Source organism: Sutcliffiella horikoshii, from assembly GCF_044809035.1.
GTDB lineage: Bacteria > Bacillota > Bacilli > Bacillales > Bacillaceae_I > Sutcliffiella_A > Sutcliffiella_A horikoshii_G.
On the sequence record NZ_CP085237.1, the window covers coordinates 391,558 to 449,228 of the forward strand.

At 44.6% G+C, this 57,671-nt stretch carries 57 protein-coding genes, 1 riboswitch and 1 other annotated feature (2 of these 59 only partly in view); of the genes, 46 read left to right on the plus strand and 11 right to left on the minus strand.

Annotated elements, in window-relative coordinates:
- Positions 1 to 731, plus strand: the 3' portion of a protein-coding gene (purD, locus tag LG307_RS02075) for a phosphoribosylamine--glycine ligase (protein ID WP_404447469.1). The gene continues 541 nt to the left of window position 1, outside the view; only the last 731 of its 1,272 coding nucleotides appear in the window; the start codon falls outside the window, past its left edge; it ends in the stop codon at positions 729 to 731.
- Here purD and LG307_RS02080 read toward each other — a convergent pair.
- Positions 706 to 810 carry an EYxxD motif small membrane protein gene (locus LG307_RS02080; protein ID WP_326929576.1) on the minus strand — a complete coding sequence of 35 codons (105 nt, stop codon included), beginning with the start codon at positions 808 to 810 and terminating at the stop codon, positions 706 to 708. The two genes, purD and LG307_RS02080, sit on opposite strands and share 26 nt — an antisense overlap.
- Positions 811 to 908: 98 nt before the next feature.
- Entirely contained in the window at positions 909 to 1,229 is a 321-nt protein-coding gene (locus LG307_RS02085) for a DUF2892 domain-containing protein (RefSeq protein WP_404447471.1), read from the minus strand.
- A gap of 199 nt (positions 1,230 to 1,428) precedes the next feature.
- Here LG307_RS02085 and LG307_RS02090 point away from each other — a divergent pair, with 199 nt between their 5' ends.
- The 3 genes from LG307_RS02090 to LG307_RS02100 are packed head-to-tail and all read left to right on the plus strand — an operon-like array spanning position 1,429 to position 4,587.
- Positions 1,429 to 3,174, plus strand: a complete 1,746-nt coding sequence (locus LG307_RS02090; protein ID WP_404447474.1) for an adenine deaminase C-terminal domain-containing protein — start codon at positions 1,429 to 1,431, stop codon at positions 3,172 to 3,174.
- A gap of 45 nt (positions 3,175 to 3,219) precedes the next feature.
- Entirely contained in the window at positions 3,220 to 4,248 is a 1,029-nt protein-coding gene (locus LG307_RS02095; RefSeq protein WP_404447476.1) for a DUF3048 domain-containing protein, read from the plus strand.
- A 27-nt stretch (positions 4,249 to 4,275) separates the two neighbouring features.
- Positions 4,276 to 4,587 (plus strand): YerC/YecD family TrpR-related protein, encoded by a 312-nt coding sequence (locus LG307_RS02100; RefSeq protein WP_404447479.1) that lies wholly within the window; start codon positions 4,276 to 4,278, stop codon positions 4,585 to 4,587.
- A 493-nt stretch (positions 4,588 to 5,080) separates the two neighbouring features.
- Here LG307_RS02100 and LG307_RS02105 read toward each other — a convergent pair whose 3' ends face one another.
- Positions 5,081 to 5,242: a phage holin family protein gene (locus LG307_RS02105; protein ID WP_404447480.1), complete on the minus strand. Its 162-nt coding sequence runs from the start codon at positions 5,240 to 5,242 to the stop codon at positions 5,081 to 5,083.
- Positions 5,243 to 5,513: 271 nt separating this feature from the next.
- Between LG307_RS02105 and LG307_RS02110 the strand changes: the two genes are divergently transcribed.
- From LG307_RS02110 to LG307_RS02135, 6 genes are all read left to right on the plus strand, one after another.
- The gene (locus LG307_RS02110; protein WP_404447483.1) at positions 5,514 to 6,203 is read left to right on the plus strand and encodes a heptaprenylglyceryl phosphate synthase; all 690 of its coding nucleotides are present in this window, start codon (positions 5,514 to 5,516) and stop codon (positions 6,201 to 6,203) included.
- A gap of 149 nt (positions 6,204 to 6,352) precedes the next feature.
- On the plus strand, positions 6,353 to 8,656 hold the full coding sequence (pcrA, locus tag LG307_RS02115; RefSeq protein ID WP_404447485.1) for a DNA helicase PcrA: 2,304 nt from the start codon (positions 6,353 to 6,355) through the stop codon (positions 8,654 to 8,656).
- A gap of 34 nt (positions 8,657 to 8,690) precedes the next feature.
- Positions 8,691 to 10,697, plus strand: coding sequence for an NAD-dependent DNA ligase LigA (gene ligA, locus LG307_RS02120; RefSeq protein ID WP_404447487.1), 2,007 nt, complete (start codon positions 8,691 to 8,693; stop codon positions 10,695 to 10,697).
- A gap of 12 nt (positions 10,698 to 10,709) precedes the next feature.
- Positions 10,710 to 11,861 (plus strand): CamS family sex pheromone protein, encoded by a 1,152-nt coding sequence (locus LG307_RS02125; RefSeq protein WP_404447489.1) that lies wholly within the window; start codon positions 10,710 to 10,712, stop codon positions 11,859 to 11,861.
- A gap of 162 nt (positions 11,862 to 12,023) precedes the next feature.
- Positions 12,024 to 13,568: an L-glutamate gamma-semialdehyde dehydrogenase gene (gene pruA, locus LG307_RS02130; protein ID WP_404447491.1), complete on the plus strand. Its 1,545-nt coding sequence runs from the start codon at positions 12,024 to 12,026 to the stop codon at positions 13,566 to 13,568.
- Between the two features lie 146 nt (positions 13,569 to 13,714).
- A complete protein-coding gene (locus tag LG307_RS02135; protein WP_404447493.1) occupies positions 13,715 to 14,377 on the plus strand; it encodes a DUF4397 domain-containing protein in 663 nt (220 codons plus the stop codon).
- A 48-nt stretch (positions 14,378 to 14,425) separates the two neighbouring features.
- Here LG307_RS02135 and putP read toward each other — a convergent pair whose 3' ends face one another.
- Entirely contained in the window at positions 14,426 to 15,934 is a 1,509-nt protein-coding gene (gene putP / locus LG307_RS02140) for a sodium/proline symporter PutP (RefSeq protein ID WP_404447496.1), read from the minus strand.
- Between the two features lie 509 nt (positions 15,935 to 16,443).
- On the opposite strand from putP, the gene gatC reads away from it, so the two are divergent.
- The 3 genes from gatC to gatB are packed head-to-tail and all read left to right on the plus strand — an operon-like array spanning position 16,444 to position 19,668.
- Positions 16,444 to 16,734 carry an Asp-tRNA(Asn)/Glu-tRNA(Gln) amidotransferase subunit GatC gene (gatC, locus tag LG307_RS02145; RefSeq protein WP_404447498.1) on the plus strand — a complete coding sequence of 97 codons (291 nt, stop codon included), beginning with the start codon at positions 16,444 to 16,446 and terminating at the stop codon, positions 16,732 to 16,734.
- A gap of 29 nt (positions 16,735 to 16,763) precedes the next feature.
- Positions 16,764 to 18,221 carry an Asp-tRNA(Asn)/Glu-tRNA(Gln) amidotransferase subunit GatA gene (gene gatA / locus LG307_RS02150; protein WP_404447500.1) on the plus strand — a complete coding sequence of 486 codons (1,458 nt, stop codon included), beginning with the start codon at positions 16,764 to 16,766 and terminating at the stop codon, positions 18,219 to 18,221.
- A gap of 16 nt (positions 18,222 to 18,237) precedes the next feature.
- The gene (gene gatB / locus LG307_RS02155; RefSeq protein WP_404447503.1) at positions 18,238 to 19,668 is read left to right on the plus strand and encodes an Asp-tRNA(Asn)/Glu-tRNA(Gln) amidotransferase subunit GatB; all 1,431 of its coding nucleotides are present in this window, start codon (positions 18,238 to 18,240) and stop codon (positions 19,666 to 19,668) included.
- A 293-nt stretch (positions 19,669 to 19,961) separates the two neighbouring features.
- Here the strand turns inward: gatB and LG307_RS02160 are convergent, their stop codons facing one another.
- Positions 19,962 to 20,849, minus strand: a complete 888-nt coding sequence (locus tag LG307_RS02160; RefSeq protein WP_404447505.1) for a D-alanyl-D-alanine carboxypeptidase family protein — start codon at positions 20,847 to 20,849, stop codon at positions 19,962 to 19,964.
- 232 nt (positions 20,850 to 21,081) lie between these two features.
- Here LG307_RS02160 and LG307_RS02165 point away from each other — a divergent pair, with 232 nt between their 5' ends.
- From LG307_RS02165 to LG307_RS02240, 16 genes are all read left to right on the plus strand, one after another.
- Positions 21,082 to 21,621, plus strand: coding sequence for a hypothetical protein (locus LG307_RS02165; RefSeq protein WP_404447507.1), 540 nt, complete (start codon positions 21,082 to 21,084; stop codon positions 21,619 to 21,621).
- Positions 21,622 to 21,632: 11 nt separating this feature from the next.
- Positions 21,633 to 23,165, plus strand: a complete 1,533-nt coding sequence (locus LG307_RS02170) for an SPFH domain-containing protein (RefSeq protein ID WP_404447510.1) — start codon at positions 21,633 to 21,635, stop codon at positions 23,163 to 23,165.
- 279 nt (positions 23,166 to 23,444) lie between these two features.
- Positions 23,445 to 24,365 carry a diacylglycerol kinase gene (locus LG307_RS02175; protein WP_404447512.1) on the plus strand — a complete coding sequence of 307 codons (921 nt, stop codon included), beginning with the start codon at positions 23,445 to 23,447 and terminating at the stop codon, positions 24,363 to 24,365.
- A 153-nt stretch (positions 24,366 to 24,518) separates the two neighbouring features.
- Positions 24,519 to 25,046 (plus strand): hypothetical protein, encoded by a 528-nt coding sequence (locus LG307_RS02180; RefSeq protein WP_404447515.1) that lies wholly within the window; start codon positions 24,519 to 24,521, stop codon positions 25,044 to 25,046.
- Between the two features lie 122 nt (positions 25,047 to 25,168).
- Positions 25,169 to 25,273: riboswitch (SAM riboswitch) on the plus strand.
- A gap of 116 nt (positions 25,274 to 25,389) precedes the next feature.
- The gene (locus LG307_RS02185) at positions 25,390 to 25,491 is read left to right on the plus strand and encodes a YezD family protein (protein ID WP_237665134.1); all 102 of its coding nucleotides are present in this window, start codon (positions 25,390 to 25,392) and stop codon (positions 25,489 to 25,491) included.
- A 125-nt stretch (positions 25,492 to 25,616) separates the two neighbouring features.
- Positions 25,617 to 26,324 (plus strand): phosphoadenylyl-sulfate reductase, encoded by a 708-nt coding sequence (locus tag LG307_RS02190; protein ID WP_404450356.1) that lies wholly within the window; start codon positions 25,617 to 25,619, stop codon positions 26,322 to 26,324.
- Positions 26,325 to 26,354: 30 nt separating this feature from the next.
- Positions 26,355 to 27,431: an anion permease gene (locus LG307_RS02195; RefSeq protein ID WP_404447517.1), complete on the plus strand. Its 1,077-nt coding sequence runs from the start codon at positions 26,355 to 26,357 to the stop codon at positions 27,429 to 27,431.
- 342 nt (positions 27,432 to 27,773) lie between these two features.
- Positions 27,774 to 28,925, plus strand: coding sequence for a sulfate adenylyltransferase (sat, locus tag LG307_RS02200; RefSeq protein ID WP_404447520.1), 1,152 nt, complete (start codon positions 27,774 to 27,776; stop codon positions 28,923 to 28,925).
- Positions 28,926 to 28,940: 15 nt separating this feature from the next.
- On the plus strand, positions 28,941 to 29,543 hold the full coding sequence (gene cysC / locus LG307_RS02205; protein ID WP_404447523.1) for an adenylyl-sulfate kinase: 603 nt from the start codon (positions 28,941 to 28,943) through the stop codon (positions 29,541 to 29,543).
- Positions 29,544 to 29,558: 15 nt separating this feature from the next.
- Positions 29,559 to 31,190 carry a nitrite/sulfite reductase gene (locus LG307_RS02210; protein WP_404447525.1) on the plus strand — a complete coding sequence of 544 codons (1,632 nt, stop codon included), beginning with the start codon at positions 29,559 to 29,561 and terminating at the stop codon, positions 31,188 to 31,190.
- Positions 31,174 to 31,392, plus strand: coding sequence for a DUF3906 family protein (locus LG307_RS02215; protein ID WP_404447528.1), 219 nt, complete (start codon positions 31,174 to 31,176; stop codon positions 31,390 to 31,392). The genes LG307_RS02210 and LG307_RS02215 overlap by 17 nt, the downstream gene beginning before the upstream one ends.
- Before the next feature lie 3 nt (positions 31,393 to 31,395).
- Entirely contained in the window at positions 31,396 to 32,172 is a 777-nt protein-coding gene (gene cobA, locus LG307_RS02220) for a uroporphyrinogen-III C-methyltransferase (protein WP_404447531.1), read from the plus strand.
- Positions 32,173 to 32,187: 15 nt separating this feature from the next.
- Complete coding sequence (locus tag LG307_RS02225) at positions 32,188 to 32,946, plus strand: sirohydrochlorin chelatase (protein WP_404447533.1); 759 nt, start codon at positions 32,188 to 32,190, stop codon at positions 32,944 to 32,946.
- Positions 32,927 to 33,550, plus strand: coding sequence for a bifunctional precorrin-2 dehydrogenase/sirohydrochlorin ferrochelatase (locus tag LG307_RS02230; protein ID WP_404447535.1), 624 nt, complete (start codon positions 32,927 to 32,929; stop codon positions 33,548 to 33,550). The genes LG307_RS02225 and LG307_RS02230 overlap by 20 nt, the downstream gene beginning before the upstream one ends.
- Positions 33,551 to 33,692: 142 nt before the next feature.
- Positions 33,693 to 33,895: a binding site (T-box leader), on the plus strand.
- Positions 33,896 to 34,051: 156 nt separating this feature from the next.
- Positions 34,052 to 35,485, plus strand: coding sequence for a proline--tRNA ligase (gene proS, locus LG307_RS02235; RefSeq protein ID WP_404447537.1), 1,434 nt, complete (start codon positions 34,052 to 34,054; stop codon positions 35,483 to 35,485).
- A gap of 27 nt (positions 35,486 to 35,512) precedes the next feature.
- On the plus strand, positions 35,513 to 36,676 hold the full coding sequence (locus LG307_RS02240; RefSeq protein ID WP_404447540.1) for a MalY/PatB family protein: 1,164 nt from the start codon (positions 35,513 to 35,515) through the stop codon (positions 36,674 to 36,676).
- A 389-nt stretch (positions 36,677 to 37,065) separates the two neighbouring features.
- Here LG307_RS02240 and LG307_RS02245 read toward each other — a convergent pair whose 3' ends face one another.
- Positions 37,066 to 37,983 carry a ketopantoate reductase family protein gene (locus LG307_RS02245; RefSeq protein WP_404447543.1) on the minus strand — a complete coding sequence of 306 codons (918 nt, stop codon included), beginning with the start codon at positions 37,981 to 37,983 and terminating at the stop codon, positions 37,066 to 37,068.
- 232 nt (positions 37,984 to 38,215) lie between these two features.
- On the opposite strand from LG307_RS02245, the gene LG307_RS02250 reads away from it, so the two are divergent.
- From LG307_RS02250 to egtD, 8 genes are all read left to right on the plus strand, one after another.
- Positions 38,216 to 38,977: a class I SAM-dependent methyltransferase gene (locus LG307_RS02250; RefSeq protein ID WP_404447545.1), complete on the plus strand. Its 762-nt coding sequence runs from the start codon at positions 38,216 to 38,218 to the stop codon at positions 38,975 to 38,977.
- A 249-nt stretch (positions 38,978 to 39,226) separates the two neighbouring features.
- Positions 39,227 to 40,246, plus strand: a complete 1,020-nt coding sequence (locus tag LG307_RS02255; protein ID WP_404447547.1) for a serine hydrolase domain-containing protein — start codon at positions 39,227 to 39,229, stop codon at positions 40,244 to 40,246.
- A gap of 369 nt (positions 40,247 to 40,615) precedes the next feature.
- Complete coding sequence (locus tag LG307_RS02260) at positions 40,616 to 41,437, plus strand: S8 family peptidase (RefSeq protein WP_404447550.1); 822 nt, start codon at positions 40,616 to 40,618, stop codon at positions 41,435 to 41,437.
- 18 nt (positions 41,438 to 41,455) lie between these two features.
- The gene (locus LG307_RS02265) at positions 41,456 to 42,262 is read left to right on the plus strand and encodes an SAR2788 family putative toxin (protein WP_404447553.1); all 807 of its coding nucleotides are present in this window, start codon (positions 41,456 to 41,458) and stop codon (positions 42,260 to 42,262) included.
- 13 nt (positions 42,263 to 42,275) lie between these two features.
- Complete coding sequence (locus LG307_RS02270) at positions 42,276 to 42,749, plus strand: hypothetical protein (protein ID WP_404447556.1); 474 nt, start codon at positions 42,276 to 42,278, stop codon at positions 42,747 to 42,749.
- Between the two features lie 241 nt (positions 42,750 to 42,990).
- Positions 42,991 to 43,617, plus strand: a complete 627-nt coding sequence (locus LG307_RS02275; RefSeq protein ID WP_404447558.1) for a flavodoxin family protein — start codon at positions 42,991 to 42,993, stop codon at positions 43,615 to 43,617.
- Between the two features lie 24 nt (positions 43,618 to 43,641).
- Positions 43,642 to 44,913: an ergothioneine biosynthesis protein EgtB gene (gene egtB, locus LG307_RS02280; protein WP_404447560.1), complete on the plus strand. Its 1,272-nt coding sequence runs from the start codon at positions 43,642 to 43,644 to the stop codon at positions 44,911 to 44,913.
- A complete protein-coding gene (egtD, locus tag LG307_RS02285) occupies positions 44,910 to 45,872 on the plus strand; it encodes an L-histidine N(alpha)-methyltransferase (RefSeq protein ID WP_404447563.1) in 963 nt (320 codons plus the stop codon). Before egtB ends, egtD begins: the two co-directional genes overlap by 4 nt.
- A 52-nt stretch (positions 45,873 to 45,924) precedes the next feature.
- Here egtD and LG307_RS02290 read toward each other — a convergent pair whose 3' ends face one another.
- Positions 45,925 to 47,781, minus strand: a complete 1,857-nt coding sequence (locus LG307_RS02290) for a M4 family metallopeptidase (RefSeq protein WP_404447565.1) — start codon at positions 47,779 to 47,781, stop codon at positions 45,925 to 45,927.
- A 358-nt stretch (positions 47,782 to 48,139) separates the two neighbouring features.
- Here LG307_RS02290 and LG307_RS02295 point away from each other — a divergent pair, with 358 nt between their 5' ends.
- The gene (locus tag LG307_RS02295; protein WP_404447568.1) at positions 48,140 to 48,463 is read left to right on the plus strand and encodes a GNAT family N-acetyltransferase; all 324 of its coding nucleotides are present in this window, start codon (positions 48,140 to 48,142) and stop codon (positions 48,461 to 48,463) included.
- A gap of 108 nt (positions 48,464 to 48,571) precedes the next feature.
- Here the strand turns inward: LG307_RS02295 and LG307_RS02300 are convergent, their stop codons facing one another.
- Complete coding sequence (locus LG307_RS02300) at positions 48,572 to 49,336, minus strand: DeoR/GlpR family DNA-binding transcription regulator (protein WP_404447570.1); 765 nt, start codon at positions 49,334 to 49,336, stop codon at positions 48,572 to 48,574.
- Between the two features lie 181 nt (positions 49,337 to 49,517).
- On the opposite strand from LG307_RS02300, the gene LG307_RS02305 reads away from it, so the two are divergent.
- The 5 genes from LG307_RS02305 (at position 49,518) to LG307_RS02325 (ending at position 52,746) form a co-directional block, all read left to right on the plus strand.
- Positions 49,518 to 50,195, plus strand: coding sequence for a nucleotidyltransferase domain-containing protein (locus LG307_RS02305; protein ID WP_404447573.1), 678 nt, complete (start codon positions 49,518 to 49,520; stop codon positions 50,193 to 50,195).
- A gap of 119 nt (positions 50,196 to 50,314) precedes the next feature.
- Positions 50,315 to 50,674: a YybH family protein gene (locus LG307_RS02310; protein ID WP_404447576.1), complete on the plus strand. Its 360-nt coding sequence runs from the start codon at positions 50,315 to 50,317 to the stop codon at positions 50,672 to 50,674.
- Between the two features lie 30 nt (positions 50,675 to 50,704).
- Complete coding sequence (locus tag LG307_RS02315) at positions 50,705 to 51,484, plus strand: Cof-type HAD-IIB family hydrolase (RefSeq protein ID WP_404447579.1); 780 nt, start codon at positions 50,705 to 50,707, stop codon at positions 51,482 to 51,484.
- A gap of 12 nt (positions 51,485 to 51,496) precedes the next feature.
- Positions 51,497 to 52,057: a GNAT family N-acetyltransferase gene (locus LG307_RS02320; RefSeq protein ID WP_404447581.1), complete on the plus strand. Its 561-nt coding sequence runs from the start codon at positions 51,497 to 51,499 to the stop codon at positions 52,055 to 52,057.
- Between the two features lie 143 nt (positions 52,058 to 52,200).
- Positions 52,201 to 52,746, plus strand: a complete 546-nt coding sequence (locus LG307_RS02325) for a GNAT family N-acetyltransferase (protein WP_404447584.1) — start codon at positions 52,201 to 52,203, stop codon at positions 52,744 to 52,746.
- A gap of 241 nt (positions 52,747 to 52,987) precedes the next feature.
- Here the strand turns inward: LG307_RS02325 and LG307_RS02330 are convergent, their stop codons facing one another.
- The 3 genes from LG307_RS02330 to LG307_RS02340 form a co-directional block, all read right to left on the minus strand.
- Positions 52,988 to 53,314: a hypothetical protein gene (locus tag LG307_RS02330; protein ID WP_404447587.1), complete on the minus strand. Its 327-nt coding sequence runs from the start codon at positions 53,312 to 53,314 to the stop codon at positions 52,988 to 52,990.
- A 275-nt stretch (positions 53,315 to 53,589) separates the two neighbouring features.
- Positions 53,590 to 54,894: a uracil/xanthine transporter gene (locus LG307_RS02335; protein WP_404447589.1), complete on the minus strand. Its 1,305-nt coding sequence runs from the start codon at positions 54,892 to 54,894 to the stop codon at positions 53,590 to 53,592.
- Positions 54,891 to 55,049 (minus strand): hypothetical protein, encoded by a 159-nt coding sequence (locus tag LG307_RS02340; RefSeq protein WP_404447592.1) that lies wholly within the window; start codon positions 55,047 to 55,049, stop codon positions 54,891 to 54,893. Before LG307_RS02340 ends, LG307_RS02335 begins: the two co-directional genes overlap by 4 nt.
- Positions 55,050 to 55,157: 108 nt before the next feature.
- Between LG307_RS02340 and LG307_RS02345 the strand changes: the two genes are divergently transcribed.
- The 3 genes from LG307_RS02345 to LG307_RS02355 form a co-directional block, all read left to right on the plus strand.
- Positions 55,158 to 56,042 (plus strand): LysR family transcriptional regulator, encoded by an 885-nt coding sequence (locus tag LG307_RS02345; protein WP_404447594.1) that lies wholly within the window; start codon positions 55,158 to 55,160, stop codon positions 56,040 to 56,042.
- A gap of 50 nt (positions 56,043 to 56,092) precedes the next feature.
- Positions 56,093 to 56,812, plus strand: a complete 720-nt coding sequence (locus LG307_RS02350) for a YebC/PmpR family DNA-binding transcriptional regulator (RefSeq protein ID WP_404447596.1) — start codon at positions 56,093 to 56,095, stop codon at positions 56,810 to 56,812.
- A gap of 429 nt (positions 56,813 to 57,241) precedes the next feature.
- Positions 57,242 to 57,671 carry the 5' portion of a GNAT family N-acetyltransferase gene (locus LG307_RS02355; protein WP_404447599.1) on the plus strand. The gene runs 197 nt beyond the window's last position, so the window shows 430 of its 627 coding nt (coding positions 1-430); its start codon is at positions 57,242 to 57,244; its stop codon lies off the right edge, out of view.

Below are 57,671 nucleotides of genomic sequence, written 5' to 3' on the forward strand. Positions count from 1 at the left end.
AGCTGGTTGTCGAAGAGTTCCTTGAAGGGGAAGAATTCTCGTTTATGGCATTTGTAAATGGCGAGAAGGTTTATCCGATGGTGATTGCACAAGATCATAAGCGCGCTTTTGACGGAGATATGGGACCAAATACAGGGGGCATGGGAGCGTACTCGCCAGTGCCGCAAATTCCAAACTCAGTGTTGGAAGAGGCATTGGAAACGGTGTTGCTTCCAACTGCAAAAGCAATGGTGAACGAAGGACGTCCATTCGTAGGTATTTTATATGCTGGATTGATTTTAACAAAGCAAGGTCCAAAGGTGATTGAGTTTAATGCTCGCTTTGGGGATCCGGAAACGCAAGTGGTGCTGCCAAGGCTTGAATCAGACTTAGCGGAAGTACTGACAGGGGTTTTGCGCGGAGACGATGAGCTAGAGCTTAAGTGGTCGGATCAATCGGTGGTTGGGGTAGTGATGGCTTCCAAAGGATATCCGGAAGCATATGAAAATGGTGCGGTTATTGAAGGGACAGATCAAGTGGAAGATAGTTTTGTTTTCCATGCCGGCACAGAAGGACGAGCAGGAAAGCTGGTAACAAACGGCGGCCGTGTGCTGTTAGTCGCTGCACAAAGCGACAGCTTAGCGCAAGCACAGAAAAAAGTGTACGAAGAGATGCGCAAAGTATCATGCGATCATCTATTCTATCGCAAAGACATCGCCAACAAAGCTATTGCGTCCGGCGTTTCTTCTTAACAAACACGTACAAAATAGCCACAATACCACCAATAATCGTCGCCAACACAAACGACATATCCGTTAAATACTCAAGCATTTTTCATACCTCCTTAAATAGTTCGACGTGAGTGAAGAAAACCCTTTGGGGGTCTGACCCCCAAAGGTGTTTTTTTTTCATTTTCCAACTTTCCCCCCTCAAGAAGGGTTGTAGGAGTCGGCACCGCTGTCGCCGCCGTTTGCTTTGGCTTCAAAGTCGTCGAAGTCGAAGTTGTAGTGGTTGTTTTCGCTGTTGTGGTCGTTGCGGTATTCTTGGAAGCGTTCGAATCCTGCTGTTAGCGGGCAGTAGCGCAGGATGCCTTCTGCGATTTTCATGCCGGCGAGCAGGGCAACAAGTTTGTAAGAGTCGCGGTGTGGGCGTCTAACCATTTTACTTGTGATCCATGCTAGTGTTGCAAATCCTGCTGTGATGCGGATCATCGCGTTGATAATGCTGATATTTGGTCTCACTTTCATCATAATCCCTCCAAATTTTTCTTCTAACGGTATTTTACCGAAGTAAAGTTAAATCAATTTTCACATAATTATCAAGAACGGTAATGCAAGGGAGACTCTGTTATGGTAACATGGTAAAAAGAGGTTATATCACGATAATATTTACTCAAAATACTATACAGATGGTACAAAAAACAATGTCACAAAGAGTGGGTGATAAATCATGCATGAACAAGCATATAGATGGAAAAACAAAAAAATTCGAGAACAGGTTGCCGTCATTGACGGGAAACAGGCACCAACCTTGGTTCTGACAAATGCGACATACTTAAATGTGCAATTAAAGTCTTGGATGACGGCAAATATCTGGGTCTATGAAGATCGAATTGTCTATGTAGGGGACCAGTTGCCGACAAACACAGAGAACACAGAAATGGTCAATTGTAGCACGCAATTCCTGGTACCGGGATATATTGAACCTCATGTTCATCCGTTTCAACTTTATAATCCCCTGTCCTTTGCGCAATATGCATCTAAATTAGGAACGACCACCTTCGTCAATGACAACTTGATGCTTACTTTGCAGATGACAAAAAAGAAAGCGTTTTCTTTTATTGAAGAGATGAATAAATCGGCTGCGACAATGTATTGGTGGTGCCGATTTGATGCGCAGACAGAGATTAAGAATGAGGATGAAATTTTTTCAACTCGGAATATCAAAAGTTGGCTAGATCACCCTCTTGTTATGCAGGGCGGAGAATTGACAAGCTGGCCGAAGTTGATGGCAGGGGACGATTTGATTTTGCATTGGGTTCAAGAAGCGAATGCGCGGAGAAAGCCTGTAGAAGGTCATTTTCCGGGTGCATCGGAAAAGACGCTGACCAAAATGCAGCTGCTTGGCATCCACAGTGACCATGAGGCAATGAACGGTGCGGATGTTATCAAACGAATTTCCCAAGGGTATCACGCTTCCTTGCGTTACTCGTCCATCAGGCCGGATCTTCCGTTAATTTTAGAAGAGCTTGAAGCTTCAGGCATAAAATATTATGACCAGACTTTTTTCAACACAGATGGCTCTACCCCGAGCTTTTATGAAAGCGGTATCATGAACCGGACCATCTCCATCGCCTTGGACAAAGGAGTCCCGGCAATAGAAGCGTACCGGATGGCCTCTTATAATGCAGCAAAGCATTTTTCCATGGATAAGATGCATGGAAGTATTGCACCAGGCCGGATAGCAAACATCAATTTCCTGAAGGCAAAAGAAGAACCGACGCCGGTATCCGTCCTTTCAAAGGGAGTATGGGTGACACGGGACAACGAACCAGTCAAGGAAGCTTTTCCTGCCCAGGATTGGCCAGCACTTGGCTTAGAGCCGATGAAGCTCGGTTGGGAGTTAAGCATGGATGATTTACAATTTTCGATGGCACTTGGGATGGAAATGGTCAACGAAGTGATTATCAAGCCATATACTATCTCAGTGGATGTATCAGGTGATAGCTTGTCCACAGCCCATGATCAGTCGTATCTTATGCTGATCGACCGTAAAGGAAAGTGGCGCGTGAACACGATCCTGAAGGGATTTGGCTCGCATGTCCAAGGGTTTGCGAGTTCCTATTCCAATACCGGAGACATAGTCTTGATAGGAAAAGACAAAGATGCGATGCTGAAAGCCTTTCAACATATGAAGGAATTGGGAGGGGGTATGGTGCTGGTGGAAGATGGGGAAGTCATTTGCGACATTCCATTACCGCTGGCAGGAGGATTGTCGGATTGCAGCATGGAAGACCTGATGAAGCAGGAAACAGAACTGCGCAATCAGCTGTTTGAAAGAGGCTACAGTTTCAATGATCCGATCTATACATTGCTATTTTTATCCTCTACACATCTTCCTTATATTAGAATAACACCTAGAGGAATATACGATGTGATGAATAAAACGGTACTCTTTCCGTCAATAATGCGTTAAAATATAAAAGTATGTAAAAATACTAAAGGTTGTGTTTGTGTTAGGATGAGTAGGAAAAAGATGTTGTTATTGGCAAGCCTCATGCTGTTGTTGGCAGGTTGCCAATCCAATAACGAAAATGATATTGATTCTAGTCAAGAGCGAAGTGAAGAGACCACAGAAGTGGCGACAGAGATTTCCGAAGGGATGGAGCAAGCACCGTTAACTGGAGAAATGGTGGCAGACAAGGTAAAGGCGCGTCCTGTTGCTGTGATGGTTAATAATGATAGCAAGGCGAGGCCACAATCGGGACTGCATAAAGCAGACATCGTTTTTGAAGTGCTGGCAGAAGGGGACATTACTCGGCTACTTGCCATTTTTCACAGTGAAATGCCTGAAACCATCGGACCTGTCAGGAGTTCAAGAGCGTATTTTGTTGATCTGGCAAAAGCATATGATCCTTTGTATGTTTTCCATGGCTGGAGTCCTGGTGCCAAAGAGAAGATAGAAGCAGGAGAAGTGGATGGAATAAACGGACTGACCTATGATGGAACGCTTTTCAAACGAGCAAGTTTCCGCAAGGCGCCGCATAATTCATACATCAGTTCAGCGAATATCCAAAAAGGCGCAGAGCAGTTGAACTACGCAACCAAAGCGGAGGTCGAACCTTTTGTGTTTTTAAAAAAGGGGCAGATCAATCCTCTGGAGGGCACCGCTTTAGAACAAGTCAAAATAGAATACTCATCTAGACAGGTAACACATGTTGAATATAGATACGATGCTGAACAAAAAGCATATGTCCGCTATAGTGGCGGGGAGAAACATATGGACCTTGAAACAAAGGAAGAGCTAGTGGCACATAACGTTTTTATTGTTGAAACGTCCCATCTAGTGGTAGACAAACAGGGCAGAAGGGAACTTGATCTTACATCAGGCGGCAGCGGGGTGCTCATTCAAAATGGAGAGCGCTTCGATGTGGAATGGAAATCGGTGGACGGCAAGATCCTTCCTTATAAAAATGGCGAACAGGTCCCACTTGTCCCAGGAAAAACATGGATTCAGATCATTCCAGATTTTAATAAGGTCACATACTAGTCTTACTAAGCAAAGGAGAAATTAATTATGCAAATAAATAAACTACGTGGAAAAGAACTGGATCAACTTTTTGAATCTGTTCTTTCTTTAAAAGATATGGAAGAATGCTATCGATTTTTCGATGACCTCTGTACCATCAATGAAATCCAATCCTTGGCACAGCGCCTAGAGGTGGCAAGAATGCTGAGAGAGGGTTTCACGTATCATAAAATCGAGACGGAAACTGGCGCAAGCACAGCAACAATCTCCCGTGTGAAACGTTGCCTGAACTACGGTAACGACGCTTACGAAATGGCGCTTGAGCGTATTGCAGGAGAAAAGAAAACAGAAGAAGTGTAAAAAGTTAAGGTGGCCCGCTGAAGGTAAAGCGGGCCACCTTTTTTTTGTGGATGGCTTCCCGTTCATTGGGAGGAACTCCATAAAAAGTCTAATAGAACGGTTCTATAAGCCCGAACGGAGGGGCCCCCCATGAAAAGTCTAATAGAACGGTTCTATAAGCCCGAATGGACGAGAACCCCCATAAAAAGTCTAATAGAACGGTTCTATACGCCCGAACGGAGGGGCCCTCCCCATGAAAAGTCTAATAGATCGGTTCTATACGCCCGAACGGAAGGAATCTCCCCATGAAAAGTCTAATAGAACGGTTCTATAAGCCCGAATGGACGAGAACCCCCATAAAAAGTCTAATAGAACGGTTCTATACGCCCGAACGGGAAGGGAACCCCCATAAAAAGTCTAATTGGACGGTTCCTCTTACACTCCCCAACCACACACTAAAAACCGCTTCTTATTAAGAAGCGGTTCCACCAAAAATCTTTTATCAAACCGGGCATCACCGATAAAACGTTTCTTGGTTTGATTTTACTTGGTCGACTGTTTTAGTTGATGCGGAAGGATCAGTAGTTCTCCTTCTTCTTTTTCCGAAATAATCCACGATAGCACCGAACGCCAAGAGAATAGCGAAGCCGATAAGAAACCATAGCCACATAGGCATGTTGGACACCTCCTTATCACATCATATTTTGATTCGATTGCGATATGCATGCATCTATCAAAAAACAACTATTTTCCTAAGCTCTACTAAAGATGTTAGTTATGTAATTCCCCGCTAGACAAAAGAAATAACAGGTCACAGAAAAAATAAAACTTTTGGTCTAACGGAAAAGGTCGTAACTTCCAGTCGACAATCTCTGTTTCTCTTTTTCGTATTAGCGGGGATTTTGCTATAATAGGGGAATGGAAAATTAGAATGGGGGACGTTTGCAGTGTTAAAGGAAATACGTGAGTGGAAGCACGTTTTTAAATTGGATCCAAACAAAGAGATATCGGACGAAGATTTAGAGCTTGTGTGCGAATCCGGAACCGATGCCATCCTGGTCGGCGGTACGGATGGGGTCACGCTTGATAATGTGCTGAGCCTGATGAGCAGGGTGAGAAGATATTCGTTGCCGTGTGCATTGGAGGTTTCCACCATCGAATCGGTCACACCGGGATTTGATTTTTATTTTATCCCAAGTGTGTTGAACAGCAGAAAGACAGAATGGGTCACAGACCTTCACATAGAAGCGCTAAAAGAGTACGGCGATATCATGAACTGGGAGGAGATAGTGGCGGAAGGATACTGCATCCTGAATGCCGATTGCAAAGCTGCCAAGCTGACAGACGCAAAAACCGACCTCGACAAAGAAGATGTCATCGCCTACGCAAGACTTGCCGAGAAAATGTTTAATCTGCCTATCTTTTACTTAGAATATAGTGGTACGTACGGGGACGTGGAAATCGTCCAGGCGGCCAAACAAACGCTAGAAAAAACACAACTCTTCTACGGAGGCGGCATCTCAACTGCAGAGCGCGCCAAAGAAATGGCAGCACACGCAGATACCGTCGTAGTAGGGAACGCAGTCTACGATAACTTAAAAGAAGCCCTAAAAACAGTAGACGCTGTGAAAAATTAGTAGTAGCCAGATATCTTAGCTGTTGATTGAAGCCCAGTGCGGAAATCAAACAGCGGTGGATCGCAAAGATTTTAAAATTAATAGTAATTCACTACACAATTTAGTATGATAGAAAATAAGAACATATGTTTGTTGGGACGGTGAAAAATATGCAATATCTTAGTCAGAGGCTTCTTGAGGGACTGAACCCCATGCAAAAAGAAGCAGTGAAAAAAATGGACGGACCCCTACTCATCATGGCCGGAGCGGGAAGTGGAAAAACAAAGGTGCTTACGCATCGAATCGCCTACCTGATGGCCGAAAAACAGGTAGCGCCATGGAACATCCTTGCGATCACTTTTACAAACAAAGCGGCCCGCGAAATGAAAGAGCGTGTAGAAAAACTACTCGGACCGGCCGCAGAAGACATCTGGATCTCCACATTCCACTCCATGTGTGTACGAATCCTGCGTCGCGACATCGACCGCATCGGAATAAACCGTAACTTTACTATCCTTGATACGACAGACCAGCTGTCAGTCATTAAAAATATCTTAAAAGACCGCAATATTGATCCGAAAAAGTTTGAGCCCAGGACCATTTTAGGTACCATCAGCTCTGCAAAAAATGAACTGATGAATCCGGAGCAATACGCAAAACAGCCACTTGGTCCATATGAACAGCAAGTGGCGGAAATCTATACAGACTACCAAAAGAGACTGAAAAAGAACCAGGCGCTCGATTTTGACGACTTGATTATGACAACCATTCACCTATTCAAGCGTGTGCCGGAAGTGCTGGAATATTACCAGCGTAAGTTTCAGTATATCCATGTGGATGAGTATCAGGATACGAACAGAGCACAGTATACATTGGTCAACCTTTTGGCGGACCGCCTGAAAAACCTTTGTGTGGTAGGGGATTCTGATCAGTCTATCTATCGCTGGCGCGGCGCGGATATCGCTAATATCCTTTCTTTTGAAAAAGACTATCCGAACGCGGAAGTGGTGCTCCTAGAACAGAATTATCGTTCTACGAAACGCATTTTGGAAGCGGCGAACCGTGTAATAGATAATAACATCGGCCGTAAAAAGAAAAACCTTTGGACGGAAAACGATGAAGGGCAAAAAATAATCCATTATCAGGCTGATTCTGAGAAATCGGAAGCACAGTTTGTAGTCGGGAAAATGCGTGAATTGATGCGACAAGACCCAACACGCACCCTTGGCGACTTTGCAATTCTTTACCGCACAAACGCGCAGTCCCGTGTGATGGAGGAAATGCTTCTCATGTCCAACATCAACTACACGATCGTCGGCGGAACCAAGTTCTACGACAGAAAAGAAATCAAGGATATCCTGGCATATCTCCGCCTGATTGCGAATCCGGACGATGACATCAGCTTGCAGCGAATCGTCAACGTACCAAAGCGCGGCATCGGAGCAACCACCGTTGATAAGATTGCCAATTACGCAGCACAGCATGATATCTCCATTTACACTGCCCTTGCAGAAGTAGACCTAATTGGCGTCAGCGGCCGTGCTACTTCCCAATTGAAGGAATTCCGCTCGCTGATTGAAGGCTATGTGCAGATGCAGGAGTACATCTCGGTGACGGAACTAGTGGAAGAGATTCTTGAAAAGTCAGGATATCGTGACATGTTGAAAGCCGACAAAACGATTGAATCCCAAAGCAGACTTGAAAACATTGATGAGTTCTTGTCTGTTACGAAGAACTTTGAAGAAAAATACGACGACAAGAGCTTGGTTGCGTTTCTGACAGACCTGGCATTAGTTGCCGATATTGATAAATTGGATGACGAAGATCCAGCCCAGCAGGAAGGGGTTATTTTAATGACACTTCATGCTGCAAAAGGACTGGAGTTCCCGGTTGTATTCCTGATTGGTATGGAGGAAGGGGTATTCCCACACAGCCGTTCACTGTTTGAAGAAGCGGAAATGGAAGAGGAACGCCGCCTTGCATACGTTGGAATCACGCGTGCGGAAGAGCAGCTGTTCATCACAAATGCGCAAATGCGTACCTTGTTTGGCCGTACGAACATCAACCCACCTTCCCGTTTTATAAAAGAGATACCGGAAGACTTGCTAGAAAGCGAAGAGAACAAAGAAGCTGCATCCCGCCCAACGCCATTTGGTGGACGTGGATCAAGTTTTGGAGGCCCTACGTCTCCGTTTGGTGGAGGATCTGCAGCAGGAAGAGGGAGAGCGGCAACTCCTGTTTCCCAAACTGCCCGACGTACGACAGCCCCATCCCGTGGACTCACTGCAACAGGCGGAGAGAGTTTGGATTGGATGGTTGGAGACAAAGCGGAGCATAAAAAATGGGGAGTCGGTACCGTTGTCAGTGTCAAAGGAGACGGAGACGGCAAGGAGCTCGACATTGCGTTCCCAAGCCCAACAGGAATAAAACGCCTTCTAGCGAAATTTGCGCCTGTTACCAAGGTTCAACAATAGATGAAAACCGCCAAATCAGAAAGGACGACATTGCATGGAAAGAGAACAAGCTGAAAAACGGGTTCGCGAACTGCATGATGTACTGAACCAATATAACTACGAATATCATGTGCTGGACAAACCATCCGTTTCAGATGCCGAATATGACTCCCTTTTACAGGAGCTATTAACGCTTGAAAAGGATAATCCCGAATTGCAAACAGCGGACTCCCCGACCCAGCGTGTGGGAGGAAATATACTCGAGATGTTCAATAAAGTCGAGCACCGCACGCCGATGCTCAGCCTTGGCAATGCCTTCAATGAGGACGACTTACGTGACTTCGACCGCCGCGTCAAACAGGCTGTCGGTGATGATGTGACATATGTGTGTGAATTGAAAATTGACGGCCTGGCAGTCTCCCTGCGCTATGAGGACGGCCTGTTCGTCCTTGGGGCCACCCGTGGAGACGGGACAACTGGTGAGGATATCACCATGAACCTTAAGACCATTAAATCCATTCCGTTGCGTTTAAAAGAACCGGTGACGATGGAGGTTCGCGGAGAAGCATACATGCCGAAGAATTCTTTTGAGAAACTGAATGCGGCAAAAATGGAACGCGAAGAAGAGCCGTTTGCCAACCCGCGTAATGCGGCGGCAGGCTCTCTACGCCAGCTTGATCCAAAAATCGCTGCCTCCCGTAACCTGTCCGTGTACGTATACAGTCTTTCAGACGCTGGTGAAGCAGGTGTGGATTCTCACAGTGAGGCGTTGGATTATCTGGATAAGCTCGGCTTTAAAACAAATACCGAGAGAAAAGTGTGCTCATCAATCGAAGAAGTTCTCGAATATGTCACAGCTTGGCACACAAAACGACCTGATCTATCGTATGATATAGACGGTATCGTTATTAAAGTGGATAACACCGAGCATCAGGAACAACTTGGTTTTACCGCAAAGAGCCCTAGGTGGGCCATTGCGTACAAGTTTCCTGCAGAGGAAGTGACCACAAAGCTTTTAGATATTGAACTGAATATCGGCCGAACAGGTGTGGTGACACCAACGGCTATCCTTGAGCCTGTCCGTGTAGCGGGTACAACGGTACAACGAGCGTCCTTACATAATGAAGACCTCATCCGTGAAAAGGACATTAAACTTGGCGATACGGTCATTGTCAAAAAAGCCGGAGACATCATCCCGGAAGTGGTGAATGTACTTGTTGAGCAAAGAACCGGCGAAGAACGTGACTTTACGATGCCGACACACTGCCCGGAATGTGAGAGTGAACTGGTCCGTATTGAAGGGGAAGTGGCCCTGCGCTGCATCAACCCGAAATGTCCGGCACAGATTCGCGAGGGATTGATTCATTTTGTATCCCGTAATGCCATGAATATCGATGGTCTTGGCGAAAAGGTGATTGCCCAACTTTTCCGAGAGAACTTGATCGAGGACGTGGCAGACCTTTATAAATTAACAAAAGAACAGCTTTTGGAGCTAGAACGGATGGGCGAAAAGTCTGCAGATAACCTGATTTCTGCTATTGATAAGACCAAAGATAACTCGTTGGAGCGTCTTTTGTTTGGTCTTGGAATTCGCCTGGTAGGAGCGAAAGCAGCCAAAACCTTGGCACAGGAATTTGACCATATGGACAGACTTGCAAGCTTGACGAAAGAAGAGCTTACTGCAATTCACGAAATTGGCGACAAGATGGCCGACTCCATTGTGACCTATTTTGAACAGCCGGAAGTGGCAGAACTCCTTTCAGAGCTAAAAGAACTTGGCGTCAACATGGCCTATAAAGGGCCGAAGCCTGTAAGTGCGGAAGATGTGGATTCTTATTTTGCTGGAAAAACGATCGTCCTGACAGGAAAGCTGGAAGAAATGTCACGAAATGATGCGAAGGCGGCCATTGAGCAGCTTGGTGGAAAAGTGACCGGAAGCGTCAGCAAGAACACGCATTTAGTTATTGCTGGAGAAGAGGCCGGCTCTAAGCTTACAAAGGCCCAGGAGCTTGGAATAGAAGTTTGGAACGAAGCACAAATGCTTAAGGAAATACAATCATAAGAGGTGTTGGAAGTGAAAAGGTTTTTGTCGTTGCTCCTTGTTGTTTCTCTTTTTGCCACCGGATGTGTGCCAGGCTTCGAGAAGCAGGAAGAAGTGGTACAAGATCCAGCGCAGCAGGAAAACACGGAACAAGCTATTGTTCCTAGATATAAAATATCAGATGACTATTATCAAACAATTCTTCCTTATAAGCCAGGGGAAACCCGCGGCCAAATCGCCCCGCGCCTAAACAGCCGGGTCGATGTGGAGGAGCTGGAAACCGGATTGATGAGAATGGCGCAGGAGGTATTCCCTTCTGACAACTATTTGTATCAGGAAGGACAGTATATTAAGCGTGGCGTTATTAGAAGCTGGTTAGGACGAGTAGACCCTGATGATAAGGAAACGGATGGGTTAAATCCTCCTTTGATTCGCGGCGTTGATACAGAAGATACAAACGAAAAAAGTCCCATCTACTTAGCACATGTGCAAGAACAAAACTATCTTGTCCGCAAGGGAGAAGATCAGGTGGAACTTGGCGGGGTTTCCATTGGAATTGCCTTGAATTCTGTCCATTATTATAATTTGACGGATAAAGAAGGCGGGTATCCAAGGGAATATGTGATTCCAGATGACGAACTGGAAGCCGAGGGAAAGAAAATAGCAGAAGAAATAATAAAAAGAGTCCGCGGCATGGAAGGGCTGGAGAATGTTCCGATTATCATTGGATTGTATAAACAGAGCCCTGCCAATTCCGTTGTTCCAGGAAGCTTTATTGCAAAAGCAAATGTGGCAACTGGCGATAATTCGGTTGGTAAATGGGAAGAAGTGAACGAAGAATATCATCTTTTCCCAAATAGTGATACCACCGAATTATATCGTGATGATGCCGTTCGATTTGAGAATTTCAAGTTGGATATTGACGACTATTTTCCAAACCATACAGGTGTCATCGGCAAAGGTTATTACCGTGACGGCGAACTTCAACAGCTTTCCATTGAAGTGAATATGGAGTTTAACGGAAAAGCCGAGTTGATTGGATTCACTCAATATGTAACGGGACTTGTGGTCGAGCACTTCCCGAACTATATCAATCTACAAGTGTCCATTTCTTCCATCAGCGGCGAAGAAGCGCTGATTGTAAGGGATGCCGGGTCTGAAAAACCGTTTGTTCATATCTATTAATGTTGCCAGAACCTTCTATTCTTTGATGGGATAGTAGGTTTTATTTTACCCTCCATTATTTTCTTCCTATTAGAATATAAACAATATTTGAAAGACTAGTAATGATAAGGTAGAATGAGAATTGTATGCAAGCGCTTTAGAATGCAAAGGAGGGCGAATGTAATGGTATTACCTTACAAACATGAACCATTTACTGATTTCACTAATGAGGAAAACAAACAAGCTTATCTTGAGGGCTTGAAATTGGTGGACTCTTATTTAGGACAAGATTACGACTTAATCATTGGTGGAGAGCGTGTTACGACAGACGATAAAATCGTATCCGTGAACCCTGCAAATAAAGAAGAGGTTGTTGGTCGTGTGTCAAAGGCGGATCGTGACTTAGCTGAGAAAGCGATGCAGGTTGCAGACGAAACGTTCAAAACGTGGCGTAAAGTGAAGCCAGAAGTAAGAGCAGACATCTTGTTCCGTGCGGCAGCAATCATTCGCCGTCGTAAGCACGAATTCTCTGCACTTTTAACAAAAGAAGCAGGTAAGCCTTGGAATGAAGCGGACGCAGATACAGCGGAAGCAATTGATTTCCTAGAGTACTATGCGCGTCAAATGCTTAAATTGAAAGACGGTATGCCTTTAGAAAGCCGCGTTGGCGAATATAACCGTTATAACTATATTCCACTAGGTGTAGGTGTCATCATCTCTCCATGGAATTTCCCATTTGCAATCATGGCTGGTACTGCAGTAGCGGCGATTGTAACGGGTAACACAGTACTACTGAAGCCAGCATCTACAACCCCGGTTGTTGCAGCTAAGTTTGTAGAAGTAATGGAAGAGGCTGGCCTGCCTGCTGGCGTACTTAACTTTGTACCAGGCAGCGGTGCTGAAGTAGGGGACTACCTAGTAGACCACCCACGTACTCGTTTCATCTCGTTCACAGGATCTCGTGACGTTGGTCTAAGAATCTATGAGCGTGCTTCTAAAGTGAACCCTGGCCAAATCTGGCTGAAGCGTGTCATCGCTGAAATGGGTGGAAAAGATACGATTGTGGTTGACAGCGAGGGCGACCTTGAGTTGGCAGCACAATCCATCGTAAAATCTGCATTCGGTTTCTCCGGTCAAAAATGTTCTGCGTGCTCCCGTGCGGTAATCGTGGAAGATGTGTATGATCAAGTATTGAACCGTGCAGTAGAATTAACAAAAGAATTGACAGTTGGCGACCCAACAGAAAACCACTACATGGGACCTGTTATCGACCAAGCTGCTTTTGATAAAGTAATGAAATATGTTGCTATCGGAAAAGAAGAAGGACGCATTCTTGCAGGTGGAGAAGGAGACAACTCCAAAGGATTCTTCGTTCAGCCTACAATAGTAGCTGATGTGGATCCAGAAGCTCGTTTGATGAAAGAAGAGATTTTCGGACCGGTTGTAGCATTTGCAAAAGCAAAGGATTTCGATCACGCGCTTGAGATTGCGAACAACACGGAGTACGGCTTGACTGGAGCGGTTATTACAAACAACCGCGAAAAAATCGAGCAGGCTCGTGAAGACTTCCACGTAGGTAACCTTTACTTCAACCGTGGATGCACAGGTGCAATCGTTGGATACCAGCCATTCGGCGGATTTAACATGTCTGGAACGGACTCCAAAGCGGGCGGTCCTGACTACCTATTGCTTCACTTGCAAGCAAAAACAACATCTGAAACATTGTAATTATTAATAGAAGGAAGCTGATACCTAGTGGTGTCAGCTTCTTTTTTGTGGATAGAAATTTTAATTGCTACTTTTTTACATATTTTCCACACGATCCTTTCATACTAACAAATGTGTTCAAATTTAGTGAAAAAAGGAGACGTAAGATGAAGAAATTCCTTAGTATTTTAACGGTGTTGCTGTTTGTTTTAGGTGGAGTGAGCAACTTGGCTGCAGCTACTGCAAGCAATAAGGAAGATGCACAAGTCCGTATCCTGCATGCATCCCCTGACGCTCCGGCTGTGGACGTATATGTGGATGGAAATGTGGCGGTTGAGGGTGCAAAGTTTAAGGATGCAACTGATTATTTAATGCTTCCGGCAGGACCGCATAAAGTGGAGATCTTTCCTGCAGGAAAAAAGGATCAAGCTGTGATTGCTCAGCAGCTTGAAGTAGAAGGCGGCAAGGCGTACACGGTAGCGGCTGTTAACAAGCTTGCAAGCCTTGAAATGATTGCAGTCGAGGATACGAGAAAAGCACCTAAAGGAAAAGCGTTCACGCGCGTAGGTCATCTCTCTCCAGATGCTCCAAAAGTGGATGTAGGAGTCATCAAAGGAGATACTGTATTCAGTGAACTATCTTTTAAAGACATCTCTGTATATCAAGAATTAGAGCCTGGAACGTTCGATTTGGAAATCAGAACACCTGATAAAAAACAAGTTCTAGACCTCTCTGGAACAAAGCTTGAAAAAGATACAGTGTATAGTGTGTTTGCAGTAAATACTGCTGATAAATTAGAAGTGATTGTGTTGGTGGATAGCGAGAAGTAAACAAAAAGAGAACCCGTCCAAGTTAACGGGTTCTCTCTTTTTTATAAATTAATCTTCTTTATTCTGTTCTGTTTCCATTGTTTCTTTCATTTCCGTAAAGCCTTCGCGTACTTTTTTACGCGGGAAGTTTGTAAGGTAACTCACGACAATTACGGCAATTGTACTTAGGATGAATCCTGGGATGATTTCATATAAGAAATCGGTTAATGGTTCGCCATTAATGCTGAATGGACCATAAATCCATATAAGTACGGTAACGGTACCGACTAGCATCCCCGCAAGGGCACCCCAACGGTTCATGCGTTTCCAATATAGACTCAGAATTACGACTGGACCAAATGCCGCACCAAAGCCAGCCCATGCGTTACCTACAAGGTTAAGGATGGTATCATTTGGTGTCAGAGATAGCGCAATGGCGATAAGGGCAACGATAAGAACGGAGATACGTCCAATCAATACAAGCTCTTTATCCGATGCTTCCCGGCGTAAGAATGTTTTATAAAAGTCTTCTGTCAGCGCACTAGATGTAACAAGTAGCTGAGAAGAGATAGTACTCATGATAGCAGCTAAGATTGCTGCAAGTAAGAATCCGCTGATTAGCGGGTTGAACAAAAATTGAGAGAAAACAATAAAGATGGTTTCTGAATCCGCCAATTCCATTCCTGTACGGTTCACGTAAGCAATACCTACAAGACCTGTTGCCATCGCACCGATGATGGAAACGATCATCCAGCTCATTCCGATACGACGAGCAGCTTTAAAATCGCGGATGGACTTGATTGCCATAAATCGAACGATGATATGAGGCTGTCCAAAGTAACCTAAGCCCCAGGCAAGTAAAGAAATGATTCCAAGCACGGTTGTCCCTTTAAACATATCTAAGTATGTTGGATCGATGGAACGTACTTCATCAAGCGTTACACCAACACCGCCTAAATCAGTAAAAGCAACAATTGGCACAAGTACTAAGGCAAGGAGCATGATGACACCTTGTACAAAGTCAGTTAAACTAACTGCCAAGAATCCTCCGAACAATGTATAAGCGACAACTACACCGGCTGTTACAAATAAACCAGTTCTGTAGTCTAATCCAAATGCACTATCAAATAGTGTACCACCAGAAACTAAACCTGAAGATGTATAGAGAGTGAAGAAAATGATGATGACAATCGCTGATACGAAGCGTAAAATGCGAGTACCATCATAAAAACGGTTTTCAAAGAAATCTGGGATTGTAATGGAGTCATTCGCAGTTTCTGTATAAACCCTTAAACGAGGTGCAACGACCAGATAGTTCACATATGCCCCGATTGTAAGCCCGATTGCGATCCACATGCTGGATACACCAGTTGCATACATGGCACCGGGTAGACCCATCAGCATCCAACCACTCATATCTGATGCCCCGGCAGATAATGCTGTTACTCCAGGTCCTAATTGACGACCACCAAGCATATAGCCTGAAATATCATCTGTAGACGTTTTATAGGCATATAATCCTATTCCTAGCATGGCAATGAAGTAAAGCGCTAGGGAAATAAATACTCCTGTTTCCACAATATCAACTCCTGTATTGTCTTTAATTTTCTTTTAACATCAGCAATTTCGGCGCCCCAAATTGCTATCATAACGGTTACGAGTATCTAAGCTAACAAAGTATTTCCCTTAATTCAAGCGACTGAAACCTTTTTTAATAGGAAGAAAAACACGCTATCCCTTGATACAATGGGCATACTTCCCACTTGACAAATAATTAAAGTAAAACTATTCAGAATTATCAAACACGTAATATTGCTGTAATATTTGCAACCCAATGCACTATCACTCTTCCCAGAATGTCCACTTATTTTTCCTCATAAATCCCGAAACATACCACACAGGAGAAAACCTTTGAGTCGGAGAGAGGAGGGGGGTTGCTTTAGTGTTCTAAAGCGGTGAGGGTCAGACCCCTCTTTACCCAACTAAAGAAATTTTCACCAATATCCCGTGAGAATTGCTTGTGGGGGTTAAAGTTTAGTATGATAGGGGTATTGTGCAAGTTCGAGTTTTTGTGGAGGTGAAAGAGGATGTCACGTATTTCGGAGGATCAGGTGAAGCATGTGGCGCATTTGGCCCGTCTTGCGATCAGCGAGGATGAGGCAATTATGTTCACAAGTCAATTAGATGCAATTATTTCATTCGCGGAGAAGCTGAATGAATTAGATACAGAAAATGTTCAACCAACTTCCCATGTTCTACATATGAAGAATGTTATGAGAGAAGACGTTGCGAAAGAAGGTCTGCCGGTGGACGAGGTATTGAAAAATGCCCCAGATCACAAAAACGGCCAGATTCGCGTACCAAGCATTATCGAATAGGAAGAGTGAAGAGTAAGGAGGGAAACCCCATGTCATTGTTTGATAAAAAGCTATCGGAATTACATAGCCTTTTACATAAAAAAGAAATCAGCGTATCTGACCTTGTCGATACATCCTACAAACGTATCAACGAAGTCGACGATAAAGTACAAGCATTCTTGACACTTGACGAAGAGAATGCCCGTAAATATGCAAAAGTCCTTGACCAAGCGTTAGGGCTAGAAAAAGACCATGGCCTATTATTCGGCCTTCCAATCGGCGTGAAAGATAACATCGTCACAAAAGGGATCCGCACAACAGCGGCGAGTAAAATCCTTGGTGACTTCAACCCGATCTACAATGCTACCGTAGTTGAAAAGCTTAACCAAGCGGAAGCTGTCACCATCGGTAAAATAAACATGGACGAGTTTGCCATGGGTTCTTCCAATGAAAACTCAGCCTTTGCGGCAACGAAAAACCCTTGGGACCTTGAACATGTTCCAGGTGGATCAAGCGGTGGTTCTGCAGCGGCAGTAGCAGCAGGGGAAGTATTCTTCTCCCTTGGATCAGATACCGGTGGATCGATCCGTCAGCCTGCAGCATTTTGTGGAGTTGTCGGTTTGAAACCTACATATGGACGCGTTTCCCGTTACGGTTTGATTGCTTTTGCATCTTCTCTTGATCAAATCGGACCAATCACACGCACGGTAGAAGACAATGCCTACCTTTTACAAGCGATTTCTGGAATTGACCCAATGGATTCCACGTCCGCAAACGCCGACGTCCCTGATTTCCTTTCCAGTCTGACAGGTGACATCAAAGGCTTGAAGATCGGTGTACCTAAAGAATATTTGGCAGAAGGCGTTAGCGAAGAAGTGCGCCAATCTGTTAAAGATGCGTTAAAAGTATTGGAAGGACTAGGAGCAACGTGGGACGAGGTATCCCTGCCGCACTCCCAATATGCTTTGGCAACGTACTATCTATTGTCTTCATCAGAAGCATCCGCGAACCTTGCCCGTTTTGACGGCGTTCGTTATGGCTACCGCACGGATAATGCGAAGAACCTTATTGATATGTACAAGCAGACGCGCAGTGAAGGCTTCGGACCTGAAGTAAAGCGCCGTATCATGCTTGGAACTTACGCACTTAGCGCAGGACACTATGATGCTTATTATGTAAAAGCACAGAAGGTTCGAACGCTGATCAAGCAGGACTTTGAAAACGTGTTTGAAAAATATGATGTGATCATCGGACCAACTACGCCGACTCCAGCATTTAAGGTGGGCGAAAACATGAAGGATCCACTCACGATGTATGCAAATGATATTCTGACCATACCAGTCAACCTTGCGGGCGTCCCGGGAATCTCCGTGCCAGCAGGCTTTGTGGACGGGCTTCCAGTCGGCTTGCAGATCATTGGAAATCATTTTGACGAGAGCACTATTTACCGCGTTGCCCATGCGTTCGAGCAGGCAACCGACCATCATAAAAAGAAACCACAGCTGTAAGGGGTGAAAAACAGACATGAATTTTGAAACGATTATTGGCCTTGAAGTACACGTAGAATTAAAAACAAACTCCAAAATCTTCTCGGCAAGTCCGAACGAATTCGGCGCGGAACCGAACTCCAACACAAGCGTCGTGGAACTTGGCTATCCGGGAACCCTGCCTGTACTGAATAAGAAGGCAGTGGAATACGCGATGAAGGCAGCAATGGCATTGAATTGTGAAGTGGCAACCGACACCAAATTCGACCGTAAAAATTACTTTTATCCGGACAATCCGAAAGCTTACCAGATCTCTCAACATGACAAACCGATTGGGGAAAACGGCTGGATTGATATTGAAGTGAACGGAGAGAAGAAGCGCATAGGTATCACGCGCCTTCACCTGGAAGAAGATGCAGGAAAACTGATGCACACAGGCGACGGCTATTCCCTTGTCGACTATAACCGTCAAGGAACACCGCTTGTGGAGATTGTATCGGAGCCAGATATCCGCACACCGGAAGAGGCGTATGCTTACCTGGAAAAGTTGAAATCCATCATCCAATACACAGGCGTTTCCGATTGTAAAATGGAAGAAGGTTCTTTGCGTTGTGATGCGAATATTTCCTTGCGTCCAGTCGGCCAAGAGAAGTTCGGTACAAAAGCGGAACTAAAAAACTTGAACTCCTTCAACTTTGTCCAAAAAGGACTGGAGCATGAAGTCGTTCGCCAAGAAGAGGTTCTTTTAGCGGGCGGAGTGATCGAGCAGGAAACTCGCCGTTATGACGAGGCGACGAAAAAGACAATCTTGATGCGTGTAAAAGAAGGATCCGACGATTACCGTTACTTCCCGGAGCCGGATCTTGTAGCGCTTCACATTGATGATGACTGGAAAGAACGCGTTCGCGCAGACATCCCGACCCTTCCAGACGAGCGCAAAAAGCGTTACGTCGAAGAGCTAGGACTTCCTGCATACGACGCGCAAGTACTGACCATCACAAAAGAAATGTCCGATTTCTTTGACGGGACAGTAGAAGCCGGTGCAGATGCGAAGCTTGCTTCCAACTGGCTCATGGGCGAAGTTTCTGCGTATCTGAACGCCGAAAACAAAGAACTTGATAATACAGCCTTAACGCCAGAAGGACTTGCAGGTATGATCAAGCTCCTAGAAAAAGGCACGATTTCATCGAAAATTGCCAAGAAAGTTTTCAAAGAACTAATCGAAAACGGCGGCGATGCAGAGAAAATCGTGAAAGACAAAGGCTTAGTCCAAATTTCGGACGAAGGCACTCTTCGTAAAATGGTCGGGGAAACATTGGATGCAAATCCTAAATCCGTCCAGGACTACAAAGAAGGAACAGAACGTGCCATCGGCTTCCTTGTCGGCCAAATCATGAAAGCTTCCAAAGGCCAGGCAAACCCTCAAATGGTGAACAAGATCTTGATAGAGGAAATTAAGAAGCGATAAGTGTTTTTGTAGAACCCCAATGCTGGATGTTGGGGTTCTATTTTATTTGGTCATTGTAAAGGGGGAGTGGCTGAGATTAGTGAGTGTTGTGCGAAATTTGCCAGGGTTTGTCGAATGGCATTTATATGGACTAAAGTGGCTTATAAAATGAAAAGTTGGCTCATAAATTTAAAACTTGGCTTATAAACTCAAAAGTTGGACAATAAACTCAAAACTTGGCTCATAAATCAATGTCGCCAAGTCCAAACACACAAAAAAAGAGCCGCAAATGCGCACTCTCCATACCTATTCACCTAAAACTCCCTAACATCCCCCATATATTCCTCAAACGTAAGCCCTTTCTCGTAAATTTCCCCAGCGACCTCCACTCCCACATACCTGAAATGCCACGGCTCGAACGCATAACCCGTAATATTGGTTTTCCCTTTCGGATAGCGCAAAATAAAGCCATAATGATGGGCGTTCTCAGCAAGCCACTTGCCTTCAGCTGTCCCCTCAAATGCCTCCACTAACTCAAGCCCCACACTCTTCGCGGTAATATCCATCGCAAGTCCAGTTTGATGCTCACTTGTCCCAGGCAGCGCCACATAAAGAACGGCTTGCTCATATCCGAATGTAGCTACCTCATTTTTAAAAATAGCCTCCTGTGTTTCATAAGAACGAAAGCCGGAACGTGCATAAAGCTCGATGCCTTCACCCTTCGCAACGTTGAACATGACCTCAAGCGACTCAGCTGCCTCTGCGCGCAGTTTCGAACGGTCGCTGTTTTCATCACCAAAAGAGAACGGCACATTTGGCTTAATCAAGTCCCCCGGACGGTACCCTTCCGGAAGCGACCAGAATTTATTGACCATGACATTCATTGCGCCTGGATTTGCCACAACTGGGATTGCTTCAGGCTCCGAAGGTTCTTCCGGCTTTTCCTCGTCTGCCGGTTCCACAGGTTCCTCCTCAGTCTCAGGCTCTTCTTCTAGCTCTTCCGGTACGGCAACCACTTCGCTTTCCTTTTCAAAAAAAGCCTCCCACGTCTCTTCCTCCACCACCGTCACGACCGGCACGGCCAATTTGCCAACATGAGGACTTCCTACCATTGTTTCTTTTTCTTCGAATAAACTATCTAAACTGCTGCAACCTGCCAACAAGCCGAGGCTCACGCCGCATAAAATTCCTTTTTTTAGCATAAGTAATAGTTTTCCCCTTTTATATCGTTTATGATGAAATAGGTAAAAGTTTGTAAATTACTACTATTATTTTACACCTATCCTCTTCTTAGAAAAAGGTAGAAAAATAGAAATGTTTTTGAAACCTTTAGGAGATTTGACCCGTATATAATAGCGGAAGGAAATTTTGGAAGGAAGATCAGGATTCCAAAGGAGATTACTTTCAATACAACAGGAAAGGAAACGATGGCCTATGACGTTGTTTGGATTGGACATGATGACCCTTTATTTTTGGTGCCTCATCATCTTTGGCGGCTTGACGCTGATTTATGTTTTATTATCTGATGTGGTGGACGGGATATTTGACGTGTTCCCTATTGATCCAGCTCTTATCTTTTCATTCTTTACCGTGTTTGGAGCAACAGGCTATCTGGTCGAAAAATATTCGCCACTATCAGGATTGCTGGTGTTGGCCATTGCCACCGTCCTCGCACTTCTACTGGTCATTTTGCTTCATGTCTTTGTTTTTGTACCAATTAGATCCGCTGATTCTTCACTTGGTTATACAGATGATGATTTAAAAGGAAAGCTTGCAAGAGTAATCATCTCTGTGCCAAAAGACGGATTTGGGGAAGTGGTACTCAGCATCGGGGGAAGCACCGTTTCACGATCTGCACAGAGCTTTGAAAATGAGGAAATCCCTTATGATACGGAAGTCCTGATCATCGACGTCCAAACCGGAGTGGTCTCTGTCACTCCATACGAAAAGGTATTAGAAAACTATAATAAATAGGGGGAAAAGAGATGGAAATGCTTATTATCATTGGTGCCGTCGTTGCACTGATTTTCGTCCTGATTGTTGTTTTCGTAGCACGCTACAAAACAGTCGGACCAGACGAAGCGTTAATTATCACTGGTAGCTACCTTGGTGGGAAAAATGTCCACACTGACGAAGCAGGAAACAAGATTAAGATTGTACGAGGTGGCGGAGCGTTCATCGTGCCGGTATTCCAGCAATCCGAGCCATTAAGCTTGCTATCTATCAAACTAGATGTGAAAACGCCCGAAGTATACACAGAGCAGGGTGTACCGGTTATGGCGGACGGAACGGCGATCATCAAGATCGGCAACTCCATCGGCGACATCGCAACAGCTGCCGAGCAATTTTTAGGAAAAAGAAAAGAGGACTTGGAAAACGAGGCCCGTGAAGTAATGGAAGGTCACCTTCGTTCTATCCTAGGTTCGATGACAGTAGAGGAAATCTACAAAAATAGAGAAAAATTCTCTCAAGAAGTACAACGTGTGGCATCGCAGGATTTAGCGAAAATGGGACTGATCATCGTCTCCTTCACCATCCGTGACATCCGCGACAGCAACGGATACTTAGAATCCCTTGGTAAACCGCGTATCGCGCAAGTAAAGCGTGACGCAGACATAGCAACGGCAGAAGCGGACAAAGAAACGCGTATCAAGCGTGCGGAAGCAGCAAAAGATGCACAACGCGCCGAGCTTGAGCGTGCAACTGAAATCGCGGAAGCGGAAAAAACAAATCAAATGAAAGTTGCCGAGTACCGCCGCGAGCAAGATATCGCGAAAGCCCGTGCGGACCAGGCTTACCACTTAGAGGAAGCGCGTGCGAAGCAGGAAGTTACCGAGCAACAAATGCAGATTCAAATCATCGAGCGTCAAAAGCAAATCGAGCTCGAGGAAAAAGAGATCCTTCGTCGTGAGCGTCAATACGACTCCGAAGTGAAGAAAAAGGCCGATGCGGACCGTTACTCTGTTGAGCAAGCAGCATCTGCCGATAAAATGAAGCAAATGGCAGAAGCAGATGCACATAAATACCGCATTGAAGCGATGGCCAGAGCGGAAGCGGAAAAAGTCCGTATCGACGGTCTTGCGATTGCCGATGCTCAAAGAGCGCAAGGGGAATCCGAAGCAGAAGTTATCCGCCTGAAAGGTCTTGCAGAAGCGGAAGCGAAAGAAAAGATTGCAGAAGCATTCGAGCAGTTCGGTCAAGCGGCTATCCTCGACATGATCATCAAAATGCTTCCTGAGTACGCGAAGCAAGTTGCAGCTCCACTTGGCAACATTGATAAGATTACGGTTGTGGACACTGGTAGCAGCGGTGAAAACGGCGGCGCCAACAAAGTGACAGGATACGCAACAAACCTAATGTCTACGCTGCAAGAATCTTTAAAGGCATCATCCGGAATTGATGTAAAAGAACTGATCGAAAACTTCTCTGGCAAAGCAAACGTGCGTCACAGCATCGACAGCCTGACGAACGAAATTGCTACGGGTAAAAAGAGCGAAGAGAAGAAGACGGAAGAATAATAGCGAGTGTGATTTAAAGCCTTTACCTGCGGCTGCAGCTTTCTTAGGAAGCGGCGGTGCGGGTAAAGGCTTTTATTTTTGTGAAGGTCAGTTCTCAAAATTTTCATTTTAATTGCATATCCACACCCAAATAGGCTAATATGTTATCAGTAGTGGGTTACAGGTTCACTACTTAGTGGTATTGGTAATTATGACTATCTTATACGACATCATATAGAGCAAGACCAGACATAGATATAAAAGAGGGCTTAGTTAAATATACGTTTAGGATGATGGGAAATGAAACGAGCTAGGGTAATATACAATCCAACATCTGGTCGCGAGCTGTTCAAAAAGCATCTGCCAGAAGTGTTGGTTCGATTAGAAAAAGCCGGCTATGAAACATCCTGCCATGCGACAACTGGACATGGAGATGCGACAGAAGCTGCCAGACTGGCTGTGGAACGCAAGTATGAACTGGTGGTGGCAGCCGGGGGAGACGGTACAATCAATGAAGTGGTCAACGGACTTGCAGAACAAGACTATCGTCCACAACTTGGCATTATCCCGGTCGGAACAACCAACGACTTTGCTAGAGCACTTGATCTGCCGCGTGATGATATTTTAGCTTGTGTGGATGTCATTGCAGAAGGCGTTCCGATGCCGGTGGATATCGGGAAAGCCAATGATCAGTACTTCATGAATATAGCAGGTGGCGGAAAAATGACCGAGCTATCCTACGAAGTGCCAATTAAAATGAAAACAATGCTTGGCCAGCTTGCCTACTATCTAAAAGGGATCGAGATGCTTCCATCTATTCGCCCGACGAACGTAACGATTGAATACGACGGGAAAATCTTTGAAGGCGAAATCATGCTTTTCCTTGTGTCCTTATCCAACTCAGTAGGCGGTTTCGAAAAACTTGCGCCAGACTCCTGCATGAACGATGGCATGTTTGATATGATCATTCTTAAAAAAGCAAACATCGCAGACTTTATCCGTATTGCCTCCATGGCATTGCGTGGGGACCATGTGAAAGATGATTTGGTCATCTACACAAAGGCGAACAGGGTAAAAGTGAACACGCAAGAGAAAATGCAACTTAATCTGGACGGCGAATACGGTGGACTGCTTCCAGGCGAATTCGTCAACCTTTATCGTCATCTTAATGTACTGGTGACCGAAAAGCGTAAGAAAATTGAAATGGCTAAATGCGAATAGTAATAAGCGGCGGAGATTTAATCCGCTGCTTATTTTTTTGAAAAATAACCCCTTCATAGGAATCTCGCACCATTTTTATTTAATTGCAACATGCACAAGGAAAAATATGTTAATGTTGAATAAAACAGGAATGCCAAACAGGAGGGGTTAGGAGTGGTTAATATGGTAGAAAACGGTAGGGAGGCGTTTTTTTTAAAAGCAAGGCAAGGTCTAGGTAGCTTAAAGGGATTAGCTGTTTTATTTTGTCTTACAATGGTATTGACCGGCTGTAATATGTTCACTCAAACTGCACCGGACCCTGAATTCACTATCTCCTCCACTTCTGTTGGCATGGGTGGTAATGAATATGAAACCGTGCAATATGTTCGATACTCCATGATCCTTACATATGATAATAGCCTAAAAATAGAGGAAGATACGGTGGAGCCGTTACTGGCAGGCTGGTTAGAGGAGCGTATGCTTGATCATGAAATTGAACTGGCAGAGGAGATAGCGGATGGACAATTCAAGCTGGAAGGAAAAGTGACATTTGATCCGAACGGATTATCAAAGGTGGATTTGGTGAAACTTGAGGAACAAGAAGAAACCGTACAAGGAGTTCTGTTTGAAACAACAACAGGAGATTCCTATCAAGCTGCCATCATTGATTCTGAAACGAAACTAAAAAAGATTGGCGATTGAAGTAGCTGAGTAGGACCAACTACCTAAAATCAAAAAAATCTAAAAAAACTGTCAATAACGTTGTTGACAATTCATATAAGTATGGTAGGATTAATTTTATTAAAAACAAACAAATGAATCGACGCTTATCTAGAGCGGCTGAGGGACTGGCCCGTTGAAGCCCGGCAACCTGCGAACAGCAAGGTGCCAATTCCAGCAAAATGGATACCCATTTTGGAAGATAAGGTGCACTTACATAGAGGCGCCTTTTCCATAATGGGAGAGGCGTTTTTTATTTGGAGAAATGGAGGCGAACTAACTGGCACAGTCGGAATGGGAAGAGGTCGTGACCCACTTGGAAAGAATGCTGCAGTCAATCAAATTTGGGTCGATCACCCTAGTCGTACAGGATGGAAAAGTCATTCAAATAGAAAAAAACGAGAAGGTTCGCCTTCAGAAAAAATAAATACTCGCTGACCAGACAAACTGGAGGCGGTTCCTTTACATGACGCTTGGATCCACAAGCATTCACATGTAAAGGGACTGCCTTTTTTCGTTGGAAAAGAAAGGAGCAGCAACAACATGAACCAGATAGTAACATACGAAAACTGGAGGGAAATCTCGCCATCTTTCTCCTCGGAGAATCAGTCCAAAGGGGCCCATGCAGTTCTTGAATGGGCGTACCGGACATATTCAGCTGACGAAATCATCTATGCATCAAGTTTTGGAGCAGAGGCTGTGGTTCTAATCGATTTGATCCAAGAGGTAAAATCAGATGCGCAGATTGTATTTTTAGATACGGATTTGCATTTTCCTGAAACCTATAAGGTCATTGAGCAGATAGAAGAAAGATACCCCGCCTTGCAGATTGAAAAGAGGAAGCCGCGGCTAACGTTGGAACAACAAGCCGCCGCACATGGCACCGCCCTTTGGAAAAGAGACCCAGGGCTCTGTTGCCAAATACGGAAGGTGGAACCTTTACGAGAAGCGCTCACGCCAAAAAATGCCTGGATCTCCGGGCTCAGGAGGGAGCAGTCACCAACGAGGGCGGGGACTAACTTCCTGAATCGCGATGATAAATTCCAAAATATTAAAATCTGCCCTCTCATTCATTGGACATGGGAGGATGTGTGGAACCATATCCGGACCAGGGCGCTTCCCTATAACGAGCTTCATGATCAAGGGTATCCGAGCATCGGCTGCTTTCCCTGTACACAGGCAGTCGGAACAGACGGTGACTCCCGCGCTGGCCGATGGGCCGGTAGCGGCAAGACGGAGTGCGGACTGCATACAAACTAAGGTTGGCAGTGAAGTGAAGGAGGAAAAGGCATGTTAGTTACAATAGCCGTCATCGTTGGTCTATTTTTCGCCATGAATATTGGGGCGAGCGGTGCGGCGGCATCCATGGGAATCGCCTATGGATCAGGAGTGGTCAAAAGGAAACTGGCCTTGGTGCTATGCGGAATTGCCGTGTTCTTTGGAGCATGGCTTGGCGGTGGCGAAGTGGTCAAAACGATGGGAAGCGGGATTGTGCCACAGAGTACTTTTACCGTCGCAATCGCCCTAATCGTTATCGCATCTGCGGCGCTATCGCTATTTTTAGCAAATATATTCGGCATTCCGCTATCCACAAGTGAAGTGACGGTAGGTTCCGTTGTCGGAGCTGGAATTGTCTATCAATCGGTATTTGTCGGAAAGCTTGCCTGGATTGTTTCGTTCTGGCTGCTGACACCGGTTTTAGCTTTTTTGCTAGCCATCGGGGCCACCTGGGTTTTGAAAAATAGAGTGATAGATCGTTGGGTGAAGTCGTCACGGGCCGTTCCGATATTGTCGGTGCTGGTTGTCGTGATGGGAGTGTTCGAAGCATTTTCAGCTGGTATGAACAATGTCGCCAATGCGGTGGGACCACTTGTCGGAGCAGGAATCATGAGCACTGGCCAAGGGATTCTCTGGGGAGGATTATTTGTCGCTTTAGGCGCATTGTTGCTTGGTCATCGTGTTATGGAAACGAACGGCAAGAAGATTACAAAGCTCCGGCTGGAGGAAGGGTGCGTCATTTCGGGAACAGGTGCCGGAATCGTCACGGTCGCATCGGTGTTCGGGATCCCAGTGCCACTGACTCAGATTACCACGTCTTCGATTATAGGGATTGGTTTTGTGAAACAGGGACGGTCTGTTTTGAAGAAGGATATCGTCGTGCAGCTGCTCGTTGTTTGGGTGGTATCGCCGGTGTTATCGATGGTGCTTTCCTACACGCTGATTCATCTGTTGATTGAGCAAAATGTGTACCCGGTGATCGCGATGATCGGGGTGTTGGTATCGGTGTTCGGGGTGAAGTTTTTGATGCAACGAACGGGGGGAACTGGTTCCGGTGCGGCGGTGGTGTCGGCTGGGAGGGAGGAGTGATTTTGGGGAGTTTGAGGTTGGCGAGCGCGGGAGATAGGGGGATGTGGTACCGCTCTCGAGCAAATGTCCGAAGTTTTGCCGAAAGTGACCGAATATTTCCGATAGTTGGCCGAAGTTTCGTTAAAAATGACCGAAGATTCCGCTAACTTGACCGAATCAATTTTTCAAATGACCGAACCCTCAGTCAAAAGTGACCAAAACAATCAGGTAGTTGACCGAACCAGCTCTAAAATAACAGTGATTTTGACCGAACATGCCTCTAATTTGACCGAACGATTTCAAATCATTAACAAAACATAGATTTCTAACCAAAAATCCACAAAAAAGCGGAGGAAACTAAAAATGACCCTACCAAAACCACACGGCGGCACCCTTGTGCAAGCCTACCAACCAAACTATGACACAACAAATCTTACAAAAGAAATCCAAATCGACGCCATCGCCTTAAGCGATCTGGAACTCATCGGAGTAGGGCTCTTCAGTCCACTCACAGGATTCCTCAACAAATCAGACTATGAATCTGTCGTAGAAAACCTGCGACTAGCCAGCGGCACGATCTGGTCGGTCCCGGTCACACTGCCAGTCACCAAAGAAGTGGCAAACACCTTAACTAAAGGGGAGACCTACAAGCTGACCCATCAACAAACCACATACGGAGTCATCACCGTCAGCGAATGGTATGAGCCGGATCTGCAAAAAGAAGCCCGCGAAGTCTACAAAACGGAAGAGCTCGCACACCCCGGGGTCAAACGTCTATTCGAACGGGGCGACATTTACGTCGCGGGGGAAATCAAACTCACCAAAAAACCAAACAAAGGTGTAGCCCAGGACGTATGGCTAGAACCGAAAGAAACCCGCGAACTTTTCCAACAAAAAGGCTGGAAAACGGTCGTTGGCTTCCAGACGAGGAATCCTGTCCATCGCGCTCATGAATACATTCAAAAAGCAGCGCTCGAAACGGTGGATGGACTATTCCTCAATCCACTCGTAGGGGAGACAAAATCGGATGATATTCCGGCGGATGTCAGGTTAAGAAGCTACCGCGTCCTTCTTGAAAACTACTATCCAAATGACCGTGTCCAACTGGCGGTCTATCCAGCCGCGATGCGCTATGCAGGTCCGCGCGAGGCGATTTTCCACGCCATTGCTAGAAAGAATTTCGGTTGCACGCATTTCATTGTCGGGCGGGATCATGCTGGAGTCGGCGACTATTACGGAACCTATGATGCGCAGCATATTTTCCACCAGTTTACCGAGGAAGAGCTTGGAATCAAGCCATTATTTTTCGAGCATAGCTTTTATTGCAACAAATGCGAGGGGATGGCCTCTGATAAAACATGCCCGCATCCTAAGGAAGACAGGGTTATTTTATCAGGCACGAAGGTAAGGGAATTGCTGCGTGCAGGGGAACTCCCACCGTCCACCTTCAGCCGAAAAGAAGTCATCGAAGTCTTGATTGACGGACTAAAACAACAGAAAACAGCGGCCGTATAAAGGAGGAAATAAAAAATGAGTGCAAAAGCAACCAACATCACCTGGCACGAACAGACCATCACAAAAGAGGAGCGCCGTGCTCAAAATGGGCATGGCAGCTGCGTCCTTTGGTTCACCGGTCTATCGGGATCAGGTAAATCGACCATCGCAAACGCCGTGTCCACGGAATTATACCGCCAAAGCATTAATGAGTATGTGCTGGATGGAGACAATGTCCGTCATGGCCTTAATAAGGATTTAGGATTTTCAGAGGCGGACCGCAACGAAAACATCCGTCGGATCGGGGAAGTGGCAAAGCTTTTCGTAGACAGCGGAAAGATTGTGACCACCGCATTCATCTCGCCGTTCCGAAACGACAGGGATCAAGTCAGGGAGCTGTTTGAGAATGGCGAGTTTATTGAAGTGTTCGTGGACTGTCCGTTAGAAGAATGTGAAAAGCGAGATCCGAAACAGCTATACGCGAAGGCGAGACGCGGGGAAATCAAGGACTTCACCGGCATTGATTCTCCGTATGAGGAGCCAGAACAACCAGAAATCACGATAGCGTCCGGCAACCTGACAGTAGAGGAAGCCGTCACAACGATACTCCAATACTTAAGAAACCAAAAAATTATCTAATAGGGGGTTCCACATATGGCATATGTAAAACATTGGGCCGACAACGAAAAGATTAACAAGACGGAAAAGGCAAAACTTGAGAAGGATGGCTTGCGGATCCTCGATGATATTCCGCACTACGCAAAGAATGGCTTCGATTCCATCCCAAAAGAACAGTGGGATTTGTTCAAGTGGGCGGGGCTTTATCTTCAACGCCCGAAAGAGGATGGCTACTTCATGATGAGGGTCAATGTTCCGTCTGGTATTCTTACCAAGCCGCAAGTGGAAGCACTCGCTGGCATCGCGCGCGATTATGGACGTGGCGTTTTTGACATTACCACAAGGCAGGCGATTCAGTTTCACTGGTTGGAAATCGAGCAGATCCCAGATATCTTCAACCGTCTCGAAGCGGTGGGACTATCGAGTGCGGGGGCATGCGGGGATATCACGCGGACCATTGTCGGGAACCCGATTGCCGGCCTTGATCCTGACGAGCTGTTTGATACAACGGCCATTGTAAAAGAGGTCTATGATTTCTTCCAGAAGAATGAGGACTTCTCCAACCTGCCGCGAAAATACAAAATGTCCATCAGTGCCAATACAAAAAATGCATCCAACGCCGAAATCAACTGTGTTTCTTTTACACCGGCGACGAAAACGATAGATGGCGTCACAAAAAGTGGCTTCCACCTGAAAGTCGGAGGCGGTCTTTCTTCAAGGCCATTCCTGGCAGAAACGATCGATGTCTTTGTGGACCCGGAACGAACGCTTGAAATTGCCATTGCCGTCACGACGATTTTCCGTGATTTCGGGTACCGGGAAAAGCGCCATCTTGCACGCTTGAAGTTTTTGATGGCCGATTGGGGACCGGAAAAATTCAAGGAGAAGCTGCTAGAGTACACCGGTCCGCTGCCTTCCAAAGGTGATGAGCCAAAAGAAGAATGGAATGCTGGTTACTTTTACGGCATCCATGATCAGAAGCAAGAAGGCTTGAAGTTCCTCGGCTTTAATGTCCCGGTTGGACGCCTTGATGCGGAAGAAGTGTTTGAGCTTGCTAGAATTTCAGGAAAGTATGGAAACGGGGAAATCAGAACCTGTAACTCTCAGAATCTCATTATTCCAAACATCCCGGCAGTGAATGTGGAATCGCTATTGAAAGAACCGATTTTTGAGCGCATCTCCATCAATCCGAACTCTTTTCTCGGGCACGCCGTTTCTTGCACCGGTATCGAGTACTGTAATCTGGCTTTGGTGGAAACGAAGGAACGCATGCGCTTGATTGCGGAGGAACTTGATCAGCGCATCAGCTTGGATGTTCCAATCCGTACCCATATGGTCGGCTGTCCGAATTCCTGCGGTCAGCGTCAAATTGCCGACATCGGACTTCAGGGAATGAAGATGCGCAATGAGCAAAAAGAAATGGTCGAAGCTTACGAGATTTATGTGGGCGGAACCTTGAATAAAGGCGGTAAGTTCAACGAAAAGTTGAAGGGGAAAGTAGCGGCAGAGGAATTGACGGATGTCCTCGAGGAGCTATTAATCTACTTCCGCGACCAGAAAACAAAGGGAGAATCCTTCTTTGATTTTGTGGGACGAGTGGGAGTATCCACCTTGCAAGGAGTACTAGATACTATTTTAGGAAAAGAAACCGATGGCGTATCTGTATAGATTTGATGTAACGATTGAGACCAAGGAAATTGTATCCATCATCTTTGCCGAGAACGATGAAGCAGCTTTTGAGCATCTTGACGTGGAGCTCGAGAAATTTTATTTGAAAGCGCCTGATGTGAAAGAAGTTATTTTACGAGAGAAAAAGCGCCTTGGAAAAAAGAGCGGCTATATTTTAGATCCAGAGGAGAAAGGGTGGTAGCGCATGACCGGAAAAGTATATTTGGTGGGAGCGGGTCCCGGCGATCCCGATTTGATTACAGTGAAGGGGTTGCGCCTACTCGAGCAGGCGGATGTCATCCTTTATGACCGCCTTGTGAATCCTGAACTACTAAACTATGCGAAAAAAGACGCGCAGCTCGTCTACTGTGGGAAGTTGCCCCATTACCATACGATGAAGCAGGAAACGATCAATCACTTTCTTGTGAAATATGCGAAAAAAGGCTTGCAGGTCGTCCGTTTAAAAGGTGGAGATCCCTTTGTGTTCGGACGTGGAGGCGAGGAGGCAGAGGAATGCTTCAAGCAGGATGTCCCTTTTGAAGTCATCCCGGGAATTACCGCTGGGATCGGAGCGGCCGCTTACGCAGGAATTCCTGTCACCCACAGGACTTTAAGCAAAAGTTTCGCATTCGTCACCGGGCATCAGGCAGGCGACAAGGAAGCGGAGCATCAATGGGCAAACCTCGCACATGCCGTGGATACGATTTGTGTTTACATGGGAGTTTCTCAGCTGCCCAATATACTTAAACGTCTGCAGGAAAACGGGAAGTCTTCTAAAACACCGATTGCACTTGTACACTGGGGAACCCTTAATGAACAGCGGACAGTCGTTGGCACACTTGCCAACATTGAGAGAAAAGTGAAGGACGCCAACATTTCCAATCCAAGCATGATTGTGATTGGGGAAGTAGTAAAGCTTCATGAGAAATTGCACTGGTTCGAGGAGGAGGTCGTGCCACATTTGCCGGTGGTGCACGGATAGAAGGGAGCGGGTTGTGTGACGAAAGCCATTTTATATGTAGGGCACGGTACGCGGTCGAAAAAAGGTTCGGAGGAAGCAAAAGAATTTTTGGGGTGGGTCATTTCCAGAGTGGAAGCACCAATCCAGGAAATCAGCTTTCTAGAATTGACGGAGCCGTTTATCCCGGAAGGATTTGAACGCTGTGTGGAAAAAGGGGCAACCGAGATCACCGTCGTACCCATCTTTCTTTTAACAGCTGGTCATATAAAAGAGGACATTCCTGACGCGCTTGAGCCACTTCGTGAGAAATATCCGGAGGTAAATGTGAAAATTGCCCCGGCCTTTGGGGTACAGGAACGGATTGTTGATGCGATAAGTGAATTGGTGAGGGCGACTGTTGGGAAGGTCGACGCTGCAGATTCTATTTTGCTGGTGGGCAGGGGGAGTAGTGATCCATCTATTCATGAGGCGTTTTCCGAGATTAAAAAAGGCGTTGGTGACCGGCTTGGTGTGTCGCGAGTGGATGTCTGTTATTTGGCGGCTACCACGCCGTTATTCGCTGAAGGCATAGAGTCGGTTAGTTCCGGCGCTGCAGGACGGGTGCTGGTTGTGCCGTATCTGCTTTTTGCGGGGTTGTTGTTAAGTGAAGTAGAGCGGGAAGTCCGGAAGCGGCAACGTGCCGGACAGGATATTTTGTTAATAGAGCCTTTGAGCCGCCACGAGGTGATTCAAGAAATTGTGGTAGGTCGGGCTTTGGGAAAGGAGGACTGGAGAGTTGCAGCCATTAATACTTGATTTAAAAGGGAAGAAGGTAGTCATTGCCGGTGGCGGGAGAATTGCGGCGAGAAAGGCAAAGGTGTTGGATGCCGAGCAGGCGGATATCACGTTTATCGCACCGGAATTTTCGGAGGAAGTGCGGGAGTTGTCGGCTTTGAGAGGCTACCGTCTGGTGGAGCGGGAAGCGGTGGCAGGGGATTTTGCAGAGGCTTTCTTGGCAATCTTGGCGACGAACAACCGAGAGGTGAACGCCTCTTTGGTTCGGGGATTGCATGAGTCACAGCTCGTTTGCGTGGTAGACGAGTCGGGTGAAGGCAACGTCACATTCCCTGCTACAGTCAGGCGCGGAAATCTGCAGATCGCCGTGACCTCCAATGGATCTAGTCCCAAATTGACCCGCAAGTTAAAAAAAGAGCTCGAGGAACAGTTTGATTTTAGCTGGGTTTCTTATACAGAGTTTCTGGCGCAATATCGGGAAGTGGTAAAGCGGCTGCCTTTAACTTTTGAAGAAAAAGGGGAGTTGTTGTGGGAGATATTGGAGGATAGGTATCGGTTGGATACTGAGGCTAGGGGGGAGAAACTGGAGGAGTTGTTGCGGTTGAAGGAAAAGCTTATATCATAATATTTGGTAAAAAGGCGGCCGTACTTGTCGGATTGTACGGGCGTTTTTTTGTGTGGACATACGTTTAAGAATCAAAAACCCACCCATACTAGTAAAATAATAGATTGACAAATTTTCTAACAAACCTATATAATCTTCTCAATATCAAACGTCGAAGAGGACCAGTAAAATGATTTTGTCTATCCAAGAGAGGGTGCCGAGTGGTGAGAGGCAGCCATAGATGAGCATTTGAACCTGCCTCAGAGTTCTGCATCAGAAACGGTGCAGCGGTTCAAAACCGTTACCATGAAAGAGAGTGAAGCTTTGCTTTGAATAAGGGTGGTACCGCCAGAAATGGTCCCTTATTGATAGCAGGGCTTTTTTTATTTAGCTGAAAAAGGGGTTTGGCATGAACTCGGGGTGTTTTGGCATGAACTTGCCTCGTTTTGGCACGAACTCGGGCCATTTCCGCACGAACTCACTTCATTTCAGCACGAATTTTATAAAAAGGAGCAAACCCACATGTCTAATAAAAATTTCGTAGAAAAAATCACTAATATGGACGAAGACTTCGCGCAATGGTACACAGACGTCGTCACCAAAGCCGAACTTGTCGACTACTCCAGCGTCCGCGGCAGCATGATTATCCGCCCATACGGCTATGCACTATGGGAAAACATCAAAGACGCGCTCGATAAACGGATCAAAGAAACCGGCCACGAAAATGTCTATATGCCACTTTTCATACCGGAGAGCCTTCTCCAAAAAGAAAAGGATCACATCGAAGGCTTCGCACCGGAAGTAGCGTGGGTCACTCATGGCGGCGATGAAAAGCTACAAGAACGCCTAGTTGTCCGCCCAACTTCGGAAGTGCTTTTCGGCGAGCACTACAAAAATATCATTCACTCTTACCGCGACCTGCCAAAGCTTTACAACCAATGGGCAAACGTGGTTCGTTGGGAAAAGACAACTAGACCGTTCCTTAGAACGCTAGAATTCCTCTGGCAAGAAGGGCACACGTGTCACGAAACGGACGAACAGGCACACGAGGAAACCGTAAAAATGCTCAACGTGTACGCGGAAATCTGTGAGAACATCCTGGCTATCCCTGTCATCAAAGGCCAAAAAACCGAAAAAGAAAAATTCGCTGGAGCCAAATACACCTACACGATCGAAAGCTTGATGCATGACGGAAAGGCATTGCAATCCGCTACCTCTCACCATCTAGGCGACGGTTTTGCCAAAGCTTTCGGCATCCAATTTTTAAACCGTGAAGGCAAACAGGAATACGTGCAACAAACTTCTTGGGGCTTTACGACCCGTATCATCGGAGCGATGATTATGGTGCACGGTGATGACCGCGGCCTTGTCGTTCCTCCAATGATTGCTCCGACGCAGGTGATGATTGTCCCAATTGCTCAGCACAAAGAGGGAGTCCTTGATTTTGCCTATGAGTTAAAAGAAAAGTTGGCCACTACTTTAAGAGTTGGAATTGACGCGAGCGACAAGAAGCCGGGCTGGAAATTCAACGAGTACGAAATGAAAGGCATACCACTAAGACTCGAAGCTGGACCGCGTGATATTGAACAACAGCAAGTTGTGCTTGTCCGCCGTGACACTGGGGAGAAATTGATTACACCAATGGAAGGACTGGAAGCGAAAATTCAAGAAATCCTGGAAGACATCCAGAAAAACCTCTTAGAAAAAGCTCGTTCCCACCGCGAATCCAAAACGAGTGTGGCAACGACTTTTGAAGACTTCAAAGAGCAAATCGAACACAAAGGTGGCTTCATCAAAGCGATGTGGTGTGGCGACCAGGCTTGTGAGGACAAGATAAAAGAGGAAACAAGCGCGACGTCCCGTTGTATGCCGTTTGAACAGGAACAGGTAGCTGATACGTGTGTATGCTGCGGAAATGAAGCGAAACATATGGTATATTGGGCTAAGGCATACTAGATCGACATAACCAAAGGAGAGAAAGCCATGCAACTGGAAAAATTCATCGACCGCAGAAAAACGCATTCCGTCAAATGGTTCATCGAGGATCAAGACATTATTCCACTATGTATTGCAGATATGGATTTTCAGGTTTCTGAAGAGATTGTCCAAGCCATCAGCCAAAAAGCCACACACGGCATCTATGGGTACAGTACGTTTTGTGCAAGGTACTATGACGCGGTGGAATACTGGTGGAAAACACAGTACGACTGGGAATTGAAGCAGGAGTGGATCTCGTTCAGTCCGGGAATCATTCCAGGGATGAACCTTTTACTAAAGGCATTGACTCAACCAGGTGATTCTGTAATTGTCCAGGATCCTGTGTATTATCCTTTCTTTTCTACCATCCAAACGCAAGGCTGCACTATTTTGCATAATTCCCTCCTCTATTCTGAGGAAGGCTATAAAATGGATTTTGAGGACTTTGAAGAAAAAGCAGCCCAGCCTGATACGAAGGTGTTTATTCTTTGCAGCCCGCACAATCCAGTTGGAAGAGTGTGGACGCAAGAAGAGTTGAGGAGGATTGGGGAGATTTGTGAAAGGCATGGAGTGATCGTCATCTCGGACGAAATGCATGGCGACCTCACCTATCCGGGGCACAAGCATATTCCATTTGCAAAAGTGCATCCGGACCATTTGGACTTTTCCATCACCTGCGCGGCGCCGAGCAAAACGTTCAACATCGCAGGAATGCAAAGCTCTATTTTCCTCATTCCGAACAAGGACATCAAAGAGAAATACGAAACGCTGTTGACTGGATTTGGACTGATGCGCCCCAACGCGTTCGCGGTAGAAGGAACCATCGCAGCCTACTACAAAGGGTTGCCGTGGCTGCAAGAAGTGAAGGATTATTTAAACGCCAACCTAGAGTATGTCTGCAGCTACTTGAAAGAGCATATTCCTGCCATAAAAGTAGTGAAACCGGAGGCAACTCATTTGATTTGGTTGGACTGCCGGGAACTTGGAATTCCACCGGAAGAATTACATGCTTTCTTTTTAGAAAAAGCGGGAGTCCGCCTAGACGAAGGGATGAAATTCGGCGCAGGCGGACAAGGGTTCGAACGCATAAATATCGCCTGTCCGCGTGAGGTGCTAACAGAAGCACTATTGAGGATTAAGGCCGCTATAAAAGAATTGGAGACCTGCTGACGCTAACGTGTTGAGCAGGTTTTTTCTTGCGGTGAAATTACTTTGAGGGTGGAAATGAAGACCTCTGGGACTGGATATTCGCGTGAGGGAGGTCTTCATCGGCGTAATGAAAACCTTTGTGGAGAGATATTTGCGTGAGAGAGGTCCTCATCGGTGTAATGAAGACCATGGAGGGGAGATATTTGCGTGAGGGAGGTCTTCATCGGTGTAATGAGGACCTTTGTGGGGAGAGATTTGCATGAGAGAAGTCCTCATCGCTACAATGAGGACCTCTCTTTTAAGAAATTCAACGAAGAGAAGTCTTCATCCGCTAAAACTGCTATATCTAGCAACCAAAAAAACTCAAAACCTTAGAGCCACACGACCCTAAGCTTTCAAAAGCAAAACCCCTATCGTCTTTGCCCCTCATAAATCCGCAAGTTGGCATAAATCTTCTCTAAGGTAGGAGCGGCTATCCCTTTCTCTTTGGCAATCCCAAGCAGATAGCCATAAAAATGATCAGCCTCTACAGACAATCCTTTTTCCATGTCACGCTGCATCGAAGACTTCATGCCTGCTTCAATGGAATGAAGTTTATCCCAGTTTCCATCCACAATATTCTCTGCAAGTGGTGCATCTACGCTTTTCATAATGCCGGCAGCTTCCTCCAAAGTCAGTTTGATGGTTTCAGCACCGAACTCAACATCCCTGATTGGCCCGATTGGGGAACGGAAAAGTGTAGTAACGCCTGCCAAGGTAGCAATGAAAAGGTATTTATGCCACATCGCTTGATGGATGTTCTCCGATAGGACAAAGTTGGTTTTAGTGCCACTGAAAGATTGAATGAGTTCCTTAACCCGTTCTGATTTCTCCCCACCCAGTTCACCGAAAACGAGATCATGAATGGCACTTGTCTGAATGATTGCCCCTTGTTCGTCCAAGGTAGATTCAACAAAGCAAAGTCCACCAATCACGTTTGACTCGTTGAAGGCAGCACTTAGTTTTTCCATATGTGCTATCCCGTTTAGCAAGGGGATAATGATCGTATCCGGTCCGACATAATTTCTGAAGTCCTCCACTGCTGAACTTAAATGATAGGCTTTCATGGATAACAAGATGACATCGTATGGATCCGCCTTTTCTCCACTGACCAGTAGCTTTGGCTTTAATGTGACATCACCATGAGCACTCTTAATGACAAGGCCGTTCTCTTCCAGTTGCTTCTTCCGTTTCTCACGCACAAGGAATGTTACATCCTCGCCTTTTTCCAATAAACGTCCGCCAAAATATCCACCAACGGCACCTGCACCGACAACAAGTATCTTCACCTGAATCCCTCCCTGTTATGTATGGCTTTATTTTAACAGGTTTGGAGAAAAATCTGGCCGGAAATGCATTTTTCTCGCTTGTATAGTTCAAATATTTGGTATATTAGAAGAAAAGAAAAATAGGAGAGCACTCTATGAATCTACTGGAACACAACATATAAAACCGTAATCGCGGACCTCCAAGCCTATTAGGCACGAGCTACTTAATTCAAGAAAAATGGAGGGTAACTAAATGAAAACTGATCAACTTTTTCAACACTATTTAAAAGAAGCAGAAACCGAATTTTTCGGATGGGATTTTTCCCACATAACAGAAACGGGCCGCCTTGCATCAGGCATGCTTTCCTGGTCTTATGGCAGCATGGCAAAAAAACTGATGGCAGATGCCACATCCATGCTGGACATGGGGACAGGTGGCGGGGAACTGCTTTCCAAGCTGCAGCCGTTCCCGCAAAGTGTCTGCGCAACGGAAGGCTACAAACCAAACTTTCCTATTGCAAAAGAAAGACTGGAACCGCTTGGTGTAATGGTGGTCGAAGTGGAGCCGGACAACCAGTTGCATTTTCCAGACAATCATTTTGATCTGATTATCAACAAACACGAAGAGTACGACGCGAGCGAGGTGAGAAGAGTTCTGCAAGATGGTGGAACTTTTTTGACGCAGCAGGTCGGCTGGAGCGACTGCCAGGATATCAACAGACTTCTCGGCGCGCAGCTTAATGAAGAATATGCACATTGGAATCTGGAATTTGCATATAAACAGCTGGAAGAGCACGATTTTCAAGTTCTACTCCATAAGAAGGAATATCCGATGCAACGCTTTTACGATATCGGTGCGCTTATCTATTACTTGAAGGCCATTCCTTGGCAGGTGGTGGATTTCATTGTGGAAGATTACGTAGATCCATTGTATGAGCTTCATCTGAAAATAAAGCGGGCAGGGTATCTGGATATCAGGCAGGATCGGTTTGTATTGAGGGCGATAGGCAAATAAACGGGTAAGCCGTTTTACACTAGGGTTTGTCGATTTGTGTCGTTTGGCATGTATTGTACCGTTTTTGGACAGTATTTGGTTCGGAACGGACAGTAAATGCCCCAACTTCGACAGTATTTTCCCGAGTTCCGACAGTAAATGCCTCTGTTTGGACAGTAAGAGACAAATCGCTTCTTATACAGGGACAAGTTCCACTCTAATTGCCACCCGTCCCCCGAGTCAAAATGATTATAAAGGGGTTTAATCCAAATGAAAGTGAAAAACGTAGAATTAGAAACAAAATTAGCTGAAAAGGTAAGTGAATTAGACTTTTCAGGTGTCATACATGTGGAAAACCGCACTGGAATGATCCACACTAGTGCCCATGGTTTCTCCAACCGGGCAGAGTCCATTCCAAACACTACCAATACGAGATTCGGAATCGCCTCAGGCTGCAAACTTTTCACAGCGATTGCGATTTGCCAGTTGGTAGAGAGGGGCAGCATATCCTTTCACTCAAAATTAAGCAACTTGTTGGATCATTCTTTCCCTCATTTTGATGAAGAGGTGACGGTCCGCCATTTGCTGACCCATTCATCAGGCATACCAGATTATTTTGACGAGGATGTAATGGATGATTTTGAAGAGCTTTGGGTGAAGAATCCAATGTATCACATGAGAAAACTAGAGGATTTCCTCCCGTTGTTCCAAGATCAACAAATGAAATTCAACCCGGGCGAAAAGTTCCACTACAATAATGCCGGCTATATTTTATTGGGATTGATCATTGAAAAGGTTGCGGGGGTTCCTTTTACTGATTTTGTGGAGGAGGACATCTTCAAGCCTGCACAAATGAAGGACTCCGGTTACTTTGCTTTGGATTGCCTGCCTGCCAAGACGGCGCTTGGGTATATCGACAAAGAAGATGGTTCCTGGAAGACCAACAACTACTCCATCCCAATAAAAGGTGGAGCTGACGGTGGAGCCTATGTTACTGCAGGGGACATGGCGAAACTTTGGCAGTCCCTAATGAACGGAAAGTTAGTAAGCAAAGAAATGCTCGCTACAATGACGACACCATGGATTCAAACGGATAACGGTTACTATGGATATGGACTTTGGATCGAGAAATCCGAAGGAACAATAGTAAAATATCATGTGATGGGGTATGACCCAGGGGTAAGCTTTGCGTCTGGCTACTACCCAGAATCAGAAATGATCGTCGTAATCCCGTCCAATAAGGAAAGAGGTCCCCACAAGCTGATGTACTTGATTGAGAAGAATATTTAAATGAAGAGAAAGACATATCTGTTAGCTCAGGTATGTCTTTTTTTGCTTATAATTGTCCTTAAAAAAGAACTCAATTTAATGATAAACTCCACACTAAAATAATTTAAAGATATTAACTTTATTCTAGGTTGCTAATATGTTTGATTTGTTTGTTTTTGGAATTCTTAGGACAAGACTTTACCCCATTAGTCCCAAGAAGTATTTAAAGAATAGAGAGGAAAATCTCTAGATGCGTAAGTCCTGTTTGAATAACCCGGTAAAATATATACTTTTTTTACAAATGAACTTCAAGTTTAAGAAAAATATTCCAATTCACTATTTATTATGTTAGTATCTTTCTGTAACTTAGTAAGGATAAGAGGGGTATTTATGAATAGTAGAAAGAAATGGGTTACACTTTTAGTTCTTTTATGTTTCGTTATTGCATCAACACTTCTCTATAATTTCGCAATAAAACCAAGAAAAGTACAGGTGAAGATTGCGATATTTGACAGTGGAATAAATGAAGAACATGAGTTTTTTGAGAACCTAAACTTCAGTTCTTTTGGTAAGTACAAGTATAACGGTATTGATAACTTTAACCATGGAACAGGTGTAACTTCCCTTATAGTAGATTCCTTAACCAAAACTCAAAAGAAGGCACTTATTATATATAATGTGAAAATTCTAGACGAGAAAGGTATAGGAGAACTAACGCGTATGAAAGAAGGCCTAAGGTTGGCTATAAATGAAAACGTTGATGTCATAAATATAAGTGCTGGCTTTCAAACCTATGACGCTGAAATTGAAGACTTAATAAAGGAAGCAGATAATAAGGGAATAATTATTATTGCTTCGGCAGGAAATAACATAGGTTTCAAAGTTGATTATCCTGCTAGGTTTAAGGAGGTTATATCAATTAGTTCTATTAATAAAGATATGGACCCTTCTCCCACGTCTTCGGTTGGAAAAATTGATTTTGTTAGTGTAGGTGAGAATGTCAAAGTTGCTAATAACGACTATACTTATGGGATACAAAGTGGCTCATCATATGCGACTGCTAAAGTTACAGGATATTTATTAAGCGAAATGTTAAAGAACGACGAAATTACAGATTACCACAGTGCTTATCAATATTTATTGAATTCCGCTAAGCACCCAAAAACTCCTACTAATAAAGAAATATATGGAAATGGAATAATTGAAAATTGAAATTGGAGGAAATATATAATGAAAAATATTTTCGTGAATTTTTTAGTTACAATACTTATTCTAGGTTTTGTACTTCCCAATTATAGTTCAGCAGCAGAAAATGATAAATCACTAGACGATGTAGAAGTTGTAAACGCTTCTAATAAAGAAACTGAAAATGTAGAATCAATTAAAATCGATGGTGCAGAAGAAGAGGATACAATAAATATAAAGATTGACCTTGAAACAGATAAGAGTAGCATCGATGCTGAAATGGTATTAGATATTGAAGATACTGAGAATAATAGTGTTGAAATTGAAATAGAAGATGAAAAGGGAATAAAAACTTTTAAAAATTATACTGTTGAGATTTTACAACTGAATGGGGAAGAATTTGTTGCAAAAGTAATTGACGAAGAAACAATGGAAGAAACAATTATTGATAGTACAAAAATTCAAGCAACTATTATTCCGGTAATTGTAGGTTTAATTATCAGAGCAGGTTTTCAATATGCTATAAAGCATTATGGGAAAAAACTGGCTACACAAGCTTTAATTGATTTAGCAATAGATAAAATTGTTGATTCTTACGGTGGTGAAGTTAAGAATGCTAAAACAGGTAAAGGAAAAGTTATAACAATTCCAAATAAAAAACAAACGATAGTTATTAGGTTAATGGAGCCTGGTTCTGGAGGAAGACCAGATGGATACTGGAGAATGTCTGTGGGTGGAAAAACGATAAATAGAGCAGGCAATTACTCTTCAAATGCAGCTGAAACTCATATTTCTTTGCAAGATTCGTCTATTTCCACTATATTAAAAATGATCAAAAAGTATAAGAAATAGGAGATGTTGTGAGTTGAACAATAATTCCGGAGTAAATAATGATATAAATGAATTCTTTATTAATAATGCTGAGTATTGGTCAATTGTAGATATCCAGATAGATTATATAAAGGAATCTATCAGTTTAAAGTTGGTTTCTACTAGGAATCAGGAATTACTAAAGACATATATCCAATTTAATCAAGTATTGTCTTACTATGTACACCAAGAACCTGAGTATGAAAGCTTTAGATTAAATTCATTCGAAGAAAATGATCATTTGCTATTGTCCGAAATTACTTACCGCCCAGAAGGTTTTGGTCAAATATACATTAAAAGTTTAGATCCAGACCTAAAAGAGATTGAAGCTTTAACAGCTCCGACTAATTTCTTCTTTCAAGTGAACAACAAAGATTGTTTTTTTATTGAAGCAAACTCACTCATTATTAATGATAAGCATTATAGTAATTTACTTAAAGACGAAAATATTCTTAAAAAACCAAACTAATTCCATATCCTATAATAATGTATCAGCGTTTTATAAAGTAAAAGAATAGTAGAGTGGGACCGTTCCCACTCTATTTTTTTTGCAGAGTATCCTCCCCTCATTCTTCTAAATCCCCCCACCCTTCACAATCCCTTAACCAAAATATCACCTAACAAATGTATCTTTTTACGTTTCAATTTCCTTTAATAGGGTAAAGAATACTATTTTCCATTTACCAATTTAAAGAGGAGGACCACCCCATATGACAAAGGCACTTTTCCTTAACTGTTCACTTAAATCTTCCAACGAAGAATCCAATACGGAAGCACTGATGAAAGAGGTCATCAAGCATTTTAACAGAGAAAACGTAGAGTCTGAGATTGTGAGGATAGCAGATTACAAGATCAAATTTGGCGTTAGCGAGGATGAAGGCTATGGCGATGAGTGGCCGGATGTGTTCAACAAGGTGATGCATGCCGATATTGTGATCATCGGCACCCCGCTGTGGCTTGGAGAGAAAAGCAGTGTCGCAACAATGGTGATGGAGCGGCTTTATGGAGGAAGTGGACTAACGAACGACAAAGGTCAATATATTTACTATAACAAGGTAGGAGGTGTGGTCATAACAGGAAACGAAGATGGTGCGAAGCATGCGGCTGCATCTATTCTTTACGGACTGACGCATATGGGCTTTACGATTCCGCCGAATGTGGATACATACTGGGTTGGCGAAGCGGGACCGGGAGAGTCGTATATGGAAGCGGAAGGACATAAAAATGAATTCACAATGGAGCATGCCAAGATCATGGCCTATAACCTGATGCATTTTGCTAAAATGCTTCAAAACAATCCAATCCCGGCAGAAGGTAATGTAGTCGAACAAAGCTAGAATCCAATAAAAGGAGCGGTACCCATGGAAACACAAACACAAGCAGTTAAATCCATTTCACAACGATTTATGAATGTGCGTGACCTCACCATGAAGCTTGTTCAACCATTAGAAACAGAAGATTTCATCATTCAATCACACCCGGATGTCAGTCCGCCAAAATGGCATCTGGCCCATACCACCTGGTTCTTTGAGCGCTTTGTCCTAAAAGAATACTTCGAGAACTACAGAGAATTCCATCCAACATACGATTTTCTTTTCAATTCCTATTACGAGTCCGTTGGTCCTTTCCAGCCAAGGCATCAGCGCGGCGTCCTCTCAAGACCTAGCATCCAAGACATTTTTCAATACCGCAGTTTTATTGATAATTATATAGTAGACCTGCTCGAGCAACACGAGGAGTCAAAGTCCGAACAAACGGACAAAATCCATAGCCTCATAGAGATTGGCATGCAGCATGAACAGCAACACCAAGAGCTGATTCTGATGGATGTAAAATATAATTTCTTCGTTAACCCATTGCACCCAGTCTATAAAGAATCCCAATCTACATCTTCTTTAAAAAGGGAACCGTCCTTCCATATTTATGATGGAGGTCTCGTTGAAATAGGGCATAACGGCGATGGCTTTGCTTTTGACAATGAAAGCCCGAACCATAAAGTGTGGCTTGAGCCGTTTAAGCTGGCTGATCAGCCTGTCACGAATGGCGAGTACTTGGAATTCATCGAAGCAGGCGGGTATCAGAAGCCTTATTACTGGCTGTCCGACGGATGGAATACGGTCAAAAAGAATGATTGGCAGGCTCCGTTATATTGGAGCAAGGACGATGATGGTGAGTGGTCCATTTTTACGCTCGCTGGCAAGAAGAAGCTTGATCCCAATGAGCCGGTTGTCCATGTCAGCTTCTATGAGGCGGATGCCTTCAGCAGGTGGAGGGGCAAGCGTCTGCCGACAGAGGCGGAATGGGAGCATGCGACAAGGGACCTTGAAATAAAAGGGAACACGATGGACACAGGCAACTATCATCCTGCTGCATCCAATCAAGCAGCCGGCTCCAAGATGTTTGGCGATGTGTGGGAATGGACGGCAAGCGCCTACTCGCCATACCCGGGCAGCAAGCCGCTTGAGGGGGCACTTGGCGAATACAATGCTAAATTCATGTGCAATCAGATGGTATTGCGCGGGGGCTCCTGTGCCACGCCTCAGGAGCATATCCGCAATACCTACCGCAACTTCTTCCCAGCTGACAAACGCTGGCAGTTCAGCGGATTCCGATTGGCGGAGGATGCGCTATGAGATTACTAGAAAATAATATCCAGAGCTATGACTTTTTTATTGAAAAAGAAAATATGCGTGATGAAATCATCAGGGGACTCTCATCTCAAGTGAAAACCATTTCACCGAAATACCTTTATGACCATAGGGGATCAGAGCTATTTGAATTAATAACACAACTGGATGAGTATTATCCGACACGAACTGAAATGAAAATTTTTAACGGGAAAATAGAAGAAATTACGGAAGCAGTCGGTGATGTTCACACCTTGATTGAATATGGCAGTGGAAGCAGCAATAAAATAAAGGCGTTGCTGCACAATTTCTCGACTCTTAAAGAATATGTCCCAATTGATATCTCGCGCGACTTTCTCTTTCAGTCCAGCCTGGAGCTTGCCATGCAGTTCCCTCATATCACGATTAAGGCGGTATGCGGGGATTATACGGCTCCACTCACCTTGCCGTTAGAGGAGAATGGTAAAAAGGTAATCTTTTTTCCTGGCTCAACCATTGGCAATTTTGAACCGATGGAAGCTAGGAGTTTCATCATGAAGTCCGCGCAACTTCTGAATGAAGGGGATGGATTCCTCATCGGTGTCGATACGAAAAAGGACATTCAGACACTTGAGAAAGCATATGATGATGCAAAAGGCGTGACGGCGGCATTCAATCTCAATCTCCTGACCAGGATGAATAGGGAAATTGGAGCAGACTTCGACTTGAGCCAATTCGAACACCTTGCCTTTTACAACGAGGAAAAGGGTAGAATTGAAATGCATCTTGAGAGTCAGTGTAACCAGATTGTGAAAATCGGGGGACACCAATTTATCTTTCAGGAAGGCGAAACCATCCACACAGAAAATTCTTATAAGTATTCAATCAAAGAGTTCCAAACGATTGCGATAGAGTGCGGATTCGTACCGAGCAAAGTGTGGACAGATGATACAGGGAACTTTAGTGTTCATTATCTTCAAAAGTAAACAAAGAAAAAAACAGTGCCCCTTAACGGATGGCACTGTTTTCTCGTTTTAATTAAAACTGCGGTGCTCTCGGATTATCATTCACAGACCAGCCTTCATAAAGGCCGATATCGTCAAATGCTCCCAAGAACGCATTATACTCGTCACTGCCCTCGCCATAAAGGTCGACAGCAGATTGTAAAATCGCTTCGCGGAACTCTGCAAAAGAAGCATCATAGTGCAAATAGTCATATGCGCGGTACCAAGTGTCCGCAACCACTGTTCTGCCCATGCCATATTCTTCTGCTACAAGGTAAGCGGAGTGCTGAAGGATTGTACAATTGATGTGTACGCCACCATTGTCCATGTTCGCAGGCAGGTAGTAATACTCATCCATGTGAGCCGGGTAGCGGCCTTCGCCGTCAATGCTGTAAGGCCAGTACACAGCACCTGTCGGGAATTTTCCAGGATCTTCGTTGCTTCGAAGGGCCGTTCTGCCGTTCGCTAACCATTCCTCACCCATAATATCCTCACCGATATCCCAGTTACTGTCGTCTACTAGAGCAGCAAAAGTATCAGAGTAAGCTTCATTAATGGCTCCCGTTTCAAAGCGGTAGCGAAGTCCGCCATTGTAATGAGTGATACCGTGAACCATTTCGTGAGCTGTTACATCTAGAGCAGCAAGCGGAATGAATTGTTTTCCGTCACCATCTCCGTAAGTCATCATCGCGATTCCGTTACTCCAGAATGCGTTGTTGTATTCTTTCCAATAGTGAACGCGGGAATTGATTGCCATCCCATTCCCATCTAGCGAGTTACGGCCATGTTCATTTAAGAAATAGTCATACACGATACGGGAATTGGAGTGCGCGTCCACTGCAGGACCTTGTCCCACCGTTTCCCATGTGCTGCTGTCTCCGGTGTATTCTACATCCTTCCAAGACGCGCTTTTATTGGAGTATAACCACATCTGGTTGGAGGTGTTTTTCATATTATAAGTGAAAATCCCATCCATATCTGGTGTGGTGTAATCAGCAAGGAAGAATTGAGTCCCTTGTCCGCTACCAGGAACATTTCCGTGTGAAAGGTTCAACAGCTTTGTCAGTCCAATTGTCCCTAAGCCAGAACCACGCGCTGGCTTTAATTTCCCAGCATTCTCAACAGCTTTCGGATTTGGGCCTTGCTCTACTTTTAAAGCAGAAGAGCCATCAACATTGTTCGTTCCGATGATGTCTTCGAAGAACCCGAAGCCAGTCATTGCGTTATATTGATCTAGCACTTTCCCATTGTGTGCATCCACATACACATACCAGTTGCCTGCTTCGCCTTCAAAAAATTCAAGGTTTACTCGGTAAGCAAGATGGTAGCCTTCTTCAAGTTGAAGGATGATTAGCTCAGAGGACTCAACCGGAACTTCCGCAGGAGCATCCACTGCTGCCTTTGCCTCTGTTACTGCTTTGTCCGCTTGGATGGAAGGCGTGGTGTTGATTTCTAAGGAGTCTAATTTAGCATCGAAGTTTCCATTTACAGTTGTGATTTCGTTTTTCTCGTTAAAATGTACATTTAACTCATTGCGATCGACAGGTACGCCATTTTTCGTTTGTTGCAGACGAACGTGTGTCATCCCAAGGTCATCGGTTGTTGCTCTTACTTCCTTTAGGTCCTTCTCAGGGTTGTTCATGTGGAAAAAGTCCTTATGTTTGCCAAGGAACTTCTTCGCATTTTGCGCGTCGGCTTTTGCTTGTTTTTCAGAAAGAATCCCCGCTACAAAGGAAGGAGGTCCTTGTTTGCCTTGGGTGTCAACAACCCTTACTTTTCCTTTGCTTTTGAATTCTTGTAACGAGCTCGCCGCGTTCGACGATGGTCCACCGGAGAAAAGACCGGCGAAGATAAGGAATACTACTGCAGCTAAAATAATGATTTTTTTCAAATAAACCCATCCCCTCTAGATACTTAGTGTTACGAAAATATCGGATTACGATATTTCGACAAATTCATCGTAAAGGATAGGTAGAGAATGGTAAACAGACTATTCAGACTATTTTTTAGATCAGGCGAACTTAAATGCTCGTGAAACGATAAGATTTGACAGGATTTGCTATGACTTAAGGTGCGGTAACGTGGTAAAGTGCATAGGATATTTACCCTGTTTTTTAGAAGGGGAAGTTTAGATAGAATAGTAAAAATTAGGTAAATTGATAGTTTAGGAGTATGGACATTCTTTGGGAGATGTATATAATAGGAAAATATTACTTATATATTCTATTTTAAGAGGGGTGTATTGGGAGATGAATAAATCTTTGGAGACAGCTAGGATATTTTTACGTCGGTTAGAATTGGAGGATGCAGACCGTGTCGAGGAACTGGCAAGTGACTATGAACTTGCCAAAACAACACTGACCGTGCCGCACCCATATCCTGCGGGTTCTGCGACAGATTTCATTCGAAGTATGTGGGCAGCAGGGGACAAGGGCCTAGTGGTCTTCGGCTTACCTGCTTCTCTTATGAGACGCAGATTTCAAGCTCGCCACCAGATTCGCGTTCCATACGACCTCTATGAGACGCAGATTTCAAGCTCGCTACCAGATTCGCGTTCTATAGGACCTCTCTGAGACGCGAATTTCAACCACGCCACCAAATTCGCGTTCCATATACAACCTCTGTGAGACGAAAAATAGCAGATTGTTAGTCTGCTATCCAAAAATATTACTAAATCTATTTTAATCTCCAGCTACCAAAACCTCTACACCTGTAGCCTTCAACTCATCAATTTTTTCTTTATCCGTTTCCTGATCGGTAATCACCACATCCAGCTTTCCTACTGGATACATGCTAGCGAACATCTCTTGGCCGACCTTCGTGTGTTCAAACATGGCAACCAACTTTTTGGAATTATCATAAACCGTCTTATAAAATATGGCCACTTCCGGCGTTGCGGTGCTCATCCCTTTTACAGAAAGAGCCCCAGCTGTTGCAAAGCACAAATCCACAGTGAACTGTCGCGCAAATTCATTCGCCAAAGCATCTGTGATGTTGCCGGAGCTTTTCACATTGCCCCCGATCAAGAATGTGGAGATGTTTGCGGAACCTCGTAATGCATATGCGATTTCTAGTGAGTTGGTCAGTACCGTAAAGGGAATATCCTTAGGCAAATATTTGAGCAACACATAATGAATGGACGCGCCGCCGATAAATACCGTTTGATTTGCTTTCACATATCCTGCCGCCAATTCTGCAATGGCATTTTGGTGTGCTGTACCGTCTCCAAACCGTTCAGCAGGAGGACGTGACATGGTGCGGACGGATGCTACCGGAATTGCACCCCCGTGTGTGCGTTTCAATAACCCCTGCTCCTCCATAATCGATAAGTCCCTACGGATGGAATCAATCGACATATTGAATTGATCCGCCAAATCTTTCGCCAACACTCTTCCGTCCTGTTCCAACACCTTCAAAATTTCTCCCCGTCTTTCATCAGTAAACAAGATCATCACCCCAATGTTTAATTTCAACTTCTTTCTTATTATTTCATGTTTATTCCTGTTTAGTCAATATATTATTGCATCTTTCTGCAACTTTATTCTGTTTTAAGGTATTTAAAAGGATAAAACATGCAGTAAGTCGAAATATGTAGATAGAGAAATTTTTATAAAAAAGGTGATAGAGATGAACAAGATTCCTAATAGCGTTCAAAAGGTGTTAGACCTTTATATAGATAAAGTCAACAAAGAGTTATCTGGACTATTGGAAGGGTTGTATCTTCATGGATCCATTGCAATAGATGCCTATTTAGAAGGGGAAAGTGACGTAGATTTTGTTGTGGTGACAAGCCGCAAGTTGACTGATGACGATGCAGTTATATTAAAAGATATTCACTTAAATCTTGCGGAAACATGCAAAAATCCGCAACTGGATGGAATATACGTGCAAATGTTGAATCTGAGTGAAGAGAGCTATTTTTATAATGAAGGAACATTTGGAAAAGCGGTTCACGATATCCCAGTTACGTGGTGGCTGCTCAAGAACAAAGGGATAACAATCTTGGGGCAAGAAGCGAGCAATCTTCCTATAAATGTAACAACTGATGACCTGACTACATATGTACGAAAAAACATGAATGAATACTGGGCAACGAGGGTTTCTGCTATGGAGGAGAAGAAAGAGGAATTGTACGACTATCCAGGTAAGATTATTGAAACCGAAATGGAATGGACAGTCCTCGGATTGCTGCGGCAATTTTACACATTGAGAGAGCGGGATATCATCTCCAAGTTAGCTGCAGGGGAATATGGACTGCGGGAACTTGATTCAAAATGGCATGGGCTGATCCAAGAGGCAATCTAAATACGTAAAGGATATCCAGAACGAAACTTTACTAGAAACGAAGAGAGAGTTCATGCCACGATTGAATTTGCGAAAGAGATTATTGAATTTTGTAATGAAAGGCATGGGGAACAATGATTATGGATCATCAAACAGCACTCAACCAATACATAGAAGCAACAAACACACATAACTTCGATAACGTGGAAAAATTGCTACACGAAAACGTGGTCTACTGGTTCACCAATAAATCCTGTACGACCCTAGAGGAAGTCCGTGCCTTTTTCGAAACCGCCTGGGACACGATTAAAGAGGAAGTGTATGCTGCAAAGGATGTTCAGTGGATTGCGGTGGATGAGCATACTGCCACATGCCTCTACACCTTCAACTATGAAGGTTACATGAACGGGGAGTTCATTTCGGGGAGCGGGCGTGCAACCAATGTTTTTGTAAAAGAAGAGGGGAAGTGGAAGTTGATTCATGAGCATTTAAGCCGATAAAAAGAAAAATAGTTTTAAAAGGGGGATTTTATGAATTGCAGAATAGTATTTTTCGATATTGATGGCACCATCACGCATCACGAGGATGGCAGTATTTCAGAGAAAACGAAAGCCGCCATCCAAGCGTTAAAAGATAAAGGAATCATTGTGGTGGCTGCAACGGGCAGGCCGCTTTCGATGTGCGACGAGATACGCGAGCTTGGAATCGATACGTTCATCACTGCCAATGGAGGCTATGCCACGCATCTAGAAGAGGTCATTCACAAAATTCCGCTGGACAAAAAGGTGATGGAAGAAGTGGTCCAGTTTGCTTCAGAACAGAAACATGGACTTTCTTTTTATACAGAAGGCTTTCATATGAACGGGTTGGAGGAGCCGCGGATCGCACAAGCATTGAAAGAAACGCTGGGGGTACTAGGTTTAGAGGACTTTTCGGTGATGGATCACACGGCTGAGCAGGAGGTCTATCTCATGTGTCTTTTTGCGGCGGAGGATATGATAGAGCCGTATAAGGAAAGATTCCCCCACCTGACATTCAGAAGGTGGCACCCATTTATTTTGAATGTCCTGCAAGAGGATGTGTCCAAATCTGTCGCCATTATGAAGTTATTAAACTATTTCGGGATCGACAAGTCCGAGGCGGTAGCTTTTGGGGATGGGGAGAATGACATCGACATGCTGGAGCTTGTTGGCTATGGCGTTGCGATGGGGAATGGCAGTGAAAGGTTGAAATCAGTTGCTGATTTTATCACAAAGAAATCCAGTGAAGATGGAATTGAATATGCATTGAAAAAACTACAAATCATTTAGGGGGAAACAAACATGTTCATACATAAAATTGATGAGGAACTATCTTTGAAACTAGCAGAAGAAAAAGATGCGGAGCGATTATTTGAGCTTACCGATAATTCTAGAGACTACCTGCGCGAGTGGCTGCCGTGGCTTGATTTTACGAAAAAAGTGGAGGATTCCAGAAATTTTATAAAAGGAACCAGACAAAGTTACGCGGAAAATAAAGGGATGACGACGATGATTCTTTATAAAGGGGAAATCGTTGGTGCGGCAAGCTACAATACACTCGATTGGACCAACAAAGTGGCCTATATCGGGTACTGGCTGGATAAGGATTATCAAGGGAACGGCATCATGACGAGAGTGGCGGAAGCACTGACGGATTATGCCATCACGGAGCTTGAAATGAACCGTGTCGATATCCGTGCGGCGGTGGAAAATGTGAAAAGTAGGTCTATTCCAGAAAGACTTGGATTTACATTGGAAGGGAAGATTCGTCAGGCGGAATGGCTGTATGACCATCATGTCGATCATGCGGTGTACGGAATGCTTGCAGAGGATTGGAAAAAACGAAAAGCTGGAGGGGTGTAAGCTGAAGCAGAAATAGGAGTTCTTCTCCATCATTTTGGCATCAGCTATGAGAATACGACCCTTCCATTGCAAAAAGAGGATAAATCAAAGATCAATAGTTTGTGGAATATTGGGGAGAACTTACAGTTTGGAGGTTAGGGAACATGGATTTTCATATTTGGGAAGGTGGATCCGTACGTTTGCGGCCGATCCAGCCTTCAGATTGGGAAAAGTTCCATCAGGACGGGATGGATTCCGAGATTGCCAGATTAAATGATGCCATCTATGGACCACGGTCGGAAGAGGGCACTAAGAGATGGACAGAAAGGGAGTCTGAAAAGGGCTGGGATGGCCATAACTTCAGGCTTGCCATCGAAAACTTGAAAGGTGAACTTGTCGGTAGCATCAGCACAAACAATTGCGACCCGCAAAATGGTACGTTCAGCTATGGCGTCAGTATATTTCGAGAGCACTGGAAGAATGGATATGCGAGTGATTCGATACGGGTTGTGCTACGCTATTTCTTTGGTGAACTTAGGTATCAGAAGGTAAACGCCCATGTGTACTCTTTTAACGAGGGATCTATTAAGTTACATGAACGTCTGGGTTTTGTGAATGAAGGGCGGTTGAGAAATATGGCGTACACGAATGGAAGATACCATGATGTGTTAATCTTCGGACTGACCTACGAAGAATACTTGGAGTCATAAAGATGGATATATCATTTTTACAGTGGATATATGGACCTTTGCGATGGATATATCATTTTTACAATGGATAAAACGTAGTTACAATGGATATCCGCATTTTCACAATCCAATCAGTCAGTGCTGGTATAGGAAATAGACACTGCGACCTTAAATTCAAACCTAGTTACCCAAAACCACTTTCAAAAAGACCTTAGTGCATATAAAAAAAGAAGCCTTTCCACATCCGCGAAAGGCTTCTTGATCATTTTACTCTCTCAATCAACAACCCGACTCTTTCCTCATACCCTTCATCAAGCGATGACAGCTTGGGAATCGCAATTCCGTCCTGTAAATGCTTTCCCTTGTAAAAGATGTAGTAGTCCTTGGTTTCTATCATATTCGAATGGTCGTTAAAGTGGAATTTTGCATTACCCGCCAGGAAAAAATCATCTCCCTCTTGATACTGCACAACCATATCCTCTTCATAAATGGGTTTCCTTAACAAAATGACTCCAGCAAGGAAAGTGATCACCTTTATTAAAAGGAACGCTACGAACAACGGAACAACAAATGCCATAATAGCGGACATGACAAATAGTCCAGTGGGTACCTCACCATACATTTTTAGTAAATCAAATAAAGAAAAAATGCTGAAAACCAAAGCTCCTACATAAAAGAGGATTCTCCCGTAGCGCCAAGGTTTGAAATGATCAACCAGCGCGGATAAAGCATGTCTTGTAACTTCGTACTTGAATTCTATCTGGCGAATGGCGGTTTCCTCCTAGTTCTTGGTGATTACTATCTTACCACTGGGGTTAAAGGAGTACCATTTTAAAACAAAAAAGCATAGTCAATCCCCCAGGATCAGCTATGCTCCACTACTTTATCCTCAAATTGTCCCCAATTCGTCACTTTCTCCAACACAATCGAAAGTAACACACCCATGATCAACCCGTTTGCCAAGAACGGTTGCAGCAGCACCGGCAACGGACCGAACACAGCCGGCGAGGTGTTCATCAAGCACACTCCCAATAATACAGGAGCGGCCAAGCGGAAAATGGTATCCGAGTTGAAAACAGCTCCTCGTAAACTGCTATACGCGGTCCCAAACAACTGAAGATACGCTACAAACAGTACCGCATTCCCGACCGTCATCGGCATGGTCACCAGGAACGATGTCAGCGGTGGCACAAGTCCGATAGCAGCAAGCATGATGCCGCCAATGAAAAACGGCTTGCGGTCTAATATTCTCGTACTCTGCAAAAATCCGATCGTCGAAGTGAACGGTGTGTATGGGACGAGTCCAAACAGGGAAGCAAATACGGAAAATAATCCAGTGAAAAAGAAAGAATTCCGGAATTGTCCCGGTTTAGCGGTCTCGCCGTAAAGATCTGCCGCTGCCTGAACGGATGCAATCGTATTACTCATATTCAACACTCCGGCGAAAAATGCAACGGCAATAATACCGTATTCCAGATTCGGAGCCCCGAGCGGAAACAGGTCAAATGCAAAGGCTGCAGCTGGCGCCTCCTGGCCGCTATCAGGGAACAGAAGCACGTAGGCGATCCAACCAACGACAATCCCAATAAGAATCGCGAAGTTCCCGATGACCCGAGGAGCCTTTATTTTCAAGACACTAACAAAAATGACCAGCATAACAGAAAGGATACTGACAGGAACGTTCATCACGCCGTCCTCTGTGATGCCAAGCATTCCTTGGAAAAACACCATCATCAATTGGAAGGTTAATAGGAAGAGATAGACCGTCATGACCATTGGCGTGAAAATTTTAGGAAGTACGGAAGTCCATCCGAAAACGGCAAGCAACATTGTAAATCCACCTGCAAGCAAGAGTCCTGTCGCAACACCACCTCCGATTTCTGTGAAACTCATCCCTAGTGACGAGGCGGTAAGTCCAAGATTAAGCATCACACCCCACAATAAACCAGAGTGTCCTTCGAGCAAAGGATAGCGATGACCCATCCATCCTTGAAAAATGCAGGCAAGCCCCGTAAATAGCAGGGAGGCACTTAGCATCATCCGGCTTACTTCCGGTGACACATCAAACGCCGCCCCGACCGAGAGCGGAACGACGACTGTATTGGCAAAAATGAAAAATAACCATTGTAATGAAGAAAACATCGTAAACGATGAGAATAATTTATTCATAGAAGTTCCTTTCCTAGTTGCAATTGTTGTTCAGCGTACATATGAAAATGTTGATTGACATTGACTCTGGCTCCATCAGATGTTGTTTTTGCATCTATAAGTAAAGCAACCATCACTATTATGTTAAGTATGATAAGAATTAGAATAGCTTTCATGCCGTTCTCCTGCCTCTCTCCAAATATATGGTATCATATGTAAAACCATATGGATGATATTTGTTTTGTTGTGAAATCATATGAAAAACATATAGGAGATGAAAGTCGATGGATATTCGGCAATTGCGTTATTTTACCGTCATTGCGGAAGAGAAAAATATATCACAGGCTGCCCGAAAATTACATATGTCCCAGCCCCCGTTAAGTCAGCAGTTAAAGTTGATGGAAGAAGAATTGGGAGTAAGGCTTGTCCACCGTGAAGGGAAGAGGCTTCGGCTGACAGAAGCGGGAGAAAGGCTCTATCACCATGCCGTTCAGGTAACTAAATTGATGGAAGAGGGCATGGAGGAAGTGAAGGAAGTAGGGGACGGATTGAAGGGCTCTTTGAAAATTGGGGTGAACACGCTGTCCGAGATGTCGCTTGGCAAATTGATGTTTGCATTTAAAGAAAAGTATCCGTTAGTGACGTATGAAATCCATCAAAATGAGTCAGGTCATCTGTTTCAGCTGTTACGCGAGCGTGCCATAGACTTGGCAGTCATCCGTTTTCCTGTACAATCAGATGAATTTGCCCACTTTATGTTGAAGAGAGAACCGTTTTATTTTGTCAACCGGGAAGCTTGGGAAGGACCATTGACTTTAGAGAAGATTGCTGGACAATCGCTGGTTCTGCCAAGCACAAAGGGACAAGGCCTTTACGATTATATTCTCCAGTCGTTTGCACTAAGGGGACATGAACCAAACATTGTGTGTGCAAGTTCGGATTTAACTTTGCTCGCTGGACTTGTTCAACAAGGTTTTGGAGCAACCCTGGTTCCAGAGAGTGCAATGCATATCTTTTCCGGGGCAAAAGTTCATTCGTATTTGGTGGAGCCCGAGGATCTGTCATCCCAATATGGGGTCGCCTGGATGAAAAAATACTATCTATCAAAGGTGGCCACCAGATTTCTGGAGATGTATAAGGAAATCATTCGTAACCCTTTGGGAAGTTGATGTATAATAGAAATAGATATCTTTTAATTTCTGAAAGAGAGTGAATATATATGGGTCGTAAATGGAATAACATCAAAGAAAAAAAGGCAGCAAAGGATCAGAATACAAGTAGAGTCTATTCGAAGTTTGCCCTTGAAATCTATGTAGCAGCGAAGCAAGGTGAGCCGGATCCAGAATCCAACATGGCACTCAAATTCGTACTTGAGCGTGCAAAAACATACAACGTACCTCGTAACATCATTGACCGCGCAATCGATAAAGCAAAAGGCGCAGGGGAAGAAAGCTATAACGAGCTTCGTTACGAAGGTTTCGGACCAAACGGATCAATGGTCATCGTAGACACACTGACAAACAACGTAAACCGTACGGCATCCGAAGTGCGTGCAGCATTCGGTAAAAATGGCGGAAACATGGGCGTAAGTGGATCTGTAGCTTACATGTTCGACGCAACGGCAGTCTTCGCATTCGAAGGAAAAACTTCCGACGAAGTGCTTGAAGTGTTGATGGAAGCGGACCTTGACGTGCGCGACATCATGGAAGAAGAGGAAACAGTGATTGTGTATGCAGAGCCAGATCAATTCCATGCCGTGCAAACAGCGTTGAAGGGTGCTGGCGTAGATGAGTTCACTGTAGCCGAGCTAACCATGCTTGCTCAAAATGAAGTGGAGCTTCCTGGAGATGCACAAGAACAGTTCGAAAAGCTGGTCGATGCGTTGGAAGACTGCGACGACGTGCAACGTGTGTATCATAATGTGGATTTAGGTGAATGATTGGATTTGAGTTGTGGACAGGCTTCTATCTATAGAGATAGGGGTCTGTTTTTTTGTACTATAGTAATCTCAAAAGTTAATTTTTTATTTTTGCGCAGAAACGTTGGGGAGCAAGAGGTTAGTTTTTTCTTGAACGAACGATTGTTTAAAAATTGCTATGCTGCTATAAGAGTTTGATACTCTTGGGATTTTAGTAAAATTGCTTAGCGTCGGAGGCTTTATGGGAGAGTATTCAATAAACGAGGGAAAGTATTCAATAAAACGCGCAAAGTATTCCATAAAACTCTCCAATTATACAATAAACCACTCGAAATTAACGACAATCCATATATTCCCACCGGCAACCATATAAATTATACAATTTGCGAAACTAAAATCCTATCAAATACGTATATTACCTAATTAGCCACCTAAAAGGAGCCCATATATATGACATCAACCAACAAATCAGCAACATCAGCTGTACCAACCACCATCCAAGGAACCAAAATCCAACTAAAACAGCTCACTATCTCAGATTTGCCGCTTCTTTACCATCTGATGTATGGCGACACCAACCCAGAATATAAAAAGTGGGACGCACCATACTTCCCACTCGAAATGATTGACGAAGAAACCTACCTCACCAAAATGACGAAACAACTAAAAGAGCGCCAGGACTCCATCTACTTAATCCAAACACGAACCACCAAGCCCCAGACCATCGGTAGCGTCATCTATTACTGGGAGCACGAACCGTCCAACTGGCTCGAAATGGGCATCATCATCTACCTGCCAGAATATTGGAACGGGGGCTATGGAACCGAGGCCATCCAATTATGGACCGACCACCTTTTCCAAACAAAACCGCAAATCCCAA

Excerpts from the sequence above, each read along its gene's own strand:
- LG307_RS02340 (WP_404447592.1), bottom strand. The coding sequence starts at position 55,049 with ATGAAAGCTATTCTAATTCTTATCATACTTAACATAATAGTGATGGTT.
- LG307_RS02100 (WP_404447479.1), top strand. The coding sequence starts at position 4,276 with ATGCAAATAAATAAACTACGTGGAAAAGAACTGGATCAACTTTTTGAA.
- ligA (WP_404447487.1), top strand. The coding sequence starts at position 8,691 with ATGGAAAGAGAACAAGCTGAAAAACGGGTTCGCGAACTGCATGATGTA.
- LG307_RS02105 (WP_404447480.1), bottom strand. The coding sequence starts at position 5,242 with ATGCCTATGTGGCTATGGTTTCTTATCGGCTTCGCTATTCTCTTGGCG.
- LG307_RS02335 (WP_404447589.1), bottom strand. The coding sequence starts at position 54,894 with ATGAATAAATTATTCTCATCGTTTACGATGTTTTCTTCATTACAATGG.
- pcrA (WP_404447485.1), top strand. The coding sequence starts at position 6,353 with ATGCAATATCTTAGTCAGAGGCTTCTTGAGGGACTGAACCCCATGCAA.
- pruA (WP_404447491.1), top strand. The coding sequence starts at position 12,024 with ATGGTATTACCTTACAAACATGAACCATTTACTGATTTCACTAATGAG.
- LG307_RS02345 (WP_404447594.1), top strand. The coding sequence starts at position 55,158 with ATGGATATTCGGCAATTGCGTTATTTTACCGTCATTGCGGAAGAGAAA.
- LG307_RS02295 (WP_404447568.1), top strand. The coding sequence starts at position 48,140 with ATGAATAAATCTTTGGAGACAGCTAGGATATTTTTACGTCGGTTAGAA.
- LG307_RS02325 (WP_404447584.1), top strand. The coding sequence starts at position 52,201 with ATGGATTTTCATATTTGGGAAGGTGGATCCGTACGTTTGCGGCCGATC.
- sat (WP_404447520.1), top strand. The coding sequence starts at position 27,774 with ATGACCCTACCAAAACCACACGGCGGCACCCTTGTGCAAGCCTACCAA.
- LG307_RS02170 (WP_404447510.1), top strand. The coding sequence starts at position 21,633 with ATGGAAATGCTTATTATCATTGGTGCCGTCGTTGCACTGATTTTCGTC.
- LG307_RS02350 (WP_404447596.1), top strand. The coding sequence starts at position 56,093 with ATGGGTCGTAAATGGAATAACATCAAAGAAAAAAAGGCAGCAAAGGAT.
- LG307_RS02085 (WP_404447471.1), bottom strand. The coding sequence starts at position 1,229 with ATGATGAAAGTGAGACCAAATATCAGCATTATCAACGCGATGATCCGC.
- proS (WP_404447537.1), top strand. The coding sequence starts at position 34,052 with ATGTCTAATAAAAATTTCGTAGAAAAAATCACTAATATGGACGAAGAC.
- LG307_RS02265 (WP_404447553.1), top strand. The coding sequence starts at position 41,456 with ATGAAAAATATTTTCGTGAATTTTTTAGTTACAATACTTATTCTAGGT.
- LG307_RS02260 (WP_404447550.1), top strand. The coding sequence starts at position 40,616 with ATGAATAGTAGAAAGAAATGGGTTACACTTTTAGTTCTTTTATGTTTC.
- cobA (WP_404447531.1), top strand. The coding sequence starts at position 31,396 with ATGACCGGAAAAGTATATTTGGTGGGAGCGGGTCCCGGCGATCCCGAT.
- gatA (WP_404447500.1), top strand. The coding sequence starts at position 16,764 with ATGTCATTGTTTGATAAAAAGCTATCGGAATTACATAGCCTTTTACAT.
- LG307_RS02135 (WP_404447493.1), top strand. The coding sequence starts at position 13,715 with ATGAAGAAATTCCTTAGTATTTTAACGGTGTTGCTGTTTGTTTTAGGT.
- LG307_RS02250 (WP_404447545.1), top strand. The coding sequence starts at position 38,216 with ATGAAAACTGATCAACTTTTTCAACACTATTTAAAAGAAGCAGAAACC.
- LG307_RS02305 (WP_404447573.1), top strand. The coding sequence starts at position 49,518 with ATGAACAAGATTCCTAATAGCGTTCAAAAGGTGTTAGACCTTTATATA.
- LG307_RS02275 (WP_404447558.1), top strand. The coding sequence starts at position 42,991 with ATGACAAAGGCACTTTTCCTTAACTGTTCACTTAAATCTTCCAACGAA.
- LG307_RS02080 (WP_326929576.1), bottom strand. The coding sequence starts at position 810 with ATGCTTGAGTATTTAACGGATATGTCGTTTGTGTTGGCGACGATTATT.
- LG307_RS02090 (WP_404447474.1), top strand. The coding sequence starts at position 1,429 with ATGCATGAACAAGCATATAGATGGAAAAACAAAAAAATTCGAGAACAG.
- LG307_RS02165 (WP_404447507.1), top strand. The coding sequence starts at position 21,082 with ATGACGTTGTTTGGATTGGACATGATGACCCTTTATTTTTGGTGCCTC.
- gatC (WP_404447498.1), top strand. The coding sequence starts at position 16,444 with ATGTCACGTATTTCGGAGGATCAGGTGAAGCATGTGGCGCATTTGGCC.
- LG307_RS02185 (WP_237665134.1), top strand. The coding sequence starts at position 25,390 with ATGCTGCAGTCAATCAAATTTGGGTCGATCACCCTAGTCGTACAGGAT.
- egtD (WP_404447563.1), top strand. The coding sequence starts at position 44,910 with ATGAGATTACTAGAAAATAATATCCAGAGCTATGACTTTTTTATTGAA.
- LG307_RS02160 (WP_404447505.1), bottom strand. The coding sequence starts at position 20,849 with ATGCTAAAAAAAGGAATTTTATGCGGCGTGAGCCTCGGCTTGTTGGCA.
- LG307_RS02240 (WP_404447540.1), top strand. The coding sequence starts at position 35,513 with ATGCAACTGGAAAAATTCATCGACCGCAGAAAAACGCATTCCGTCAAA.
- LG307_RS02320 (WP_404447581.1), top strand. The coding sequence starts at position 51,497 with ATGTTCATACATAAAATTGATGAGGAACTATCTTTGAAACTAGCAGAA.
- LG307_RS02195 (WP_404447517.1), top strand. The coding sequence starts at position 26,355 with ATGTTAGTTACAATAGCCGTCATCGTTGGTCTATTTTTCGCCATGAAT.
- LG307_RS02210 (WP_404447525.1), top strand. The coding sequence starts at position 29,559 with ATGGCATATGTAAAACATTGGGCCGACAACGAAAAGATTAACAAGACG.
- LG307_RS02095 (WP_404447476.1), top strand. The coding sequence starts at position 3,220 with ATGAGTAGGAAAAAGATGTTGTTATTGGCAAGCCTCATGCTGTTGTTG.
- LG307_RS02215 (WP_404447528.1), top strand. The coding sequence starts at position 31,174 with ATGGCGTATCTGTATAGATTTGATGTAACGATTGAGACCAAGGAAATT.
- cysC (WP_404447523.1), top strand. The coding sequence starts at position 28,941 with ATGAGTGCAAAAGCAACCAACATCACCTGGCACGAACAGACCATCACA.
- LG307_RS02315 (WP_404447579.1), top strand. The coding sequence starts at position 50,705 with ATGAATTGCAGAATAGTATTTTTCGATATTGATGGCACCATCACGCAT.
- gatB (WP_404447503.1), top strand. The coding sequence starts at position 18,238 with ATGAATTTTGAAACGATTATTGGCCTTGAAGTACACGTAGAATTAAAA.
- egtB (WP_404447560.1), top strand. The coding sequence starts at position 43,642 with ATGGAAACACAAACACAAGCAGTTAAATCCATTTCACAACGATTTATG.
- LG307_RS02255 (WP_404447547.1), top strand. The coding sequence starts at position 39,227 with ATGAAAGTGAAAAACGTAGAATTAGAAACAAAATTAGCTGAAAAGGTA.
- LG307_RS02310 (WP_404447576.1), top strand. The coding sequence starts at position 50,315 with ATGGATCATCAAACAGCACTCAACCAATACATAGAAGCAACAAACACA.
- LG307_RS02330 (WP_404447587.1), bottom strand. The coding sequence starts at position 53,314 with ATGTCCGCTATTATGGCATTTGTTGTTCCGTTGTTCGTAGCGTTCCTT.
- LG307_RS02175 (WP_404447512.1), top strand. The coding sequence starts at position 23,445 with ATGAAACGAGCTAGGGTAATATACAATCCAACATCTGGTCGCGAGCTG.